Origin of the sequence: Corynebacterium sp. MSK218, from assembly GCF_030232655.1 — a bacterium.
In the GTDB taxonomy this organism is placed as follows: domain Bacteria; phylum Actinomycetota; class Actinomycetes; order Mycobacteriales; family Mycobacteriaceae; genus Corynebacterium.
Map to the genome: position 1 here is coordinate 1 of NZ_JASPGN010000004.1, position 57,671 is coordinate 57,671.

The 57,671-nt window shown below is 60.0% G+C and carries 51 protein-coding genes and 2 pseudogenes (1 of these 53 running past the window's edge); 12 read left to right on the top strand and 41 right to left on the bottom strand.

Going from position 1 to position 57,671, the window contains the following annotated elements:
- Positions 1–132: 132 nt before the first annotated feature.
- The 16 genes from ffh to QP922_RS04195 all read right to left on the bottom strand — a co-directional run bounded on the left by ffh (position 133) and on the right by QP922_RS04195 (position 20,170).
- Positions 133–1,737: a signal recognition particle protein gene (gene ffh, locus QP922_RS04120; RefSeq protein ID WP_284808039.1), complete on the bottom strand. Its 1,605-nt coding sequence runs from the start codon at positions 1,735–1,737 to the stop codon at positions 133–135.
- Between the two features lie 48 nt (positions 1,738–1,785).
- On the bottom strand, positions 1,786–3,885 hold the full coding sequence (locus tag QP922_RS04125) for a [protein-PII] uridylyltransferase (RefSeq protein WP_284808040.1): 2,100 nt from the start codon (positions 3,883–3,885) through the stop codon (positions 1,786–1,788).
- A 3-nt stretch (positions 3,886–3,888) separates the two neighbouring features.
- On the bottom strand, positions 3,889–4,227 hold the full coding sequence (locus QP922_RS04130) for a P-II family nitrogen regulator (protein WP_039675975.1): 339 nt from the start codon (positions 4,225–4,227) through the stop codon (positions 3,889–3,891).
- A gap of 19 nt (positions 4,228–4,246) precedes the next feature.
- Positions 4,247–4,615, bottom strand: a complete 369-nt coding sequence (locus QP922_RS04135) for a Na+/H+ antiporter subunit G (protein ID WP_284808041.1) — start codon at positions 4,613–4,615, stop codon at positions 4,247–4,249.
- 3 nt (positions 4,616–4,618) lie between these two features.
- Positions 4,619–4,909: a cation:proton antiporter gene (locus QP922_RS04140; RefSeq protein WP_039675977.1), complete on the bottom strand. Its 291-nt coding sequence runs from the start codon at positions 4,907–4,909 to the stop codon at positions 4,619–4,621.
- Complete coding sequence (locus QP922_RS04145) at positions 4,906–5,457, bottom strand: monovalent cation/H+ antiporter subunit E (RefSeq protein ID WP_284808042.1); 552 nt, start codon at positions 5,455–5,457, stop codon at positions 4,906–4,908. The genes QP922_RS04140 and QP922_RS04145 overlap by 4 nt, the downstream gene beginning before the upstream one ends.
- Positions 5,458–6,999, bottom strand: a complete 1,542-nt coding sequence (locus QP922_RS04150; protein ID WP_284808043.1) for a monovalent cation/H+ antiporter subunit D family protein — start codon at positions 6,997–6,999, stop codon at positions 5,458–5,460.
- Positions 7,000–7,437, bottom strand: coding sequence for a sodium:proton antiporter (locus tag QP922_RS04155; protein ID WP_284808044.1), 438 nt, complete (start codon positions 7,435–7,437; stop codon positions 7,000–7,002).
- Positions 7,434–10,415 (bottom strand): DUF4040 family protein, encoded by a 2,982-nt coding sequence (locus tag QP922_RS04160; RefSeq protein WP_284808045.1) that lies wholly within the window; start codon positions 10,413–10,415, stop codon positions 7,434–7,436. The genes QP922_RS04155 and QP922_RS04160 overlap by 4 nt, the downstream gene beginning before the upstream one ends.
- A gap of 199 nt (positions 10,416–10,614) precedes the next feature.
- On the bottom strand, positions 10,615–12,531 hold the full coding sequence (gene ftsY / locus QP922_RS04165) for a signal recognition particle-docking protein FtsY (protein WP_284808046.1): 1,917 nt from the start codon (positions 12,529–12,531) through the stop codon (positions 10,615–10,617).
- Between the two features lie 99 nt (positions 12,532–12,630).
- Positions 12,631–16,161 carry a chromosome segregation protein SMC gene (gene smc / locus QP922_RS04170; RefSeq protein WP_284808047.1) on the bottom strand — a complete coding sequence of 1,177 codons (3,531 nt, stop codon included), beginning with the start codon at positions 16,159–16,161 and terminating at the stop codon, positions 12,631–12,633.
- A 10-nt stretch (positions 16,162–16,171) separates the two neighbouring features.
- Positions 16,172–16,456: an acylphosphatase gene (locus tag QP922_RS04175; protein WP_284808048.1), complete on the bottom strand. Its 285-nt coding sequence runs from the start codon at positions 16,454–16,456 to the stop codon at positions 16,172–16,174.
- Positions 16,457–17,983 carry an alanine/glycine:cation symporter family protein gene (locus QP922_RS04180; RefSeq protein ID WP_284808049.1) on the bottom strand — a complete coding sequence of 509 codons (1,527 nt, stop codon included), beginning with the start codon at positions 17,981–17,983 and terminating at the stop codon, positions 16,457–16,459.
- Between the two features lie 49 nt (positions 17,984–18,032).
- On the bottom strand, positions 18,033–18,863 hold the full coding sequence (gene mutM / locus QP922_RS04185; RefSeq protein ID WP_284808050.1) for a bifunctional DNA-formamidopyrimidine glycosylase/DNA-(apurinic or apyrimidinic site) lyase: 831 nt from the start codon (positions 18,861–18,863) through the stop codon (positions 18,033–18,035).
- Positions 18,864–19,634, bottom strand: a complete 771-nt coding sequence (gene rnc, locus QP922_RS04190; RefSeq protein ID WP_070669867.1) for a ribonuclease III — start codon at positions 19,632–19,634, stop codon at positions 18,864–18,866. It lies immediately after the preceding gene.
- The gene (locus tag QP922_RS04195) at positions 19,631–20,170 is read right to left on the bottom strand and encodes a YceD family protein (RefSeq protein WP_070669868.1); all 540 of its coding nucleotides are present in this window, start codon (positions 20,168–20,170) and stop codon (positions 19,631–19,633) included. Before QP922_RS04195 ends, rnc begins: the two co-directional genes overlap by 4 nt.
- 171 nt (positions 20,171–20,341) lie before the next feature.
- Here QP922_RS04195 and QP922_RS04200 point away from each other — a divergent pair, with 171 nt between their 5' ends.
- Entirely contained in the window at positions 20,342–20,962 is a 621-nt protein-coding gene (locus tag QP922_RS04200) for a hypothetical protein (protein WP_284808051.1), read from the top strand.
- Between the two features lie 63 nt (positions 20,963–21,025).
- Here QP922_RS04200 and QP922_RS04205 read toward each other — a convergent pair whose 3' ends face one another.
- Both QP922_RS04205 and gdhA read right to left on the bottom strand, forming a co-directional pair.
- Positions 21,026–21,820, bottom strand: coding sequence for a DivIVA domain-containing protein (locus QP922_RS04205; RefSeq protein ID WP_284808052.1), 795 nt, complete (start codon positions 21,818–21,820; stop codon positions 21,026–21,028).
- A 136-nt stretch (positions 21,821–21,956) separates the two neighbouring features.
- The gene (gene gdhA / locus QP922_RS04210; protein ID WP_070669871.1) at positions 21,957–23,303 is read right to left on the bottom strand and encodes an NADP-specific glutamate dehydrogenase; all 1,347 of its coding nucleotides are present in this window, start codon (positions 23,301–23,303) and stop codon (positions 21,957–21,959) included.
- Positions 23,304–23,477: 174 nt separating this feature from the next.
- On the opposite strand from gdhA, the gene QP922_RS04215 reads away from it, so the two are divergent.
- Positions 23,478–24,641, top strand: a complete 1,164-nt coding sequence (locus QP922_RS04215) for a glycerate kinase (protein ID WP_284808053.1) — start codon at positions 23,478–23,480, stop codon at positions 24,639–24,641.
- Here the strand turns inward: QP922_RS04215 and QP922_RS04220 are convergent.
- Entirely contained in the window at positions 24,631–25,029 is a 399-nt protein-coding gene (locus QP922_RS04220) for a hypothetical protein (RefSeq protein WP_284808054.1), read from the bottom strand. The genes QP922_RS04215 and QP922_RS04220 overlap by 11 nt on opposite strands.
- Before the next feature lie 36 nt (positions 25,030–25,065).
- Between QP922_RS04220 and QP922_RS04225 the strand changes: the two genes are divergently transcribed.
- Both QP922_RS04225 and QP922_RS04230 read left to right on the top strand, forming a co-directional pair.
- Positions 25,066–26,265 carry an amidohydrolase gene (locus QP922_RS04225; RefSeq protein WP_284808055.1) on the top strand — a complete coding sequence of 400 codons (1,200 nt, stop codon included), beginning with the start codon at positions 25,066–25,068 and terminating at the stop codon, positions 26,263–26,265.
- Positions 26,266–26,391: 126 nt separating this feature from the next.
- The gene (locus QP922_RS04230; RefSeq protein ID WP_284808056.1) at positions 26,392–28,782 is read left to right on the top strand and encodes a glycogen/starch/alpha-glucan phosphorylase; all 2,391 of its coding nucleotides are present in this window, start codon (positions 26,392–26,394) and stop codon (positions 28,780–28,782) included.
- A 107-nt stretch (positions 28,783–28,889) separates the two neighbouring features.
- Here the strand turns inward: QP922_RS04230 and pyk are convergent, their stop codons facing one another.
- From pyk to hisD, 14 genes and pseudogenes are all read right to left on the bottom strand, one after another.
- Positions 28,890–30,311 (bottom strand): pyruvate kinase, encoded by a 1,422-nt coding sequence (gene pyk / locus QP922_RS04235; RefSeq protein ID WP_284808169.1) that lies wholly within the window; start codon positions 30,309–30,311, stop codon positions 28,890–28,892.
- A gap of 250 nt (positions 30,312–30,561) precedes the next feature.
- The gene (gene lgt, locus QP922_RS04240) at positions 30,562–31,530 is read right to left on the bottom strand and encodes a prolipoprotein diacylglyceryl transferase (protein ID WP_284808057.1); all 969 of its coding nucleotides are present in this window, start codon (positions 31,528–31,530) and stop codon (positions 30,562–30,564) included.
- 52 nt (positions 31,531–31,582) lie between these two features.
- Positions 31,583–32,410 (bottom strand): indole-3-glycerol phosphate synthase TrpC, encoded by an 828-nt coding sequence (locus QP922_RS04245; protein ID WP_070669876.1) that lies wholly within the window; start codon positions 32,408–32,410, stop codon positions 31,583–31,585.
- A gap of 107 nt (positions 32,411–32,517) precedes the next feature.
- Positions 32,518–33,150: a TIGR02234 family membrane protein gene (locus QP922_RS04250; protein ID WP_284808058.1), complete on the bottom strand. Its 633-nt coding sequence runs from the start codon at positions 33,148–33,150 to the stop codon at positions 32,518–32,520.
- An 88-nt stretch (positions 33,151–33,238) separates the two neighbouring features.
- Positions 33,239–33,565: pseudogene (gene hisI / locus QP922_RS04255) on the bottom strand (phosphoribosyl-AMP cyclohydrolase); the annotation flags it as partial.
- Between the two features lie 53 nt (positions 33,566–33,618).
- Positions 33,619–34,383: an imidazole glycerol phosphate synthase subunit HisF gene (hisF, locus tag QP922_RS04260; RefSeq protein WP_284808059.1), complete on the bottom strand. Its 765-nt coding sequence runs from the start codon at positions 34,381–34,383 to the stop codon at positions 33,619–33,621.
- A gap of 97 nt (positions 34,384–34,480) precedes the next feature.
- Positions 34,481–35,284 (bottom strand): inositol monophosphatase family protein, encoded by an 804-nt coding sequence (locus QP922_RS04265; RefSeq protein ID WP_284808060.1) that lies wholly within the window; start codon positions 35,282–35,284, stop codon positions 34,481–34,483.
- 5 nt (positions 35,285–35,289) lie between these two features.
- A complete protein-coding gene (gene priA, locus QP922_RS04270) occupies positions 35,290–36,072 on the bottom strand; it encodes a bifunctional 1-(5-phosphoribosyl)-5-((5-phosphoribosylamino)methylideneamino)imidazole-4-carboxamide isomerase/phosphoribosylanthranilate isomerase PriA (RefSeq protein ID WP_284808061.1) in 783 nt (260 codons plus the stop codon).
- Between the two features lie 30 nt (positions 36,073–36,102).
- Positions 36,103–36,738 (bottom strand): imidazole glycerol phosphate synthase subunit HisH, encoded by a 636-nt coding sequence (gene hisH / locus QP922_RS04275; RefSeq protein WP_284808062.1) that lies wholly within the window; start codon positions 36,736–36,738, stop codon positions 36,103–36,105.
- Positions 36,735–38,009, bottom strand: coding sequence for an MFS transporter (locus tag QP922_RS04280; RefSeq protein WP_448314588.1), 1,275 nt, complete (start codon positions 38,007–38,009; stop codon positions 36,735–36,737). Before QP922_RS04280 ends, hisH begins: the two co-directional genes overlap by 4 nt.
- Entirely contained in the window at positions 38,006–38,188 is a 183-nt protein-coding gene (locus QP922_RS04285; RefSeq protein ID WP_070669882.1) for a CG2302 family histidine operon protein, read from the bottom strand. Before QP922_RS04285 ends, QP922_RS04280 begins: the two co-directional genes overlap by 4 nt.
- 6 nt (positions 38,189–38,194) lie before the next feature.
- Positions 38,195–38,827: an imidazoleglycerol-phosphate dehydratase HisB gene (gene hisB / locus QP922_RS04290; protein WP_284808063.1), complete on the bottom strand. Its 633-nt coding sequence runs from the start codon at positions 38,825–38,827 to the stop codon at positions 38,195–38,197.
- A 36-nt stretch (positions 38,828–38,863) separates the two neighbouring features.
- A complete protein-coding gene (locus QP922_RS04295) occupies positions 38,864–39,970 on the bottom strand; it encodes a histidinol-phosphate transaminase (RefSeq protein ID WP_284808064.1) in 1,107 nt (368 codons plus the stop codon).
- A gap of 73 nt (positions 39,971–40,043) precedes the next feature.
- Positions 40,044–41,375 carry a histidinol dehydrogenase gene (gene hisD, locus QP922_RS04300; RefSeq protein WP_284808065.1) on the bottom strand — a complete coding sequence of 444 codons (1,332 nt, stop codon included), beginning with the start codon at positions 41,373–41,375 and terminating at the stop codon, positions 40,044–40,046.
- 162 nt (positions 41,376–41,537) lie between these two features.
- On the opposite strand from hisD, the gene QP922_RS04305 reads away from it, so the two are divergent.
- Positions 41,538–42,461: a YbjN domain-containing protein gene (locus QP922_RS04305; protein ID WP_284808066.1), complete on the top strand. Its 924-nt coding sequence runs from the start codon at positions 41,538–41,540 to the stop codon at positions 42,459–42,461.
- Here the strand turns inward: QP922_RS04305 and QP922_RS04310 are convergent.
- Entirely contained in the window at positions 42,458–42,979 is a 522-nt protein-coding gene (locus tag QP922_RS04310) for a hypothetical protein (RefSeq protein WP_284808067.1), read from the bottom strand. The genes QP922_RS04305 and QP922_RS04310 overlap by 4 nt on opposite strands.
- An 8-nt stretch (positions 42,980–42,987) precedes the next feature.
- Positions 42,988–43,728, bottom strand: coding sequence for a hypothetical protein (locus QP922_RS04315; protein ID WP_083311824.1), 741 nt, complete (start codon positions 43,726–43,728; stop codon positions 42,988–42,990).
- 185 nt (positions 43,729–43,913) lie between these two features.
- Between QP922_RS04315 and QP922_RS04320 the strand changes: the two genes are divergently transcribed.
- From QP922_RS04320 to QP922_RS04340, 5 genes are all read left to right on the top strand, one after another.
- Entirely contained in the window at positions 43,914–44,438 is a 525-nt protein-coding gene (locus QP922_RS04320) for a TetR family transcriptional regulator (RefSeq protein WP_070669887.1), read from the top strand.
- Positions 44,439–44,500: 62 nt separating this feature from the next.
- Positions 44,501–46,729: a glycogen debranching protein GlgX gene (gene glgX / locus QP922_RS04325; RefSeq protein ID WP_284808068.1), complete on the top strand. Its 2,229-nt coding sequence runs from the start codon at positions 44,501–44,503 to the stop codon at positions 46,727–46,729.
- Positions 46,730–46,775: 46 nt separating this feature from the next.
- Positions 46,776–48,149, top strand: a complete 1,374-nt coding sequence (locus tag QP922_RS04330) for an exonuclease domain-containing protein (protein ID WP_284808069.1) — start codon at positions 46,776–46,778, stop codon at positions 48,147–48,149.
- 128 nt (positions 48,150–48,277) lie between these two features.
- The gene (locus QP922_RS04335) at positions 48,278–48,886 is read left to right on the top strand and encodes a hypothetical protein (protein WP_070669890.1); all 609 of its coding nucleotides are present in this window, start codon (positions 48,278–48,280) and stop codon (positions 48,884–48,886) included.
- 54 nt (positions 48,887–48,940) lie between these two features.
- Entirely contained in the window at positions 48,941–49,945 is a 1,005-nt protein-coding gene (locus tag QP922_RS04340; protein WP_070669891.1) for a GTP pyrophosphokinase, read from the top strand.
- Positions 49,946–49,969: 24 nt separating this feature from the next.
- On the opposite strand, the gene QP922_RS04345 is transcribed toward QP922_RS04340, so the two are convergent.
- From QP922_RS04345 to ilvA, 4 genes are all read right to left on the bottom strand, one after another.
- Positions 49,970–50,359, bottom strand: a complete 390-nt coding sequence (locus QP922_RS04345) for an RNA-binding S4 domain-containing protein (protein WP_284808070.1) — start codon at positions 50,357–50,359, stop codon at positions 49,970–49,972.
- 8 nt (positions 50,360–50,367) lie between these two features.
- Complete coding sequence (locus QP922_RS04350; protein ID WP_284808071.1) at positions 50,368–50,604, bottom strand: hypothetical protein; 237 nt, start codon at positions 50,602–50,604, stop codon at positions 50,368–50,370.
- A 63-nt stretch (positions 50,605–50,667) separates the two neighbouring features.
- Entirely contained in the window at positions 50,668–51,312 is a 645-nt protein-coding gene (locus QP922_RS04355; protein ID WP_284808072.1) for a YigZ family protein, read from the bottom strand.
- Positions 51,312–52,595, bottom strand: coding sequence for a threonine ammonia-lyase IlvA (gene ilvA / locus QP922_RS04360; RefSeq protein ID WP_284808073.1), 1,284 nt, complete (start codon positions 52,593–52,595; stop codon positions 51,312–51,314). The genes QP922_RS04355 and ilvA overlap by 1 nt, the downstream gene beginning before the upstream one ends.
- 175 nt (positions 52,596–52,770) lie before the next feature.
- Between ilvA and QP922_RS04365 the strand changes: the two genes are divergently transcribed.
- Together QP922_RS04365 and QP922_RS04370 are read left to right on the top strand one after the other, a co-directional pair.
- The gene (locus tag QP922_RS04365) at positions 52,771–54,771 is read left to right on the top strand and encodes a choice-of-anchor I family protein (RefSeq protein ID WP_284808074.1); all 2,001 of its coding nucleotides are present in this window, start codon (positions 52,771–52,773) and stop codon (positions 54,769–54,771) included.
- 98 nt (positions 54,772–54,869) lie between these two features.
- Positions 54,870–55,604: a hypothetical protein gene (locus tag QP922_RS04370; RefSeq protein ID WP_284808075.1), complete on the top strand. Its 735-nt coding sequence runs from the start codon at positions 54,870–54,872 to the stop codon at positions 55,602–55,604.
- A gap of 94 nt (positions 55,605–55,698) precedes the next feature.
- On the opposite strand, the pseudogene QP922_RS04375 reads toward QP922_RS04370, so the two are convergent.
- A pseudogene (locus QP922_RS04375) lies at positions 55,699–56,896 on the bottom strand (cobalamin-independent methionine synthase II family protein).
- 86 nt (positions 56,897–56,982) lie between these two features.
- Positions 56,983–57,671 carry the 3' portion of a DNA polymerase III subunit alpha gene (gene dnaE / locus QP922_RS04380; RefSeq protein ID WP_284808076.1) on the bottom strand. 2,887 nt of this gene lie beyond the right edge of the window, so the window shows 689 of its 3,576 coding nt (coding positions 2,888–3,576); the start codon falls outside the window, past its right edge; it ends in the stop codon at positions 56,983–56,985.

Sequence of the window (57,671 nt, forward strand, 5' to 3'; positions counted from 1 at the left end):
CTACATCTTGCGGTGCCTGATCCACTCCGGACAACTACAGGACAAAATCAACGCACTCTAAAACCGGAAGGGCCACTATAGGCCGAAAAATGGCCCGTGGGATGTTTCCCACGGGCCATCACTGTTGTGCGCCTACTTCTTCTTGCCCTGACCGAAGTCGAGGTTGTTGAGGTCGATATTCTCCATGCCCTTCGGCATCTTCATATCGCTTAGGTCCGGCATGCCGCCGCCCATCTGCTCTTGCAACTTCTGCAGCTCCTGCATCGACGGCATTCCGCCGCCCATTCCCGGCATGCCACCACCGCCACGGCGCTTTGGCGGCTTGCGCTTGCCGTTCTTGCCCTTGCGGCCCTTCGGCTTCTTTTTCGTCGCCGAGCGCCCGCCACCCATGCCCGGCATGCCGAAGCGGCCGGCCATCTGGTTCATCATCTTCTTCGCTTCGTTGAAGCGCTCGATGAGCTGGTTGACGTCGGAGACAGCCACGCCAGAACCGTTAGCGATGCGCTTGCGGCGCGAGGCGTTAAGGATCTTCGGATCTTCACGCTCCTGCGGGGTCATACCGCGAATGATGGCCTGGATGCGGTCGAGCTGCTTTTCATCGACCATGTCGGCGATCTGGTTCATCTTGTTGCCGCCGGGCATCATCTTGAGCAGGTTACCCATCGGGCCCAGGTTGCGGACCATAAGCATCATGTCCAAGAAGTCGTTGAGCGTCATCTCGCCCGAGCTCATCTTCTTGGCGGCTTCTTCCGCCTTGGACTGATCCAGCTTAGATTCTGCCTGCTCGATAAGTGTGAGCAGATCACCCATGCCGAGGATGCGGCTTGACATACGCTCTGGGTGGAAGACATCAAAGTCGTCGAGCTTCTCACCGGTCGAGGCAAACATGATGGGCTTGCCTGTGACCTCACGAATGGACAGCGCCGCACCACCGCGGGCGTCACCATCCAGCTTGGTCAGCACGACGCCGGTAAAGTCCACGCCGTCGCGGAAGGCCTCGGCGGTCTGGACGGCGTCCTGACCAATCATGGAATCGATGACGAAGAGGACTTCGTCGGGGTTGACGGCGTCGCGGATGTTGCGGGCCTGCGTCATCAGTGTTTCATCAATGCCGAGGCGGCCAGCGGTATCGATGATGACAATGTCGTGCTGCGTGCGCTTAGCCTCTTCGATGCCGCGCTTGGCGACGTCCACCGGATCACCGTGAGACGTACCCATCTCATGCTCGTGGGAATCGAGGGAGGTACCTGGATCCGGAGCGAAGACGTCGACGCCGGCGCGCTCGCCGACGATCTGCAGCTGCTGTACCGCGCCTGGGCGCTGAAGGTCACAGGCCACCAACATCGGGGTGTGGCCCTTCGACGCCAAATGCTTGGAGAGCTTACCCGCCAGGGTAGTCTTACCAGCACCCTGGAGACCGGCAAGCATGATGACTGTTGGCGGGTTCTTCGCTAGGTTCAGGCGGCGGGTTTCACCACCAAGGATCTCGATGAGCTCCTCATTGACAATCTTGACAACCTGCTGCGCCGGGTTCAGTGCCTCAGAAACCTCGGCGCCGGCGGCGCGCTCCTTGATGCGCTTGATGAAGCCGCGAACGACGGTCAGCGAGACGTCGGCCTCCAGCAGCGCAAGGCGGATCTCGCGCGCGGTGGCATTAATGTCTGCCTCGGTCAGTTTGCCCTTGCCGCGCAGGCCTGACAGGGCTGATTGCAAGCGGTCAGACAAAGACTCAAACACGTCGGAGTGCTCCCTCAACTATCGTCGATAATTTTTAACTCCCCCAGCTTAGCCGTTGACCAGTGCTTGGGTCACATTCCGGACCAGCGCCGCGCGTGGAATGTCCTCACTCGGAAGCGCATGGAGCACCATCGTGGAGCCCGGGGTGGTGGTGGACAGCCACTCGCAATCAGGTAACTGCGACAGCACATGACCGAGGGTGCCGGTGTAATCGTCGATGCGGATCTCGAAGATACCTCCGGTCCACATCGCGGTTGCGGGCCCTGGGACAAACGGCGGCAGCACAGAATGAGTACCCGATTTATAGGCCTGAATAAGGCGCTGCTCGTCCGAAACCAGGTCGATGCTGCCCTGCAGGGCACGCACATCGAACTCGCCGGCATAGCCTTCTGCGGTGCGCACAAGGCGTGACGACACGATGAACCATCCGAAGGCCGCTATGAGCGCGAGCGCTCGCACGGCTTCGCGTTGATAGTTGCCGCGCCATACCACGGTAAAAATGTCCTCTTCTGAGTTGTGCCGCAGCCCGATGTCCCGGTCGGCGGCCACCAAAGGCTTCGTCGGGCACAACGATTCCAACTGCTCAAAGGCGCGCCGACTCACCGTCTCAATGCCGCGCGCCAGGCGCTGATTCCATACCCCGGGCCCCGTCGATTCCGCATCCGCCTGCGCCAGCGCCACGAGTAGTGCCAGGGTCAAGTAGTCGTAGCGTACAGCTTCTAGGAGCTCGTCACGCGCAGCGTCGGACTGCGGGTCCGTGCGCGAAACAATACGCGCCAGCGTCGTGTGCTCGGCCACCACGGTTTGCACTCGCGACCGGTCCGCAAGGTCAAGGCGTAGCTTCGCGGCTGCCCGAGCCACCATTTCCGCGCCTACCACCGAATGCGGGCGCCCGTAGCCCTTGCCTATGTCGTGATAGAGCCCCGCCAGCAGCAACAAATCCGGCCGTGCGACGGAGGTGCGCGCATCGGCACAACGGGCCACGGTAAGAATCGAGTGATAGTCCACGGTGTGCGCATGCGTGCGCTCCCGCGGTAGTAGCCCACGAATGTGTGCCCACTCCGGGACAAGCCGCTCCCACAAGCCGTGGGCCTCCATCTCCTGGATAAGACGAGGTGTGTGCACGGGTGAGGACAACAAGGCGAAGAAAGAATCGGTCGCCGCGGCTGTCCACCGATCCGGAAGCTCTGGGAGCTCGCGCAGCTGCTCCCAGACTTTGTCAGCCACCGGTCGGCCCGACCGCGCTGCCGCCGCTGCCACGCGCAGCAGCAGCCACGGTTCGGTCAAGTCAGCGGTGCGGGCAAGGTGGATTTCACCGCCAGCATCAACGACGCCAATATCCAACGGTTTACGGGAGCGGCTAGGGCTGCGCTTGGCGACGACCCCTCGTGCCGTCGCCAGCGCCCTCTCCATAGCCTTATCCACCGCTGAAGCGGCCGTCACCACAGCAGAGGACAACTCATAACGGTCGGCAAAGCCTAACTGCTGCGCGATTTCGGCGGCGAACTCGGGATCGAGCACGTCGCGGTGGCGGCGCGCGGTGACGTGGAGGAGCGTTCGGACGTCGAGAAGCAAGGCCCTTTCGGTCTCCAGAGTGGGAACGTCCGCAAGGTTGCCCAGAGCCAACGCCCGAAGGAACTGGATATCACGCAATCCCCCACGGCCGTTCTTGATGTCCGGGTGAGTCATCGTAGCGAGGGTGCCGGAGCGGCGCCAGCGCTCAATGGCGATATCAACAAAAGCATCGAAATTGCGCTGCAGAAGGCGGCGCCACGTGGCATAAACCTGGGCACGGGTGGAATCAACAAGCTGCTTATCCCCCGCAACGAAAGCGAGGTCAAGCTGCGCAAACCCTGCAGCGGGGTCAGAGCCGGCGATGGCGGCGAATTCACTCGGAGTACGCACCGCATAATCGAGGCGGTACTTGGCATCCCAGATGGGATACCACACCTCGGACACGACCTCTTCAGATAGCGTCGTTCCCTCCGGGTGCAGGAGGATAAGGTCGAGGTCCGAATACGGCGTCATAGCACGGCGAGCGAAAGACCCAGTGGCCGCTAAGGCACAACCTGGCGGTAGGACAAGGGACTGCGTGAGACGGGTGGCCGCCGCGAAGGCCTCCTCACGCAGTTCGGCGGCAGTAGGCAAGGTTTAGAGGGCCGACTCGCCGCGCTCGCCTGTGCGCACGCGAATGATGTCCTCGACCGGAGTAATCCAAATCTTGCCGTCACCAATTTTGCCGGTGTAGGCGGCATCAACGACAGCAGAGATAATCTCTTCTACTTGGTCGTCGGAGGTGACGATTTCCAGCTTGACCTTGGGCACGAAGTCCGTGGCGTATTCGGCGCCGCGGTAGACCTCGCTGTGGCCGCGCTGCTGGCCAAAGCCTTGGGTCTCAGTAACGGTAAGACCATGGACGTTGTGCTGTTCGAGGGCCTCGCGGATATCCGGCAGCGTGAACGGCTTGACGATGGCAGTGATGAGCTTCATGTGATTAATCCTATCCTGTCTATACGTCCTCGTCGCTGGCCTCGACGGTGGAGGCGCTCTTCTGCATGCGCTTGGCGTATTTAACGTCCGTGACCGTCACGCCGTAGATGGAACGGCCCATGTAGTATGAGCCCACCGAGCCGATGATCCACACACCAAAGCAAGCGATGAGAACGCGTACCAGTGACCACAGGGAGAAGCCGTTTTCGGAGAAGTCCACGATGAGCTTCGCCAGGAGCAACAGCGGCACGGCCAAACCCACGGTGGGGCCCAGCAGGTTGACTCGAGTCAAGGCATCGGGAGCGCGCCACAGGGCGATAACGGTAGCAATCACCAGTATGGTGGCCAGAACCAACAACACGCTGGCAATGATTTCTGCAATGGTCATGGTCTACCTCCTGCCCTTCGAAATGATACGGGCCATGGACAACGTCGGCAGCACACCGGCGGCAATGCCCGCAAGCATGGCGATGTCATACACGATGGATGCGTGGTTCGTCATGGCCCAGGCAAAGTACATGCACATCATGCCGTAGAAGACCATGTCACTCATCACGGTGCGGGTCAGCTCATCGCGCGAACGCAGCGCGAGGGCCAGCGCGGCACACACGCATGCGCACATGATGAAGACGCAGACGAAGACCACCCATTGAAAGGCGCTGAAAGAGGAAAAGTCGATCATTTCTTGTCATCCTTTCGAGCTTTGCTCGGCACGCTGCGGCGCCGCGGCCGAACGGGGCGCTTGTCTACCTCGTGGGCAGCTAGCGGCGTGTCATCGGTCTGCGCAATATCCGGGGCGCGCATATGCCGGCCCAAGGTATCGAGCGGGTACTCATAGAAGGTCTCCGCCAGCTCGGTGGTCGGTCCTTGGCCGGGCACGCCATAATCAATGCCCTTAACGTGCGGGGCAAGGCGCTCCTCCATATCCGCGAGGTCTGCCATGACGCTGGCGGGGTCATCGCCCATGACTGCCTGCACAAGCACAATGCGCGGCAGGCCTTCCCGCACCGGCTCACGCAGGCCTAGCGAGAGGGTACCCGGCGTCGCCGTGATGGAGGAGGTAAACCAGAAGATTTCCCACGCGCCTGTCACGCGCAACGGATAGCGCACGACGACGGGGTTGTAGTTATTGTGCGGCTTAAAGGACTCGAGGGCGAGCGAAAAGCCAGCAACGAAGATCTCCTTGATGAGCCACAGTGCGTAGACAACAGAGTTCATAGCGGTCTTCATTTAACGGCCCTCCTGGATGGAGTCGATATCGGGTAGGGCTACGGGGTCGTCGCCAAGCACGGCGTTGGTATAAGCCTCCGTGTCGAGCAGGTCCGCAGAAGCCGCCATGGTGACGTCGATGACGAGGCCAGACAGGATGAACATGGTCAGCGAACCCAAGATAAGGGCGGCCGAGGGAGCCATGAGCTTTTTGCGGATAACCAATTCATTCGGCACCTTTTCCTTGGGCAGGTCCTTGCCCCAGAACACGCGGCGCCAGACGCGCAGCATCGACAGGAAAGCGGCGAAGGACGCGATGATGATCACCGTGATAACGGTCCAGGCCCATCCCCCACCAGTGCGTGCCACTTCGGCCACGATGAGAACCTTGCCCCACATGCCGGAAAAAGGCGGGAAGCCCACGACAGAGAAGGCACCGGCAGCGAAGATCCACGCGATGATGGGGTCACGCCGCGCCAAGCCGGAGAGCTTGTTGAGTCGGCCCGTGCCGTAGGTCTCCTCAATGGCACCTGCGGTCAGGATGAGCGAGCCGACTGTCAGCATGTGGTGAATCGTGTACAAGATACCGGCCGCCAATGCGCGCTGGGCATCGTGCGTGGTGAAAGCCATCATGACGAGGATGAACGGCATACCGTTGAGCATCTGGTAGCCCAACACACGACGGATGGAGTTCTCTGCCAAGCCACCAAAGGCACCGACAATCATGGAAATGATCATCACGACGATGATGAGCGTGCCCCAGCGCTCGTCCATATCGAAAAGCTGGACCCACAATCGGTACAGCATGTAGACCGCAACCTTGGTGTGCAGGCCAGAGAACAAGCCCATCACCGCGGCGGAGGTTCCCGGGTAGGTTCGCGGTAGCCAGTTTTGTACGGGGAAGACACCTGCCTTGGCTGCCACCGCGATGACTACAATGCCGGCAGCGACAGTGACTGGGCCATTGCCCGCCGCAGCCCCCTTGAGGGCGCCAAGATTCACCACGCCGGTAACCGAGTAGATGTAGCCCACACCAACAACCAGCAACGTGGAGGCAAACAGGTTCACCAACACGAAAGCGCGGCCGGCGGCCAAACGTGACCACGTACCCGACATGGTGATGAGGCCATAGGACGGCAAGAGCATGACCTCAATGAACACGAAGAAGTTAAAGAGGTCTGCGGTGAGTAAGGCGCCGCACACACCGGTAATCAGAATGAGCGTGAGCGATGGGTAGTAGCGTGACTTAGTCTCACCACCAACGATGGCGAACCAGTTAGCGCCGAAAGCAACGATCATCGTCGTCACAATCATCAGCGCCGAGAACGTATCCGCTGCGAAAGCAATACCCGCGTTGCCGAGGTACTTGCCCACGCTATGAGCAACGACGCCATTGTTCTTGGTGTAAAGCAGCAAAGCGAAAGCCGCAAAAATACCGATGCCCGGCACAATCAACATGATCGCATCACGCACGCGGCGCCATGGTGCCAACAGCGCCAAGGCCGCTGACACGAGCGGTACCGCCGCAAAAAGCGGGAGGAGAGCACTTACGGTGTCAGACATTTACTTCTCCCCTTCCTGGTCGATTTCCTTCAAGCGATCCATCTTGTTCGCCGAACGTTCCAGAATCGCACGGTTTTGTGTGTCACGACCCAGCGTGGAGAAGGCATGGTCAATGGTGTTGTCATCCACCGGCTCGGCAACATCAGTGTCATCGTTGGCGCCCATGGCAGCCAAGGTCAACAGGATCGTCGAGGTAGCCATGGAAATAACCACAGCGGTCAGGACGAAAGCCTGCGGGAGCGGATCTGCCATCTGGTCCATCGGAACCTGCGATGGGAAGGACTCACCGCGGTAGGAGTACACACCAGTAGCCAACAGAGTGAGGTTCGCGCCGTGGCCAAAGGCCATCATGCCCAGCACAATGTGCACGAGACTGCGCTGTTGGATGAGGTAGACGGCGCTGCCGATGAGCAGCGCGATGGTCAAGGCGAGAATCATGAGTTCTTCTCCTCTCCAGCCGGGGTGAAGTGAGGCGAGGACACGCGCTGGCGTGCCTGGGCATCATTCAGCAGGGCCTCCGGATCGGAGGATGGATTGATGGATTCGGGGTAAGGATCGTCGACGTCGTCAAGCACTACGCGTGGCGTGTTCGGCAACGCCGAATCGTCATCATGGACCCACGGCAGGAAGTCGCGTTCCGTACCTGGGCGCAGGTAGCCACCCAAGGCGTTGATCGCCATGGTAAGCATGCCCAGAACGGCAAGATAAATACCAAGGTCGAAGATGAGGGACGTCGTCCAGTGCTGCCCCAGCGCGTGCCCATGGATAGCGGTGAGGAAGCCACCATCACTGTGGGAGGTTGGAATGTAGCCGATGAAACCCGCAGTCAACGCGACGATGATGCCGATACCGGTGAGGTGAATCGGCGTCATACGGCCAAAGACAATCTCATCCGTACCGCGCGAGAGGTACGTCAAACCGATGGCTGCGCCCATAATGAGGGCAGCCGGGAAGCCACCACCGGTGGCCTGGTGGCCACGGTAGAAGACGATGACGGACAGAACCACCAGAATCGGAATAGTGAGAGCAATGCCCTTGCGCAGCGGCACCGAGTTGAGCTGTGACTGTCCGAACGGTGCCGGGCGCGTACCCGAAGTGAACGGGAAACGTGGCAGCGTCGAGGTCACCGCGGCGATAACGACGGCCGCCATGCCCAGCACGGAGAGCTCGCCCAGGGTATCGAGTGCACGGAACTCCACGATGATGGTGGCCACAACGTTGTCGCCGCCCGTGATGTCCGGCGCGTTGTTGAGATACCACATAGCCAGGTCCGAACGCTCGTGGCGGCCCATGAGTGCCCACACACCGAGGAACGCAGCGGCACCCGCCAAGACCGCGATGATGATGGCGCCAGTCTGGCGGCCCTTGCGGGACACCGGGTGGAATTTCTCCGGAAGGTAGCGCAGCACCATCATCATGACGATGACGGACAGTGCCTCCACCGTGAACTGAGTCAACGCCACGTCCGGGGCACCCAACAGGAACATTTGCAGTGTCACACCAGTACCGGCCGTTCCGATCATGACCGCACCGGTAAGGCGGTTCTTCGTGCGAACCAGGCCAACCATAGACAGCGCAACGATACTCAGCGGCAAGAGATCCCACGGGTTATCCAGGCCCTCAACGCGGGGGTTGAGAGCGACGCCATCGACGCCGTCGGAAAGCAGCGCCGCACCAGCCAGAAGGATAATGAGGAAGATGATCGGCAGGATGAACAGCGACGGGTTGTGAGTATCCGACATGCGGCCAACGAAGCGGCCGAACTTGGCACACACTCCCTGAATCCACTTCAGCACCTCGTTACCGGTACGCGGCAAGAGCTCTCGCTCCTCCATCGCCGTCCACAGCGGCTTGCGGTACAGCACACCCACAATGCCGGCGATAAGCACGAGTGCCGAGATAGCAAACGGAACGTTGAAGCCGTGCCACAGAGCCAAATGTGAGTGGCCCTCCATGCCGATAGCAGCGACGACCTTATCGAGCGGGCCATCAAGCACGCCCATGAAAAAGACGATCGGCACGGACATAACACCCGGCAGTGCTGCCGGCAGCCACAGGCGGACTGGAGCCTCGTGGGTCTTCGACATATCGCGCGGGCCGTCGAAGAAGGCACCGAAGACAATCTTGGCCGAGTAGGTGAAGGTAAAGAAGGCACCAATGCCCGCGACGATGAGCAGAACAATCTGGCCTGCCGAGCCAATCGGTGCCTCTTCGAATGCGGTGAGCATTCCTTCCTTAGATACGAAGCCAAAGAGCGGCGGTACTGCGGCCATCGACGCCGCACCGATGAGCATGGAGCCAAACGTCCACGGCATCTTGTTCCACAGCACACCAAGGCGGCGGATGTCGCGGGAACCAGCCTCATGGTCAATGACGCCGATAAGCATGAAGATGGAGGACTTGAACAGTGCATGCGCCAGAGTGTGGACCAGCGCCGCGGCGATGGCGAACGGGGTTCCAACACCGATGGTGGCCACGATCCAACCCAGGTGGGAAACGGTGGAGTACGCAGTGAGCTTCTTCAGGTCCGTCTTCTGAACAGCAAAGACGGCCGACATGACAGCCGTTCCCATACCGGCCACGATGAGCAACCAATTCCATGCCGCAACATCGTGGAAGATGGTGGAGAAGCGAATCAGCAAGTAGACGCCGGCCTTAACGACGGCCGCCGCGTGCAGGAAGGCCGACACCGGCGTGGCCGCTGCCATGGCCTCAGGAAGCCAGAAGTGGAACGGGAATTGTGCTGACTTGGTGAAGGCAGACAGCGCGATGAGGATTGCCACACCGGTGGTCAGGCCCGGGCGCTGCGCCCACACCTCAGAAGCCAAGATTCCCTCAAGGTTCGTGGTTCCCGCTGCCGTGGCGGCAATCGCCACACCAGTCAGCAGCGTCAAACCACCGACGAAGGTAAGAATCAGCGTGCGCTGCGATCCTGCCTCGCCGGACTTGCCGCTACGTGCAATGAGCATGAACGACGCCAACGACACAAGCTCCCAGGCAAGGAAGAGCACCACGACGTCATTCGCCAACACCAGCAGCAGGATGGACAGTGTAAACGCCGTCATCAGCACGTAGAAGCTGACGTTTCCTTTGCCTTTAGGCAGATACGCTGCGGAGTAACAAAACACCACCGCGCCGATGACGAGTGCCAGCATGGCGAAGAAGATGCCCAGCGCATCGCCTCTAAAGGCGAGGTTCACGTCGACGCCAGGCGCGATGACATCGCGAACCCACGTCACGGAGTAGGACAGTTCTTCACCGCGGGCAAGTGCAGGAAATTCTCGCGCTAACAATGCCGCGGCGATAATAAAAATGCCGGCTAGCGGGTAGCCGGCTGCGCGATCAGCAACTTTGACAGCTACTGGTGCAAGCGCCACTGCGACAGCTGCGAGGAGGACGACATACAAGAGTGTCACGAAAGAGTAGCCTCACGAACCGTTGAAGGGGCTGAAAAATCAGCCTCATATAGACAGGACCGTCTCAGACTATCATTGTGACCTCCCGCAAAGCACATTATTTGCGCTTTAAAAAGACCGTAACGCCTCCGTGGGAAGTCGCTACGGTCTCAGAAGAGATATAGGAATAGATCAGGCAGAATCCCGCCTGAAAATTGTTCTATTTTTCTCCCAACAGGGCATCAACGAAGCCCTCGATTTCGAACGGGGCGAGGTCATCTGCGCCCTCACCAAGGCCCACGAGCTTCACAGGCACGCCCAGTTCCTCCTGAACCTGGAAGACAATGCCACCCTTGGCTGTGCCGTCCAACTTGGTGAGCACAACGCCGGTGATGTCCACGACGTCTCGGAAGATGCGCGCCTGGGTCAGGCCGTTCTGGCCCACGGTGGCATCCAGCACCAGCAGAACCTCATCCACTTCGGTCTTCTTTTCCACGACACGCTTGACCTTACCCAGCTGGTCCATGAGGTCCACGGAGGTGTGCAGGCGGCCAGCGGTGTCGACGAGGACAACGTCGACGCCCTGGTCCACACCGGCTGCCACAGCATCGAAGGCCACGGAGGCAGGGTCTGCGCCTTCCTTGCCGCGAACAGTGGTGGCGCCGACTCGGCGACCCCAGGTCTCCAGCTGGTCTGCGGCCGCTGCGCGGAAGGTATCGGCAGCACCAAGCAGCACATTGTGCCCCATGGAGACGAGTACGCGGGCAAGCTTACCGGTCGTGGTGGTCTTGCCTGTGCCGTTGACACCGACCACCATGATGACAGCTGGCTTGCCCTCGTTCGGCATTGCCTTGATGGAGCGGTCCATCTCTGGGTGGCCCACCTCGATGAGAGCCTCGCGCAGCATGGCGCGTGCTTCTTCTTCGGAGCTCACGCCGCGTTCCGCAATCTTGTCGCGCAGAGAATCGGTGACCTTCATCGTGGACTTGGTACCGAGGTCCGCCATGATGAGGGTGTCCTCGATGTCCTCCCACGCATCATCATCAAGGTCACCGGCGGACAGGATGCCCATGAGGCCCTGACCAATGGCGTTTTGGGAGCGCGACAGGCGCCCACGGAGCTTGCCCAAACGGCCCGCGGCCGGCGCGATGTCCTCCTGGGGCTGCGCTGGGGCCTCAACGACCTCTGCGTCTTCGGAAACCTCGAGCTCCTCCGGCTCAGCCTCGAGAGCCGCGCTTGCCGACGCCGCCTGCTCCCCCGCCGCCGCAGCAGCTTCCTCTGCCTCTGCTTCTGCAGCTGAATCAGCCTCAGCTTCTGCTGCTGTCTCAGCCTCTGCGTCAGGCGCCTCGACTGGCTGCTCTTCTACCTGCGCGTCAGCGATGGGCTCATCGGCTTCCACCTCGGCCGGAGTGTCCGCCTCAGGAGTAGAAGCCTGGGCCTCTTCGTCTGCACGCTGCTCCCATTCAGCTGCTGCAGCACCTGTCACAGCCGCACCAGCGGCGGCTGCGCTCGCAGCACCAGCAGCGACGGCACCGCCAGTGGAATCAACTTCCCCGGCCTTCTCAGGCTTGTCTTCTACCTTCTTGGTCGGCTCTGCCGGGGCAGCAGGCTTGCCATCAGTCTTGGCTGGCTCTGCCGGGGCGGCTGGCTTGTCATCAGCCTTGGCTGGCTCTGCCGGGGCGGCAGGTTTGGCCGGCTTCGCTTCTGGGGTCTTCGCGGTGCCGCTGAGCTGCTCATTGGCCAGCTGCGTGGCGTCGCGCTGCTCCGACTGAGCCTCAGGCTGGCGCTCCGGCTTGGCCTCTGCTCGCTGAGCAGGTTCTGCGGCTGCAGGCCTTGTGCTCGCTGCCTGCGGCTCTGCGGGCTTGTGGGACTCAGCGGGCTTCTGCGGCTCGCTAGCCTTCGGCGCGCTAGCTGGCTGCTTGGTGGCGCCACCGCCAGCGGGGGCAAAGTTAAATCCGGACTTGGCCTGGTAATTGCCCGATTTTTGCTGCTGGGTGAGCTCCTTGGGCTTCTCTTCGGGCTTTTCAAAAGAGACCTTCTTTGACTCGCCGCGCTTCTTACCTAGCACGACCAGCCCGATCACCAGCAGGATCAGAACGATGACTGCTATCGCAATCCACAGATACGTAGTATTCATGCCTTCCATAGTGCCAGGGTTGCGCACCGCGGGCACCACGAGCCATAGAAAAGCCAGTGAATTAGCCCGGGACGTACTGCTCGCCTTCCCCGCCCGCGATTAATGCGGACGCGGAGCGTCGACGCCCAAGCGCGTGGCATCTTCTGCTGCTTGCGCGGTACCGGGAGCTTCGCCAGCGCGGCTCATCCTCTGCGAGATGACACGCGTAACACCATCACCGCGCATGGTGACACCGTAGAGGACATTTGCCACATCCATCGTTGGCTTCTGGTGCGTAATGACGATGAGCTGCGAATCCTTACGCAATTCTTCGAAGAGGGCGATGAGGCGGCGCAGGTTGACGTCGTCAAGCGCTGCCTCCACCTCATCCATGACATAGAACGGTGAGGGACGCGCGCGGAAAATGGCCACGAGCATCGCCAACGCGGTCAGAGACTTCTCACCACCCGAAAGCAAGGTGAGACGCTTGACCTTCTTGCCCGGCGGGCGCGCCTCGACTTCAATGCCGGTCGCCAACATGTCATCGGGCTCAGTAAGGACGAGGCGGCCCTCACCGCCCGGGAAAAGAGTCTGGAAGACTTTCGGGAATTCAGCTTCCACGTCGTGCCACGCGTCCGTGAACAGTTGCAGGATCTGCGCGTCGACATCTTCAATGACACCCGTTAAGTCCTTGCGGGCTTGGATGACGTCATCGAGCTGCGTCGACAGGAAGGTATAGCGCTCCTCCAGGGCCTTGTACTCCTCCAAGGCGAGGGGGTTGACCTTGCCTAACGAGTTAAGGTCCTTCTCTGCCTGCTTGAGACGCGCCGTCTCCGCCGCGCGGTCGAAGTCCTCGCCCGGAGTGTAATCCTTGAGCAAATCCGGAATCGCAATACCGAGCTGCTCTACGATTTTGGCCTCGGCTTCATCTACTCGGACCTGCGCCTGGCTGCGCGCGATTTCCGAGCTGTGGGCAGAATCAGTGAGCTTATCCAACTGTTGGCGGGTAGCGGATACTGCCTGCTTTGCGGTCTGGGCACGGCCCTGCAACACCCCCCGCTGGGTCACGAGCTCATCGCGCTCCTCTGCAGCGCGTTCTAGGGCGTGGGCTGCACGCGCGGCCAGGTCTTGGGCATGCTTATCCACGGCCCCAGCCAACTGCGCCTGCGCGTGGCGGCGAGCCATCGCCTGGTCATGACGGGCCTTGGCTTGGCGTTCATGTTGGGCTTGGCGGCGCAAGGCGTCCCCCCTACCCGCGGCTTGGGCTGCCTTATCCTCGGCACTTCGAGCGGCAAGCTGAGCTTCGACCTCCATGGCTTTGACTTGTTCTAAGGCTGTGGACGCCTCATCACGTTCCACGGAGGACGGTTCATCAGACTGTTCATCCGTATCAACGCGGGACAAGCGGTCGCGAGCTTCATCCAATTCTTCGCGCAGGCGCACGAGCTGAACCTCGATATCGGTAGCACGCGCTGCCGCTTTCTTATGCTCTGCCTTGTTGGCCTCGTACTGCTTCAGCAATCGTTGGTGGTCACGCTTCCAAGCCTCTACCTCTTGGTCGTGCTCGCGCAGGGCTGCTTTAGCGCTCGCGGCGGCAACGCGTGCATCATCGGCAGCAATCTTCGCGCCTTCAAGAGTTCCGGAAAGCTCCTCCAATTCCTGGGAAGCTTTGTCCAACTGCTTTTCAGCTTCCGCGATATGGGCGCTGACCTCTACGGTAGAGGTACTACCTGTGCCGGCCTCAACCCAGCCTTCGCCAACGAGCAGGCCCTTCGGTGTTACCGCACGGAGGCGCGGGTCATCGGCAACAACTGCACGTGCGGCAGAGAAATCCTTGACCAGGACGACATCTGACAGCAACCGCGTCAGCGCCGCTGACACTTCGGGGACCACCACCATGTGGTCCAACAGCCATTCCGCTCCGCTGGGCAGGTCTGCGTCGAGACGCCAGCCAGTAGCCGAGCTCGAAGCTCCAGAGCCTAGGTCGGCCGCGGAGACGTCGACAAGCGGCGTGCGGCTGGCTTCCGCCAAGTTAGCCACGATCTCTTCGCTCACAGCACCTGCTTGCGCTTCAGCGAAAGACCCGAGTGCAGCAGCGGCGGCAGTCTCGTAACGCGTGGAGATAAAATCTGCCAGCGGCGCGAAGCCCTCGCCCAAGTCGAGCGCCTCCGGCGCAGTCTGCCCTAAAGTTTCGATGCGCGCACGCAGGGAGTACACAGCTCTCTCGCGCTCACGTTGAGCATCGCGCAGCTGCTCCAAGCGTTTGTCGGCGGCGGCAGATTCACTAGCCGCGCGCACGTGCGCCTCTTCGAGTGGTTCGCGCTCAGAGGTAAGCGCACTCAGTTTGTCAGCGACCTCATCTGCTTCCGCCTGCGCGTCCCTCGTGCGAGCCTTGGTGCTCGACAAAGTCTCTTCTTGGCGGCCTAGCTCCGACTCCGCAGCGGCAACTTGGCCCGCAAGGTTTTCCTCGGCAGCGATGAGGCGAACTACGCCTTCGCGCCTATCGGCAATGGCACGCAACTGTGCCATGTGCTCTTTATCCGCAGCCTCGAAGGCCTCGCGGCGTTCCGCTACCTCTTCGCGGATCGATTCGAGGCGCTCCGCAGCCTCCTCGGCTGCGGCGAGAAGTTCGGCATGGGAGTCGTCGGCAAGCTGGGCCTTCGCTTCCAGGTCATCCGGATCCTGACCGGCATAGGCCACCTGCGCGCCCACGTTGCTGGCGCGCTCAGCTGCAATGCGCTGCGTGGCGGAAATGCGCTCCGAGAGAGTCGACAAATCAAACCACAGCTTTTGAGCTGCCTCCGCACGCGGGGACACCTCCCCCAGTTCTGCCTCGATCTCCAACTGATTTGCGGTGGCTTCCTCAAGCTGGGCCGTTACTTCTTCAACCTGCTCAGCAAGCACCTCGGCGCGGCGCTCGGCATCCTCGAAGGTCGCATGGACACGGACTACTCGGTCACCGGCCAAGCGCAAGCGCGCATCACGGAGATCTGCTTGCACCGAGGCAGCGCGTTTCGCAGCTTCGGCCTGACGTGCCAAGGGTTTGAGCTGCTTGCCTAATTCATCAGTAAGGTCCTGCAAGCGGTCAAGGTTGGCTTGCATGCCAGTGAGCTTGCGCTGTGCCTTTTCCTTGCGGCGGCGGTGCTTGAGCACACCCGCTGCTTCCTCAATGTAGGCGCGACGATCCTCTGGCCGCGATTCCAGGATTTCTGCCAGCTTTCCCTGGCCCACAATGATGTGCATCTCGCGGCCAATGCCGGAGTCTGAGAGCAGCTCCTGAATGTCCATGAGGCGCGCCTTGGCGCCGTTAATCTCGTATTCACTCGCACCATCGCGGAACATCCGCCGCGTGACGGAGACCTCCGAATACTCAATGGGAAGCGCGCCATCAGAGTTATCAATGGTGAGAGTAACCTCGGCGCGACCTAAAGCTTTGCGCTCGCCGGCACCGGCGAAGATGACGTCTTGCATCTTGCCGCCGCGCAGCGTTTTGGCGCTTCCTTCGCCCATAACCCACGCTAGGGCGTCGACGACGTTGGACTTGCCCGAGCCATTCGGGCCCACGACAGCACAAATGCCGGGCTCGAATTTCAGGTTCGTCGCAGACGCGAAGGACTTAAATCCTTTGAGCGTGAGCGATTTGAGGTGCATTCGAACTAGTTTAGCGTTCGATGAAGCCGGACTCGCCGCGTGGCTCGGCCCACTGCTCCACCACGGCCTCAACCACGCCAGGGCGACGGGTGGTGGACGGTTCTTCACGCAGCAATTCCAGCAAACGCTCGCACTTCTCACGCGGGCCTTCGGCGACAACCTGAACACGGCCGTCCTGCAGGTTGGTGGCGTGGCCAGCCAAGCCTAATTCCAAGGCACGGGAACGCGTCCACCAGCGGAATCCCACGCCCTGCACGGAGCCGAGAACGAACGCGGCCAGGCGCTGCTGCGTCATTTAAAACTCCCTCAAATTCGTGCGATCACCCAAATCGCGCTGGTGCTCAAGCTGGCGACGATCCTCTAGGCTGCGGCGGGTTACCGGATCCGAGCCATCCCAGCATTCCACGCCCTTCAGTTCCGGCAGCATATCACGGTGGAAGACTGGGTCCACGCCTTTCCGGCGCTGCTCGTTGTAGTTCTTGAGCAGCTTAATGGCCACGCCCGACAGCGGCACGATGGCGCACACATTGAGCAGCACCATGATGGCCGCGCCGGTATCGGCAAGATCGAAGATGGTACCCAGCGGCGCGACCGCACCATAGAAGACGAAGGCCAGCACGATCACGCGGAAGGCCCACAGAACCCACTTCTTCTCCGAGAGGTACTCCACGTTGGACTCGGCAAGGTAGTAATTGCCCAGGATGGAGGAGAACGCTAGGAAGAAGAGGATAAAGGTGACAAAGTGGATTCCCCACTCACCTACCGTTCCGGCAAGAGCATTCTGCGTCAGCGTAACGCCTTCAATGGCATCAGAACCGAAAGTCTCAAAGTCGGTTCCCAGCAAAATGATGAAAGCCGTAATGGAGCAGACCACGAGGGTGTCAAAGTACACACCGAGAGTCTGGACGAGGCCCTGCTTGACGGGGTGGGACACCGTAGCCGTTGCCGCGGCATTAGGAGCAGATCCTTCACCGGCCTCATTGGAGAACAATCCGCGCTGGATACCCTTGAGCATGGCCATGCCCAAGGTCGCGCCAGCAGCTTCACGGAATCCAAAGGCAGAACCGATGATAGACACAATCATGTCCGGCACCTTGTCAAAGTTCAATGCCACAACGATGAAGCCAACGAGCAGGTAGGCGGCTGCCATAAAGGGAACAATGAATTGCGTCATGGTGGCGATACGCTGCACGCCGCCAACGATGATGAGGCCTGCCACGAGGACGACGGCAATGCCAACGCCCGCTTTAAACGCTAGGGAATCCTGGCCGAAGGAAGCAGCTAGGGAATCAGAAATAGCGTTGGTCTGGAAGGCGTTGTAGAACCATCCGAAGGTAATCGCGATGGCTACGGAAAACACTGTCGCCAGCGGCGTCCACCCCAGTCCGCGGGACATGTAGTAGGCGGGGCCGCCACGGTAAGCATCGCCTTCGCGCACCTTCCACAGCTGGGCCAGTGTGGACTCCACGAATGCTGTCGCACCGCCCAAGATGGCGATGAGCCACATCCAGAACACTGCGCCCGGGCCGCCCACGGAAATGGCCACGGCGACACCCGCAACGTTGCCGGTTCCGACGCGCGACGCTGCGGAAATCGTGAAGGCTTTAAACGCCGAAATTCCGCCATAATCGGCATCTTCATCCACGCCGATGCCCTTGGGCTTTTCGACGACCGCCTTGAACATGTCTGGCACCATACGTACCTGCACCAAGGCGGTACGGATGCCGAAGAAGAGGCCAGCGGCGATGAGCAGCCACGGCAGAACATAGGCCCAGAGGCTGTTATTAATGGCACCGATCACAGTGCTAAAAACTTCTTGCATGGGCCATAATCTTAACGGCACCACCTACCAGAGACCTACTTATGCGCCCCTAGGCAGCACCCCTGCGCTGACACGCGGGGCAAAAATGCGTGCCACGTCCGCCCACCACGGCTTTCACTAGCTCAGTTCCGCAGCGATCACACGGCTGGCCACCGCGCCCATAAACATGCAAGGAACGGTCGAAGTAGCCAGATTCACCATTGACATTGACGTAGAGGGCATCGAAGCTGGTGCCGCCCACGTCGAGAGCAGCACGCATGACGTCGGTAGCTGCCTGCACAATAGCCACGGCGTCCTTCTGACGCAGCGCACTCGCCTTTTTCAATGGGGAGATACCTGCCGCCCACAGGGCCTCATCGGCATAGATGTTGCCCACGCCGCTCACGACAGTTTGATCCAAGAGAGCCACCTTGACGGCGGTTTTCTTTGCCCGGATGCGGCGCGCGGCCGCCATGATGTCGAAATCCGGCTCCAGCGGGTCAGGCGCAATGTGTGCCATCGTCAGCCACGGGGCCAGACGCCAGTACCCAAAGGTGCGCTGGTCGACGAAGCTGATGGGGGTGGCGTCGTCAAGCACAGCCCGAATGCGCACGTGCGGGGAGTTCACCGTGCCGATGCGCACTTGGCCGGACATCCCTAGGTGAATGAAGAGGACATCACGGGCCGGATCGCTCAGGTCTTCATCAGCGAATTCGAGCCACATGAATTTGCCACGGCGTGCAGCCGCGGCAACGGTCCGACCTTCCAGGAGCGCTGCGAGTGGCTCCTCCTGCCCGCGGTTCGCCCGCGGATGAAGCACCTCAACCGAGGTAAACGTGTGCCCAGCGATGTAGGGCTCAAGGCCGCGGCGAACAGATTCGACTTCTGGAAGCTCCGGCATCTAGCTCTCTTTAGCCGCTGTGCCTTGAACCAAAAGCGGGGTTTCGCGCAGCGCCTGGCAGGCTTCTTCCGCCGCCTTCTGCTCCGCAAGCTTCTTATTGTGGCCCTTACCTCGCCCCACGGTCAGACCAGCAACAGTGGCCACGGCGCTAAAGGTCTGGTCATGTTCCGGACCAGTAGAGGTCGCCGAATAAACCGGCATTGCTGCCTTCAGCTCCGCGCAGAGCTCCTGCAGCGTTGTCTTCCAGTCCATATGACGACCAGACACAACTGCATTCTCAATTTTGGCGGCAAAAAGGTTCAGAATAACCTGGCGTGCTACCTCGAATCCATGCTGGCGGTAAATCGCCCCCAGGATCGCTTCCGTGGTATCAGCGAGGATGGAGTCCTTATCGCGACCGCCGGTGGTCTGCTCGCCTTTACCCAACAGGATGTGCTTGCCCAGTTCAATCTCGCGGGCAACATCAGACAGACCGTAGCGCGAGACGATGGAGGCGCGCATCTTGGAGATATCTGATTCCGGACGCGACGGGTAGCGCTCATAAAGCTTCGCGGCAATCGACAAACCCAACACGGCATCCCCCAAGAACTCGAGGCGCTCGTTGTTGGGTAGGTGTCCGTTCTCATTAGCAAAGGATCGGTGCGTCAGTGCCAAACACAGATGCTCATCACTGATGTCTACTCCCAATGCGGTGAGCAACGGGGTGTGGTCTACCTCGGCATAGGCAGCGGCGAGGGCTTCTTCTCCTGTGAGCTTCTTTTTCTTACTCATAGGAACTTCTCCAAACCTGACCAGCGAGGATCTACACGTTCTTCTTCACCGGAGACACCCGTGGTAACGCCCTCCGGCGCATCAGCCTCGCAGCCGCCTTCGCAGGTCGGGGCAAATGGCAAAGTTAACCCGGCTTCATCAATAACACTCTGCAGCAGATCGAGGATGCCGTCCTTGACCTCTGGTACTTCATCACCAGAGCCTTGGTCCTGCTCATCAGCGTCATCTCCACTGATGAAGGTCTCATCCGCCGCAAAGACCTGGGACACGTGGAGATCTAGTTCTGGGTGGAGTTCCGCCAAACAGCGCGCGCATTCGCCGCTGAGGGTGCCAGTGACATCAGCATCTACCAAGACACCCGAGCCCAATGGGGTCAGGGTGGCGTCTACCGTTAGCTCATCGCCTTTCGGAATAGCGATCATTTCCACGCCGATACGCTCCGGGGCGGGGCCGGTCTGAACGCGGTGCTCGGGCAGCGCTTCAGGGCCTTGACTGCGCAGCAATTCCGTCACGTCGAACTTCAAAGGTGAATTCATAACGCCATCCAGCTTACCCTGTACCGCCTAATCCCCCACTCCGGAGCCAGCTGGCGATGTCTGCCAGCCATACCCGCAGACTGGCAACAGCCTGAACGCTGGGGTACAACCGCGTAAGGACTTGCGTGCAGCACTCGCTAAGTGGTGCTTTCGCCCCTACCGTGGAATGACATGAGCAATGCCACTACTCATTCAGCCGCCATCACAGACACGGCGCACGACCTCGCGGGGCTCTACCCACTGCAGTGCCTCGCCCCAGCCGTGGCGTTGGCCGCCGTAGGTGTGGTTGTCCGGCACGTGGTGACGCGGCATCGACCGAGCATCTTCGGCCGCGACGGACTTGTGCTGCGCCATGTAGCCCCCATCGCCGCGCTCGCCGGCATCATGGTGGGCTCCGTAGCTCTGCTGCCGCTGCACTTTAGCTCCACCGTGATTATTTCTTCGGCATTGTTTTCCCTGTTTGCCGCCTTCATTGTCTGGGCTGCACGGGAATCTATTTCCGCAGCATTCCTCACCGTCGGCATGATGATGCTCAGTGTTGGGGCCGTTGACCTCATGATCGCTCTGGCTGGCGCCCCGTGGGCTCCCGTCACCGATCCCCTGACGGGTGGGCTGGGCTTTGGCAGCATGTGGGTGCTCTATGCCCTACCTGGTTTTATTGCCGCTGGCCTCGCTGCGGCGTTAAGCACCATGCCTGCAGCCGAAGCCGACCGCATTCGCCGCGCCGAGGCTGCCCACGAAGCCTCCAAAGCCCACGATGCCTCCCGCCGCTCCTACCCCGCCGCTGCTTAAGGATGAGCTCCCAGTGACGGCCCTGACAAGGGCCTCAACTGGGAGCTTTACGCGTGGTGCGCTCTAGTAGTCGCGCGGTGCGCGGGGCGCGCGACGGGGACGGGACTCGCCGCGTTCCCAGCTTTCGCTACGCGCATCGCCACGCACCTCACGGCCCTCTGGGCGTCCCTCGGCGCGGGAGTCACCGCGCGACTCCCCACGGGAACGAACACCCGCGCCGCGGCGCAGTGCGGAGCGGTCATTGTTCACGGTGCGCAGCAGATCAGACAGCGTAGTTTCGAATTCGCCCAGCTTTGCATCCACAAACTCATCACACTCGGTGCGCAGGCGGTTGGACTCAGAATGTGCGGTTTCGACGATGCGGTGAGCCTCATCATCAGCGCGACGCACCACCTCAGACTCAGAAACGAGACGCTCCTGCTCTGCTTGGCCGGCGGCAACGGTGCGTTGGTATTCCTCATCTGCCTGGGCGCGGGTGCGCTCAGCATCGGCGCGGGCGTTATCCACTAAGTTGGTAGCTTCGTCTTCGGCTTGGGCCACCATGGTGGTGGCGCGATGTTGGGCGTCGGCAAGCATAGCGTCCGCATCCTCACGTGCACGGGTAACCGTGTCATCTGCCTGGGCGTTGGCATCAGAAATAATCTGGTCCGCGCGCTCCTCCGCGCCCTGCAGGATCTCATCCTGTTTATCCAAGACGTCCTGAGCGTCATCCATCTCAACGGGGAGGGCATTACGGAGATCATCGAGAAGCGCCAGCATTTCGTGGCGCGGGACCATGCAATTGGAGGTCATAGGAACGGCGTAGGCCTGTTCCAGATTGCGAACAAGTTCATCGAGGGACTCAAAAACGCGGTACATGGCACCAGCCTAACCAAGCCCGCGCACAGCGCGACGTATCCCACGCGGGTGTTGACAGCGAAAACCTCCCCGTCGCGCTCACTTTCACGAGCGTGAGGGGGAGGTTGCGATGTGGCAGTACGCCAAGCACAGAACCTTAGATAACGCCCTGCGCCAGCATGGCGTCCGCTACCTTCTTGAAGCCAGCAATGTTGGCGCCGGCCACGTAGTCACCGTCGAGGCCATATTCCTTTGACGTTTTATCGATGTTGCGGAAGATGCTCGACATGATGTCGTGCAGGCGCTGATCGGTGTACTCAAAGGTCCAAGAGTCACGGGAGGCGTTTTGCTGCATTTCCAGTGCGGAGGTAGCAACACCACCCGCGTTGGCTGCCTTGCCCGGCGCGAACGCAATCTTCTGATCCAAGAAGTAGTGGACCGCCTCCGGGGTACACGGCATGTTGGCACCCTCCGCCACGTAGCGCACCTTGTTGTCGACCAACAGCTTGGCATCATCACCATCGAGTTCGTTCTGGGTTGCACACGGCAAAGCGACATCCGCCTGGACCTCCCAGACGTTTCCACCGTCGTGGTACTCCACCCCGTTACCAGCCTCCTTTGCATAGGTGGAGATACGCTCACGACGCACTTCCTTGATGTCCTTAAGCAGCTCCAAGTCCACGCCCTGCGGGGTGGTGATGTAGCCGGAGGAGTCCGACATAGCCACAACCGTGCCACCCAGCTGCTGAACCTTTTCAGCAGCGTAGATGGCCACATTGCCCGAACCTGACACGATAACCTTGGCGCCTTCGAAGGACTCGCCGTGTGCCTTCATCATCTCTGCAGTGAGGTACACCAAGCCGTAGCCGGTAGCCTCGGTACGCACCAGCGATCCACCCCAGGTCAGGCCCTTACCGGTGAGAATGCCGGACTCGTGCTTGTTCTCAAGGCGGCGGTACTGGCCGAAGAGGTAACCAATTTCGCGGCCGCCTACGCCGATGTCACCGGCCGGGACATCGCGGTATTCCCCGATGTGGTTGTGCAGCTCAGTCATGAAGGACTGACAGAAGCGCATGACCTCAGCGTCAGACTTGCCCTTAGGGTCAAAGTCCGAGCCACCCTTGCCGCCGCCAATAGGAAGGCCAGTCAGGGAGTTCTTAAAGATCTGCTCGAAGCCGAGGAACTTAATGATGCCCAGGTTCACGCTCGGGTGGAAACGCAGACCGCCTTTGTACGGGCCCAATGCGGAGTTGAACTGCACACGAAAGCCGCGGTTGACCTGGATTTCGCCCTTGTCATCGACCCACGGGACGCGGAAGATGAGCTGGCGTTCAGGCTCGCAGAGACGCTCGACCAGACCGTAGTCCGCGTAGTGTGGATCCTTGTTAAGGACGATCTTGAGGGAATCAAGGACCTCAGCAAGCGCCTGATGGAACTCAGGTTCGCCCGCGTTCCGCTTCAGAAGCTTGCTGTAGTAATCGGAGATCTGCTGGTCGATGGACATGGCAATCCTTTCATGTGGCACTAAACCGAATGATCAGTGCTTCAACTTAATGAACAACAGTTAGTTTTCTATCATTCGACCTAAATTGCAAGCCGCATAATCCAAAAAGTCCTTCACTCGCAGCTCAAATACCCAAAATTTAATTGCCATACGGCTCCCCATATACTCGTTATCATGCGCATCCTTGTTGCCCCCGACTCATTCAAAGGCACCGCCACCGCTAGCGAAGCTGCTGCCGCAATAGCTCTCGGTGCTCGCCGCGCCTTGAGTAGTGCCGACCTTGCCGCCACGTCCACCGTGACGACGCTCCCCATGGCCGATGGCGGCGAAGGTACCGCCGAGGTTCTTGCCAGCGCGGCAGTCGCGCGTACCGGCACAGCAGGCCAGACCATTACACTGCCCACCACGGATGCGGTGGGCCGCCTCACCGAGGCCAGCTACTACCTCGTGGGTGAGGAGGCGTTTATCGACGTCGCCGCTGCGACCGGCCTGCCTGCTGTATCCGATGCCCTCGACCCGCTCCACGCAGATTCCTACGGCACCGGCGTTCTTATCGCTGATGCGGAGGCGCGCGGCGCGAAGCACATTGTCTTAGGCTTGGGTGGAAGCGCCAGTATCGACGGCGGCCTGGGAATTCTCACCGCATTAGGCGCGGCAGCCCACGATGCACGCGGCTATGCGCTCCCTAAAGGCGGCGCCCCTCTGGTCAACCTCAACACCATCGATACCGCGCAGCTCAACATGAAGGCCGCCATGCTGGACTACTCGTTGGTGACCGATACCCGCGCGGTCCCCATCCAAGCGGCCACAATGTATGGCCCACAAAAAGGCGCCGAAGGCGAACAGGTAGCACTACTAGCTGGCGCCATGCTGCAACTGTGCGCAGTCACTGACACCGACCCGCAGGCAGAATTCATGGGCGCGGCCGGCGGCATCCCGATTGCTTTGAGCTGGCTTTCGCGCACGTTGTGGGGCACAGATGAGCACTGCACGATCATCCCCGGCGGGCGCTACGTCGCTGAAGCGCTTGAGCTCCCCACACGTGCCGCAGAGGCCGATCTCCTCATCACCGGTGAAGGCCGCTTTGACGAGCAGTCCCTCACCGGAAAAGTGGTCGGTACATTAGCTGAACTCACAGCAGACGGAGCGGACTCCCCCACCCTCGGCATCGTTACCGGCTCCGCCACTGCTCCTGCCCCGGCCGGGGCACTGCTCCAGGAACTAGAAGGAGACGGAAGCAGTGCTACCAGAAACGAGGTGGCCGCCGCAATCAGCAACGCCGCCGAGCGCCTCGTCACAGAATTTATTGAGGCATCCGTTCCACACGCTAGGGATTAACCTGCACCGACCACGGGAAGATAGCCGGGCGCTCGTGTGCAACTTCATCCTCGAGTAGTACATGGTCCTTCGGTAGCACCGCATGAGGAGTAAGCAGGCGCGAAAGCACCATGGTGAGCTGGTTGATAGATCCCGTCACACCCTCAACCTCAATGTCGTAGCGGTGGACATTCGCACCTTCAAGGTCGCGGTCTTCGTGCTCATCTCGATACGTCTGGCGCAGTTGTTCCTCAAGGCCCTCCTGGATCGCCGGCTCCTCCACGCGAGTAACCTCGGCTGAGGTCAGCGAATTGGTATCAACCAGCTTTTGCGTGGCAGTACTGAAGATTTCGGCAACGCGCTCGGCTTGTGCATCCGGCACCAGAACATCAAATTGAATCATTGGCATGTAGGCAATCCTACCCTAACTTTAAGGATGGTAACTATGGCAGATCCCACACTTGCGAATCTTCTGAACAGTGACGCCGTCGACCTCTCCTGGCAGCGTGCTTTCTACGAGGATCTGCACTCCCACCCCGAACTTTCCCACGAGGAGGAACGCACTGCAGGACGCATCCTGGAACAGCTTGAAAAGTATGAATGTGAGGTTGTCACCGGCATCGGCGGCCATGGAATCGTTGCTATCTTCCGCAATGGGGACGGCCCCACAGCGCTCATGCGCGCGGACTTCGACGCGCTACCGGTAGCCGAGGAGACCGGCGTTGACTTCGCCGCCACCAACGGCAAGATGCATGCCTGTGGCCACGACGTACACACCACCGCGCTTTTGGGAGCCTGTGCGCTTATCGACGTCCACCGCGACGCCTGGCAAGGCACCTTCCTTGCTCTCTTCCAACCAGCGGAGGAATCCTCCATGGGCGCAAAATACATGATTGCCGATGGCCTCACCGAACGTGTGCCAAAGCCCGATGTCTGCTTGGGTCAACACGTCATGCCCGGGCCGGCAGGCCAGGTTCAATCCACATCTGGTCCCATCCTCGCCGGCTGTGATTCCCTGCGCATCCACATCACGGGCCGCTCCGCTCACGCCTCCATGCCACACGAATCCATCGACCCTTCTTACGTTGCCGCAATGGTGGTCACGCGCCTCCAGGCCATTGTTGGCCGCGAGGTTCCTCCCCACGACTTCTTTGTCATCTCCGTCGGCGAGCTACATGCAGGAGAGAAGAACAACATCATCCCCGGCAGCGCCGAGTTGGTACTCAATACCCGCTATTACAAGCCGGAGTTAGCCGAACGCGTCTACGCCTCCCTGGAGCGCATGGTGCGCGCGGAGTGCGTAGCTTCTGGTTGCCCGGCCGAGCCAACCTTTGAGTATTACGCGCACGGCGAAGTCACCGATAACGACCCCGATGCCCACGACGCCGTGCGTGCCTCGTTCGACGACGTCTTTGGAGAGCTTTCTGTCACCGCCACACCATCCACAGTGTCAGAGGACTTTTGCTACCTTCCGCAAGCATGGGGCGTGCCCTACTACTTCTGGTTCATCGGCTCCACCCCAGATGAGCTCATCGATAACCCTCCGGTCAACCATCAGTCCACCTTCCTGCCGGACTACACCCCCACCATGGACTCCGCGACGCGTGCCGCCGCTGCTGCGGTTCTGTCTTTCCTCAAGCGCTAGAGCTGAACGCACTCACTCCACACAGCGAAGCTCTAGCCAGCTGGCTCACTGCGTGATAAGGCGGAACTGGTTAAGCTTGAGGTCGGTATTTTCCACACATTTTGAGTGCAACGTCTAAGGAATGTTATGAGCCAGCCCCAGCACGCCGATTTTCAGACCGCAGTTCCCGGGCACGTCCGCGCCGCCTCCGGCGTGACGCCGCCCACCGCCTCCAACCGCAAGTTCTGGTCCGGCCTGTCCTCCGCAGTCATGGAACAGATTGCCGATAACTGGGAAGCAACCCGCAGCACTTATGCCGCTGCCCGTCAGCAGCACTACTTCTCCGCAGAGTTCTTGCAGGGCCGCGCACTGCTCAACAACCTCACCAATGTCGGTCTCGTGGATGAAGCCCGCGCCGCTGCCAAGGCTGCCGGCCACGAGTTATCGGATGTCCTCGAGGCCGAGCATGATGCCGCTCTGGGTAACGGTGGTTTGGGCCGCCTCGCTGCGTGCTTCCTCGACTCCGCTGTAACCCAGGATTACCCGGTCACCGGCTATGGCCTCCTGTACCGCTATGGCTTGTTCCGCCAGTCCTTCGAGGACGGCTTCCAGCGCGAGAAGCCGGATTCCTGGATGGAGAATGGCTACGACTTCATCATTCGCCGCGCCTCCGAGCAGCGCCGCATCCACTTCGATGACATGGACGTACGCGCCATCCCGTATGACATGCCCATTACCGGCTACGGCACCGATAACGTCGGCACCCTGCGCTTGTGGAAGTCCGAACCCATCGATGAGTTCGACTATGATGCCTTCAACTCCCAGCGCTTTACTGAGGCCATCGTTGAACGCGAGCGCGTCATGGACATCTGCCGTGTGCTCTACCCCAATGACACCACCTACGAAGGCAAGGTCCTGCGTGTTCGCCAGCAGTACTTCTTCGTCTCTGCGTCCCTGCAGCAGATGATTGATAACTACATTGAGCACCACGGTGACGATCTCACTGGCTTTGCCAAGTACAACTGCATTCAGCTCAATGACACCCACCCGGTGCTCGCTATTCCCGAATTGCTGCGCCTGCTTCTCGACGAGCATGGGATGGGCTGGGATGAAGCGTGGAAGGTTGTCACTGAGACCTTCGCGTATACCAACCACACCGTCTTGGCAGAGGCCCTGGAAAGCTGGGAAGTCTCCATCTTCCAGAAGCTGTTCTGGCGCATCTGGGAGCTTGTGGAGGAAATTGACCGTCGTTTCCGTGAGGACATGGGCCAACGCGGGCTGGATCAGGGCCGCATCGACTACATGGCGCCCGTGTCCAACGGCCAGGTCCACATGGCATGGATTGCCTGCTACGCTGCCTACTCCATCAATGGTGTGGCGGCCTTGCACACCGAGATCATCAAGGCAGATACGCTGTCCGAGTGGCACGAGCTGTGGCCGGAGAAGTTCAACAACAAGACTAACGGTGTGACACCGCGCCGCTGGCTTCGCATGTGCAACCCACGCTTGTCGAGCCTGCTCACTGAGCAGGCAGGTTCCGATGCCTGGGTTACCGATCTGACGCAGCTGGCCAAGCTCGCACCGTTGGCGGAGGATGAAAAGGTTCTGCGTCAGCTCATCAACGTCAAGCGCGCCAATAAGCAGGACTTCGCCACCTGGATTGCGGATCACCAAGGTTCCACCGTGGACCCCGATTCCATTTTTGATGTCCAGATCAAGCGCCTTCACGAGTACAAGCGTCAGCTCATGAATGCTCTGTACATCCTTGACCTTTACTTCCGTATCAAGGTCGATGGTGAAACCGTTCCGAAGCGCACCTTCATCTTCGGCGCGAAGGCAGCTCCGGGCTATGTCCGCGCTAAGGCCATCATCAAGCTCATCAACACTATCGGTGATCTGGTGAACAACGACCCAGCTACCAAGGACGTGCTCAACGTTGTCTTCGTAGAGAACTACAACGTCTCCCCCGCCGAACACATTATCCCCGCCGCAGATGTCTCCGAGCAGATTTCCGTCGCTGGTAAGGAGGCATCGGGTACCTCCAACATGAAGTTCATGATGAACGGTGCTCTGACGCTGGGCACCATGGATGGCGCCAACGTCGAGATTGTTGAGGCAGTGGGCGAAGAAAATGCCTACATCTTCGGTGCTCGCAACGAAGAGATCCCGCAGCTGCGCGCCGAGTACAACCCCGGTGAGCTCTACAACTCTGTTCCGGGTCTGGCCCGCGTTTTGGATGCCTTTACCGATGGAACTTTGGGATCGGAGAATAATGGCATGTTCGGTGACCTGCGCTCCTCGCTTCTGGATGGTTATGGCGAGCACGCTCAGGACACCTACTACGTCCTGGGTGACTTCGCCGACTACCGCGAGACCCGCGACCGCATGGCCGCTGACTATGACGCCGATGAGATGGAGTGGGCCAAGAAGGCCTGGCTGAATATCTGCTACTCCGGTCGCTTCTCCTCCGACCGCACCATCGCGGACTACGCCAACGAGGTATGGAAGCTGGCCCCAACCCCTATCGCCAGCATCTAGTCTGCCACCACGCGTTGAGTGTGAAGAATAAGTAACACCGCCGCTGTCCCTCGAGGAGGGATGGCGGCGGTGTTCTGGCGTTTCTGCCTCTATGCGGGAGAGCGTGATTACTTCTCGCGCAAGGTTTCACCCAGCTGGTGAACCTGGATCATGTTGGTGTTGCCAGAGATTCCCGGAGGGGTACCGGCGATGACAATGATCATGTCACCTTCCTTGTACTTGTCCATTCCAAGAAGGGCCTCATCGATGCTAGCCATCATGTCATCGGTGGACTTGACCTCAGAGCTCAAGAAAGTCTCTGCACCCCAGGTCAGAGCCAACTGCGAGCGAATTGCCGGGTGCGGAGTAAACGCCAGCAACGGCAATGGGGAGTGCAAACGAGCCACGCGCTTCGCAGTGTCACCAGACGTGGTGAATGCGACGATGGCCTTGGCGTTGAGGCGCTCTGCGATATCACGCGCGGAGTAGGACACCACGCCACGCTTGGTGCGCGGCACGTGGCTCAGCGGCGGAACCTGGCCGCCAGACTCAGCGTTAGCCACAATCTTGGACATCGTGCGCACAACGTTTTGCGGGTCGATACCGACGGACGTCTCACCCGAGAGCATGACCGCATCAGCACCGTCAAGCACGGCATTGGCCACGTCGGAGGCCTCCGCACGAGTTGGGCGCAGGTTGGAAATCATGGAATCCAGCATCTGAGTAGCCACGATGACCGGCTTGGCGTTCTCACGCGCAATCTGGATGGCGCGCTTCTGGAACAGCGGAACCTGCTCGAGCGGAACCTCCACACCCAGGTCACCACGGGCAATCATGATGGCGTCGAAAGCCAGCACGATGGACTCGAGGGCGTCGACAGCCTCCGGCTTCTCCAGCTTGGCAATAACCGGAACGCGACGGCCTTCCTCGTCCATGATTTCGTGGACCTTGTCCACATCCGCTGGGGAACGGACGAAAGACAGGGCAATCATGTCAACGCCCAGATTCAGTGCGAAGCGAAGGTCAGCGATGTCCTTCTCCGACAGAGCCGGCACGGAGATATCCATGCCCGGCAAGGAAACGCCCTTGTTGTTGGAGACTGGGCCGCCTTCGGTGACCTCACAAACAACGTCGTTGCCTTCTACTTCCTTGCACACGACGGCAACCTTGCCATCGTCGATCAGCAGACGGTCTCCCGGCTTAGCGTCCTTGGCCAGGCCCTTGTAGGTGGTGGAGACACGGTCGTGGGTACCTTCGACGTCATCGACGGTGATTCGGACGATTTCCCCTTCCTTCCACATCTCCTCACCGTTGACAAAGCGACCCAGACGGATCTTCGGACCCTGAAGGTCGGCGAGAACACCGACGGCGTGGCCGGTCTCATCGGTAGCTTCGCGGACCCAGGCGTAATTTGCTTCGTGGTCTGCGTGCTCGCCGTGGGACATGTTCAGACGCGCGACGTCCATGCCCGCTTCCACCAAGCCCAGGATTCCCTCCTTGCTTGCCACTGCGGGACCCAACGTACAAACGATTTTGGTTCTTCTATCCAACATGGAGTGCCTTATTCGCATCGGGGATGTCTAACGGTTCCTAAAGTACCCCCGTTTTCTAGTCTCTGCCACCATAAATGATGTTCACATCTCCGTCCGAGTCGTGCCGTTATACCTTTCAATTCCCTGCTTTCCACCACAAAACGCAGCATGAAATGGGCGCGAGCGGGCACGATCGGACATTTCTGGCGGGCCCCATAAGGCTCCTAGCGCGACGCCATCACTGCCCAAAAATGTACTGTGATTCCGGCTACTGCGCCATCCCTCCGGCAGAGGAAGAATCCGAATGAGGGTACGGGTGAACCTGTGAACCTGCGCGCCCACCATCGCCGGCGCTATGGTCTGCCCCACTTTTGGCACGATGTGGATCAACCTCTTCGGGAGTCTCCTGGCCGCGTGGTAGGCGGATAAACACAATGAGGGCAATGATGAAGCACACGACGGACACAATGACGTTGACGCGGAAGCCAAAGATGTGTGTGGCCTCATCCGCGCGCATGTTCTCGACCACGAAACGGCCCGCGGTGTAGCCCGCCACGTACAGAGCAAAGACGCGCCCGTGTCCCAATTTCCAGGCCTTGTGTGCCCACAAAAGGAAAATGCAAATAACCACGTTCCACACAAGCTCGTAGAGGAAGGTCGGGTGTACCGAGGTCATGACCTCACCTGTAGAGCGTCCGCTTATCGGCGCATAGTCACCATTCTCATTGACGCGGTAGTAGATATCGAGTGCCCAAGGCACAGTGGTTTCCCGGCCATAGAGCTCTTGGTTAAACCAGTTTCCGAGGCGCCCAATAGCCTGGGCCAGGATGAGGCCGGGTGCGACGGCGTCAGCAAACGGCCCCAGTGGAATACCTTTGATTTTGAACATGACCCACACAGCCACCGCGCCAAGCGCCACCGCGCCCCAAATGCCGAGGCCGCCGTTGGTGATCTTCAGCGCATCAATAGGGTCACACGTGGAACAGAAGTATTTATCGTTATCCGTAATCACGTGGTAAAGGCGCCCACCGATAATGCCGGCGGGAATGACCACGATGGCCGCGTCCCACACCACGTCAGGGTTTCCGCCGCGCGCAGTGTAGCGGCGCAACGTCATCCACATAGCAACGAGGATGCCCAGAATGATGCACATGGCGTAGGCACGAATCGGAATCGGGCCCAGGTGCCATACGCCCTGCGGCGGGGAAGGGATATTCGCGAGGTAGTAAATCTGCACGGGAGATAGTGTGCCTGAAAAATGCGGGTACTACAACGCTTCCGCTACGGACCTAGAACTTGCGGGACGGGCAAGCCGGGTGTTGTCCAGCCGCCACCAGCGAACGGGCTAGAGCCATGGGGTCCTGAGCCGCCATGATTGACTCGCCCACAAGGATGGCATCCGCGCCGTGTGAGGCATAGGACAGCACGTTACGGGGGCTGTTGACTCCACCGACTGCGATGCGGGTCATGGATTCGGGAAGACCGGGCGAAATAGTAGAAAAGGCCTCCCGATTAATAGCATCGGAGGCCAAAGACCACGCATTGATCGCCACAACAGAGCCGCCCGCCTTGATGACTCGATCTACTTCGGCACACGTGCGCACCTCAAGAATGGCAGTCATTCCCAATGATTCCACGCGATCCAGCAGTGACTCGAGGCGGGCTTGATCCAGCAGCTCTACTTGCAGCGGAATAGCATCCGCACCATAGCAACGTGCCTCATGAATCTGATACGGATCAACGATGATGTCGCGGCACACCATTGGTATGTCCACAGCGTCGCGGGCAACCCGCATGTCCTCTAGCGAGCCATGAAAGCGACGGCGATCCGTCTGGCAGGCCATAACATGAACGCCAGCTTGCTCAAGGTCGTGAGCCAAAGCCGCCACTGACTGCGGACTATCTAAGTGTGCAATCTCGCCGGCATACGGCACGGCGCGCTTGATTTCGGTGATGATGGAACAACCCGGACGAAGCAGAGCCGTCGCAGCATCGCGCGGGGTATCCATGTCGCGGGAACGCGCTTTTACTTCTTTGAAGGGAACACGGGCCTCACGCGCGGCGACATCGGCAAGCACACCTGCGACAAGATGATCAACTGCAATTGGGGTAGGCATCAGCACCTCCCTCCGTGAAGAGACTCAAGGACAAACCGGGGCGTTTGAGATCACAATCAGGCTAGCGCGCGGACACCTCTAACCGGAAATCCGGGGTACCCAAGGCACTAGGTGCGCGGCGGGGTATCCGTAGGATCAATGTCGGCGTCGAGCGCATCCCACATCACGCGACCGGAGTCCTGTGACGTCTCCAAATCCTCGTGCAGGCGCTCCTGGCGCACGGCCGGGGTTTCGTATTTAGCGGTTCGTGGTTTGTCCACGCCCGGGTTACTGGCCACCATGACCGCGCCAAACAGTGCGAACGCAGCGCCCACAATCGCGAGGATCGGCCCAGCAGAAGACGCATCGGCGGCGAGCACTACTGCCCAGTCGGAAATAGTCGTTGAATCTACCGAGGCGTCATTCGTTCCGCCATGCAGCAGCTCCTGGGCGCGCTCGACTTCGGGACCTGCCGTCAGCAATGAAACAGGACGCCACGCGGCACCTGCTGCCGCCAGTGCAGTGAGGATCGCCACGATTCGTCGTGCGGTCCGGCGCAAGGCTAGCGCAGCCACGCTGCCAGCCAGAACCACGACCGTCAGGGCGATAAGTTCGAGTGACCACAGTGAACCTGACAAGTCAATCATGCTCGCCCCAGCTTTATCGTCCTCAACTGCGGCCGTTACCCACGTCATACGAGAGGACAGCCACAACACAATCGCGCCCACAAACATGAGGATGGGCCCCATTCGTTTAGCCATTCGTGGACTCCTTCACGCTGTCGGATGTGCTGCCGTTCGTGCAATCACTCGTGCTGTCGAACTTCGTGGATTCAGCGAAAAGGTCGTGGGCGTCGAAGCACGTACGGTCTCCCGTATGGCAGGCGCCGCCTGCTTGGCGCACGGTGAGCAAGATAGTGTCGCCATCGCAATCGAGACAGGCACCAATGACCTCTTGGGTATGGCCTGAAGTCAGGCCCTTGACCCAGTACTCCTGGCGAGAACGTGAGTAATAGGTCCCCCGGCGCGTTGCCAACGTGTAGGCCAAAGCATGGTCATCCATCCACGCCATCATAAGGACTTCGCCACGCTCTGACTGCACAATGGCCGGCACCAGCCCAGCCTCATTGCGCTTCAGCTGCTGAGCTATCTCTGCGGCGAGTTCATAGTCTTCGATTCTTTCTTCGCCGCTGCTACTTGTGGAGCTGCCATTGGAATCCTGTGTTGTACTCACTGTCGCACCTCATAACCGGCATCTGCGAGTTCCTGCTTGACCGCAGAAATCTCGACTTCACCAAAGTGGAAAATACTGGCGGCCAAGACGGCATTAGCTCCGGCAGCAACAGCTGGAGGAAAATGCTCAGCCTTACCCGCACCGCCAGAGGCAATGACGGGAACAGAAACCGCCGCGCGGACGGCCTCGAGAAGTTCAATGTCGAAACCCTCCTTGGTGCCGTCACCATCCATCGAGTTGAGCAGGATTTCACCCACACCGAGTTCTTCACCGCGGCGTGCCCACTCCACGGCATCCAAACCCGCGGGTTTAGTACCGCCGTGAGTTGTGACCTCAAAACCACTCGGATAGTCCGGGGCACGGCGGGCATCGACGGAGAGCACGATGCACTGTGAGCCGAAGACATCAGCGAGCTCCCGCAACAACTCGGGACGGGCAATCGCCGAGGAATTCACGGAAACCTTATCCGCGCCCGCCCGCAGTAGTTCGCGCACATCCTCTACAGAGCGCACGCCACCGCCCACGGTCAAAGGGATAAAGACCTGGTCCGCAGTGCGGCGCACGACATCGAGCATGGTGCCACGACCGTCCTTGGATGCGGAGACGTCCAAGAAGGTGAGTTCATCCGCGCCCAGCTGGTCATAGCGGGCGGCCAGCTCAACTGGGTCACCGGCATCACGCAGGTTGGCAAAGTTGACGCCTTTGACCACGCGGCCATTGTCAACGTCAAGGCACGGGATCACGCGCACGGCAAGCGCCATGGTGAAAGTCCTCCTAGGGAGATGAGATAGTAATGGGCAATCTGGTTTAAGGTCTTAAGGCTTAGGATCTAAAAGCCCTAAGGCACTGTGCGAAGTATCAGCGCTGGCCCCGCGGGTTGCGAGCAATGGCGTCCAGAATGGTGGCATGGACTTGCGGGGTACCGCCGACGAAGCCCTTCGAGGTAGCGGTCCACTCGTTTCCATCGGGATCACTGACACGTCCGCCGGCAGCCTTAATCATGAGCGCACCGGCAGCGTTATCCCACGGGTGCGGGGAAAAATTCACGGCACCATCGAACACGCCCTGTGCCACGAAGGCATTGTCCAGACCGACTGATCCGGTCATGCGTGGCCGCAAACCTGTTTCGCGGAGGTCATTGAACAAATCGATGGGAAGGTGCGAGGAGCAGCCGACGTGACCACGCGCCTCATCGAAGCCTTGGGCGCCTTCTCCCCCACCGAACCCGGTGGACGGTCCTCCACTTGTCCGCAACGGCATGCCCTCAGCAGCGACAACACGGCGCTCCAGCAGCGGAAAATCCGCCACGGCAACTACTGGCTTTGCCTCATGCAGTAGCGACACCAGAACTCCGCAGCAGGGATTACCAGCGGAATAGTTAGCGGTGCCATCCACTGGGTCCACAACCCACACAGTGTCCTCCAAGGCACCGCCAGACTCCTCCCCGTAGACAGGAATGCCGGTGAGTTGGCTAAGAGTGACACGCAAGTGTTCCTCAATGCGCAGGTCAATTTCGGTGGCGAAATCGCTTTCACCTTTGAAGCGGGCTGGCTCAGCACCAAGGCCAGCGCGGAAAAGGTCAGTGACCTGATCCACCGAAGCCTCAGCAAAAGCAACGAGCTCGCGAGGATCCGAGGAAGAAAGTCCTCTCATCGGGGCCATGTACTTTAGTCCTCCTCGATAGGGTCGATGTACTCCTCTGCCGGAAGTGGAGTGACCTCAGCGACGGCTGCGAGTGCGTCACTAAGCGTAAAACGTTCCTCATACAGGGCCTTACCGATGATGGCGGAATCGATGCCCTCGTTCTCATACAGGGCCAACTCACGCAGATCATCCAAGGTGGAGATTCCACCCGACGCGGTCACTGCCGCATCGGTGGCTGCTGCCACTTCACGCAACAATTCAATGTTCGGGCCCTGCAGCGTGCCGTCCTTGGACACATCAGTAACCACGAAACGTGTGCAGCCAGCAGCATCGAGGCGCTCGAGTACCTCCCAGATATCTCCGCCGTCGGAGACCCAGCCATGTCCGCGCGTACGCCATTCACCATCAACCAGCCGTACCGCCAAGTCCACGGCAATGCGGTCGCCGTGCTCCGCAAGTACCTTGGCAATCCAATCCGGTTGTTCCAGCGCTGCAGTACCGATATTGACACGACGTGCGCCGGTAGCCAAGGCACGGGCGAGGGATTCATCATCCCGAATACCACCGGTGAGCTCCACTTCAAGGTCCACGCTCGAGGTGATTTCCGCGAGCAATTCATGGTTGGAACCACGGCCAAAAGCAGCGTCAAGGTCCACAGCATGCAACCACTGTGCGCCTTGGGCCTGCCACTTGAGGGCGGCCTCACGCGGGGAGCCATAGGACTTTTCGGTTCCGGCTTCCCCTTGGTCCAAGCGCACAGCCTGACCATCAACAACGTCAACCGCGGGCAACAGTGTAAAGCTCATGGTGCGTAGTCTACCTTTCAGGCGAGTGCTTTAAAGTGTTCCAACCCAGTTCTTTAGCAGCTGCGAGCCGACGTCTCCGGACTTCTCTGGGTGGAACTGCGTAGCCCACAGCACACCATTGTCCACGGCAGCCACAAAGCGGTCGCCGCCATACTCCGTCCAGGCAACTTTGGGTGGCTCGGTGATCTCGGTCTCCAGCTCCCAGCTGCGAGCAGCGTAGGAGTGGACGAAGTAGAAGCGATCCTCGGAATCGATGTTCTCAAACATGCGGCTGCCCTGGGGCATCTCGACGGTATTCCACCCCATGTGAGGAAGCACGTCTGCATGCAGCTTGCCGACGTCCCCCGGCCACTCACCGCAGCCTTCCGTATAGACGCCGTGCTCAGTGCCGGATTCAAAAAGCACCTGCATGCCCACGCAGATTCCCAGAACTGGGCGGCCACCAGCAAGACGCTGCCCAATAATGCGCGGCCCTTGGGCTGCGCGCAAACCCTCCATGCATGCAGCGAAGGCACCGACGCCGGGGACCAGTAGGCCGTCAGCCTCGACGGCAAGTGCGGGGTCCGCAGTCACAGTAACGTAAGCGCCTACGCGCTCAAGTGCGCGAACAGCGGAGCGCAGGTTACCCGCACCATAATCCAAGATGGCAACGTTACGAGAGCTCATCGTGGTTCCTTTCCAGGCCTCCTCGGCCGCCTAATCATGCGAAGTCGAGTTTGAATGTCGTTGATTTCGCTCACGCGGGTCTTGCCCAAAGCACTGTCCGCCAACGTCATGAGCAGCCCCACCGCAATGATGGCAGAGCCCACGGCGAAGGCACCGTCATAGCCGGACATCGCTACGACCGCTCCAAGAGCGGTAGAGCCGAGACCGGTGCCGCCGTCGTAAAAGATGTTCCACACCGCAGAGCCCTCGGACAGGCGCTCACGTGGCAAGCGATCAAACATAGCCAGCAATGCCTCGTTTTGGACGATGCCGAATCCAGCTCCGTACACCATCGTTCCGAAGACCAGCAACCAAATGGACCATTCCTGCCACAGCACTGCGGCAATCAGGCCGACACCGAAGACAGAACAGATCTGCGCCGGAATCATGAGCGTGCCAGGCTTGCCCGCACGGTCAGCGACCACTCCAGCCACGTAGCGGAAGACCATCGCTGCGCCACCAATCACGGACAGCATGAAACCACCGAGCACGGCGCCGCGTTCCGGATCGAGTTCACGTACGGCCGGGGAGATAAAGTTCGACGCCACACCGTAGCTCACAGAGAAACTCGTCAACGCTAAGGCTGGGACGAGGACGAGCTTCCACATGGGAGCGCGCGGAGTCGTATCCGAGGGATCTGGGCTTCCCACAGGTGCAGCCTTAATCTTCGGCACCAAAATACACGTGCAGAAGCCCAGCATGCCCAAACCAGCCGCCAACAGATAAACAAGGTTGTAGTTATATGCGGCAGCGACCGCGAGGCCCACCGGCAAGAAGGCCATTTGAGCTGCGCCGATAAAAAGACCGAAGATACCCGTTGCCTTACCCAGCAGGCGCCGCGGCGTAATCTCTGCGATGAGAGCATTCTCCGCCACGGTCAGAGCACCAAAACCTACGCCACGCAGGGCAGAAAAGCCGAGGGCGATGAGGGCGGCGTCACCAAGCATATGGCCCAGCGCAGGAACACCCAGCAACAGCGCCGAGGAGGCCATAATGGGCCGGTATCCAAAGACGCGCAGCAGCATCGGCGTGATCATCTGCGTCAGCACGGTCGCCAACATGAAGACACCGGTGGTCGCACCAGCCAAGGTCGCTGAACCACCAGCATCGAGAACCGCCAACGGCACAACCGGCAGCAAGACCGACCACGCACCGAACGCGGAGACCACCGCGATCATGGTCTCTTTAAAACCGGCGACCTTCCACACACTCGTCGGGGTCGCTTCAGTCACTTCGCCGCCACCCCTGCCGAAAAGATGTCCAGCAGCCACGCCAGCGCAGCGGCCACGGTGATGGCCGCCAGCACACCGGCCACGACGGTCAACAGCTTCGAGTCATTCTGGTACGCCGACCATGCGCCGCCGAGCAGCACACCAGCAACGAGGAAAAGAATAAGAACGATGATGTTCATAGTGTCTTAGAGGGCTCCCTTCGTCGATGGGATACCGCTTACGCGCGGATCACGTTCAGTGGCTTGGCGCAGCGCACGGGCCACGGCCTTGTACTCCGCTTCCGTGATGTGGTGAGGGTCGCGGCCATAGCGCACGTTGACGTGCAGCGTCGTTGCCGAATGGGTAGCGAAGGTTTCGAAGAAATGGCGGTTAATCACCGTGGCATAGTGTCCACCGATAATCTGCCACTCAAGGTTCTCGGGTTCGCCATTCATGACGAAGTACGGGCGGCCCGAAATGTCCACGACGGCCTCCACCAAGGTCTCATCCATAGGCAGCAACTGGGAGCCAAAACGGCGAATACCCGTCTTGTCCCCCAGTGCCTCCAAGAACGCACGGCCCATGACGATGGCGGTGTCTTCGACGGTGTGGTGTGCGTCGATGTCGATATCGCCCTCAGCATGAACGGTGAGGTCGAAGGAGCCGTGAGTGCTCACTGCCGTGAGCATATGATCAAAGAATGGCAGACCGGTGGAAATATCCGCCTGTCCTGTGCCGTCGAGATTGATTTCTACGGAGATCCTCGTCTCCCCCGTGGCGCGCTCGGCGCGGCCAATACGGTCACCGTTGTGCTGGCGCGCAGTTACGTCGGCACTCATATTCTCACGTTCCTCCTTCACGTCGTGTTCATGGCGTTATCTCTTGACCATCTCTACTGTATCTGCCAAGTCCGTCGCCGCAGAAAGGAAGGCATCATTTTCTTGCGGCAGACCAATCGTGGCGCGCAGTAGCCCCGGTACTCCGTTGTCACGGATAAGTACATCGCGGTCGAGGAAGCCTTGCCACACCGCATGTTGGTCCGCAAAGCGTCCAAAGGACACAAAGTTCGATTCGCTGGGAACGACGTAGTACCCCAGCTCCTCGAGTCGATTAACCACGCGCTCACGTTCGGCCGACAGCTTCGCCACCGTGCTCAAGGTTTCTTCCTTGTGCTCGATGGCCACAATGGCCGCAATTTGAGACAGCACCGAGAGGTGATACGGCAAACGCACGAGCATGACTGCCTCAACGAAGGCGGGGTCCGCCACGAAATATCCCAAACGGCCACCGGCGAAATCGAAGGCCTTCGACATGGTGCGTGAGACCACGAGCTTGGTGGGATACTTCTCCAGCAGCGTGGTGGCTGATGGCGATGGTGAAAACTCCATGTACGCCTCATCCACGATGACGATGCCCGGCGCGGCCTGAATGATCTTCTCTACCAGCTCAATCGGGGTGACATCACCGGTGGGATTGTTCGGGGTGGTGATGAAGATGACGTCGGGCTGGTGCTTTTCGACGTCCCTCAGCGCCGCCTCTTCATCAATCCGGAAATCCTCATCACGTGGGGAGGAGATGAATTCCGTCTGCGTACCGGCGCAGAGGATGGGGTGCATGGAATAGCTTGGGGTAAAGCCCAGTGCGCTGCGCCCGGGCCCACCGAAGGCCTGTAGAAGCTGCTGCAAAACTTCGTTCGATCCATTGGCTGCCCACAGGTTATCCACGCTCACGGCCACGCCGGTCTGCTCAGAAATATAGTCAGCCAAGGCAGTGCGCAGCTCCACAGCATCGCGCTCGGGGTAACGGTTGAGCTGCGCCGCATGCTTCTCGACGGCCCTCACCATATCCTGTACCAGCGCCTCCGACAGCGGGTACGGGTTCTCGTTGGTGTTGAGCTGGTTCGTGACCGTCAGCTGTGGGGCGCCATAGGCGCTGGAACCGCGCAGTTCCTCTCGGAGAGGAAGATCCTTCAACTCAGCCATAGTGCGGCCTCCTTGGTTCTTGGTTCTCGGTTGTCGGTTGTCGGTTGTCGGTTGTCGGTTCTCGCTGCCTCTTTTATGCCTGTGGGTCCTCGAAACGAGCGGCAATCGCCTCGCCATGGGCCGGCAGAGCCTCTGCGGTAGCGAAGGCGATGACATTATCGGCTACTTCTTCCAAGGCAGCGCGGTCATACTCCACGAGATTGACTGGGCGCAAGAAGGTATGCGTCGACAGACCCGCACTGAAACGTGCCGTGCCAGAAGTCGGCAAAACGTGGTTGGAGCCCGCTGTGTAATCGCCCAACGGCACCGGCGAATAATCACCAATGAAGATGGCACCGGCATGGCGGATGCGCTCAGCCACCTCGCGGGCCCTCGCGGTGTGAATCTCTAGGTGCTCAGCGGCGTAAGCATTTGCCACTGCAATGCTGGACTCGAGGTCACTGACCAGCACGATGCCGGACTGCTCACCGCGCAGCGCCTCCGCGGCGCGTTCTGCGTTGGCCGTCGAGGTGTAGCGCTGGTCAACTTCCGCATTGACCGCCTTCGCTAGGTCCTCGGAGTCCGTGATGAGTACGGAGGCTGCCATGGGGTCGTGCTCCGCCTGGGAGATGAGGTCATAGGCCACAAATACTGGATTGGCGGTGTCATCCGCCACAATGGCAATCTCGGTTGGCCCCGCCTCGGCATCGATACCAACAACGCCGTGAACTGCGCGCTTAGCCGCCGCCACGAAGACGTTTCCGGGTCCAGTAATAATGTCAACCGGCTCGAGTGCTTCTTCGCCGGTGGAGGGTTCATCGTCGCCGTATGCCAGCAAAGCAATAGCCTGGCCACCACCGACTGCCCATACTTCCTCGATGCCAAGCATGTGGCAGGTGGCCAACACCGTCGGGTGCGGCAGCCCGCCGAATTCCTTTTGCGGCGGCGAGGCCACCACCATGGCCTGAGCACCCGCTTCCTGCGCCGGAACGGCATTCATAATGACGGAGGAAGGGTACACCGCCTTGCCACCAGGCACGTACAGGCCCACGCGTTCGATCGGCTGGAAAACTTCGGTCACCGTAGCGCCCGGCGCCAACGTCGTGGTGTGGGAGGAAGGCTTCTGGTCAGCATGGACCGCCCGTACGCGGGCAATGGATTCCTCGATCGCCGCGCGGACCTGGGGCTCGAGCTCATCTGCGGCTTTCTGGAGTGCCTCAACACCTACACGTACTACTGCTGGACGTACGCCATCAAAGCGCTCGCCAAAGTCGAGGGCTGCTGCCGCACCACCCTTGCGCACCGCTTCCACCATAGGGGCAACGGTGCCCATGACTGACGATACGTCCGTCCCGCCACGCGGCAGGACTCGTCGCAAGCGGGAGGTGCTGAGTTTTTCTCCGCGCAGGTCAATGGTTCGTAGCATGGCAAGGCCCCTTTAATAATATTTATAATATGCAGTGGTTTCTATACCTTCCCATTACTATACCTGCGCCAAAAAGCCAGCGAGCCTCAAGGTGCAGGTTATAGAATGTGTCACTAATAACACATTGAGGCACCACCACCACTGGTGAAGAGAGGCGGCGAGATGAGCAACGACGCCGACGAGCACGACGGCCAGGCCCACTCCGAGTTACTCACACGCGTAGAAAAGCTCGCGCACTGTGAAGAGCTGGACTGCATCCGCGTTCATGCCGACGAACTCCTCTTCCCCCATTCACCACTGGGTGAAACCCGCGCCTACATGGACACCGCAGGCGAGCCTATCCTGCGCCTCTACACTACCCACAACGGCGTCCTGGACTTCGGTGAGATTCCGGAGCTCAGCGAGTTTGTCAATGACTGGAACCATGACTGCCTCTCACCTCATTTGGTGCTCAACTACTCCTCCCCCACTGAGGTTGAGGTGTGGGGTCATTCCTTTCTCGTTGTTCATCAGGAACCCACCACAGCACAGCTCGCAGCGTCCATCCTGCCTGCCCTGTTCAACGCCGGAGCGTGCCTCGAGGAGCTGGCTTCCCGATTCCCAGCACTCATGCTGCCGCGCCCACCGGCGCCAGACGAGCCGCCGGAACTTGATGGCGCAGTGTCCACCGTTGACATTGCCCGCTTGGAGGAGCTCTTGCCCTCGCTGGGAATCACGCGCTTCCAAGCGGATTCCTCCGACGCACTTTACGCGTGGATTAACGATGTCCTCTTTGCCTTCGCCATCGATTCCGGCCCCAGCCTCATCATCAAAGGCCATTGGGACCCCAACTTGCCGGGAAGCGAGTTTTCCAAGATTTTCCTCATTTGCAATGACTGGAACCGCACCAATCACTCCGCCTCTGCGTTCTGCCACTCCAACGTCGATGGGCTCCAAGTTCGCGTGGACTATGCGGTGATGACGGGAGCAGGGCTTTCCGACGCCCAACTGGTCACCGCCCTAGGCCGCGGCATCAAGCACGTCCTCCATGGCATCGACGACATTTCGCACGATGCCATGGGCTCCTCCCCCGTTGTCTGGCCCTAGTCAGCGTCTTCCGGCAGTGCACCAAGATCGGGATCAGGATTGATAAAAACCGCCGACCAGTAGGCAAACATAGCCATGAATGGTGCCACCAACCACCCAATGGCCGGGGTAAATTTTGGAACGAATTCGACGAACTCGCCAGGATTTTCCGGAACCGAGGTCGCCGTGGCACCGCCACAGACATAAAAGGCCGCTGCACCAGCGAGGCAGACCACGCCGGACCACACCAGTACGCCGACTCCGCGGTAGCGCTCACCCCGCAGATAGGCCACCGTTCCCATCACCACGCCTAGTATTCCGGTGATGATAACGAAAGTAATAAAGGACAAGAACTGGACGTTGGCACCGTTGCTCAGCGCATAGCCACCACCTTCTACTCGGTGGCCTTCCAATGTTGGCCGCCATAGACCCCACAGCGCGCCCGAAGCACTGAAGATGAGGAGCGCCAACGCGAGCAACCCCGCGCCAAAGCCGATGGCGCGGGGTATGCGAAAGCTATGTGCACGTAGTGCAGTCACGAGCTGTTTTAGTTGCAGAAGGTCCAGTTACCATTCTCGCGCTTGAAGCGCATGGTGGAGCTGTCCAAGCCCTTGCTGGTGTTAACGTTCACGGTTGCGGAGGCGGAGTCGCCGTCAACAACAACGTCGTTGATGGACTCAACGCCGGTCTGGGTCCAGTCGAAGCCCTCCATCTGAGAGGTATCAGCACCGGAAGCAGCCATCATGTCCTTGAGCTGGTTCATCGGAACGTCCGGAATCTGGTTGTAGTCAAGCTCGCTCAGGCCAGAGTTCGGGTCATTACGCACGGCTTCACAGGTGTGATCCGGCAGGTACTTCACGAAGCTACGCATGGTCTGCTGGTCATACATACCGCGAACCAGGCCGTTGATGCCATCGATGTCTTCCTGGCTAGCTGCCTGCCCCTGGATGGGCTCTACCTTCGGCATGCTCTGGAAGGGGTCAACACCGTTCTCGAACGGGTTGGCCAGAGTCTGGTCAGCGCCTTCCTCAGCCGGGGCTTTCTCGCCCTCCGGCTTCGGGTCCTGGCCTTCGCCTTCCTTCTTGTCCTTCTCCTCGCCTTCCTTCTTCTCAGCGTCCTTGTCCTCAGAGGTCTCACCCTCCTTGGCCTTGGTCGTGGTGGTGGTCTTTACAGCGGAGGATGCAGCGTCAGCAACTTCTTCGCCTTTGTCGCCACATGCAGTCAGGGTCAACGGTGCAACCAGTGCGACTGCGATGAGGGACTTCTTAGCGGGGGTCAGAAAAGACAAGGGATAACTCCTAATTTCCAATAATGAGAGCGACAGATTGCACGCTCGTGTGCAGTTCACATAACCCTAACAAGCAGTGGTTGAAGAATTCATGACCTAAACCTTGAAGGTTCCTGTGAACCTCACTACTCTTTTTTACTCACAAGAGCCACATTAAGACCACGAGATCCGTACAGTAGTCTTTTGTGCACCTTTCTCGCGACGCTATTGTTTCCACGGCCCTCGAGCTCCTCACGAGCTACGGGCTGGCTGATGTCACCATGCGGCGCGTCGCTACCACCCTCGGTGTGGCTCCCGGCGCATTGTACTGGCACGTAGCCAACAAGCAGGCTTTGATTGCCGCCATGGCTACCGAAATCATCTCGCCGGTATCCGGGGAGACCCCCGCCGAGTTGGCCAGTTCCCTCCACCGCGAGCTCAGTCGCTGGCGCGACGGCGCAGAAGTAGCCATCGCCGGTGCCGCGTTCCCCGAGTCCACAACCCGCGCAGACCTCGAGGAGCTCTTCGCTGCAGCGTTGGAGCGAGAGGTACCGGAGGGGGCGTCGGAAAGCATCGGCGTTGCCGCCCGCACCTTGATCCATTACGTCCTCGGTGCCACCTTCCTCGAACAATCCCAAGCCCAATTGGGAGGCCTGTCTGCAGAGGCACACACTGACGACGCCTCCATCCGCGCCACAGAACTCGTGGTCGCCGGATTACGTGCGCTCTAAGCTCATCTGCTCCGATAGTTTTAGCTCAGCCACATTCCCCAGAATTGGCTAAGCTGAACCCCATGACTGACACCCGTGCCGAAGCACCCCATTCCCGCCAAGTGTGGCCTGGTTCCCCGTCCCCTCTCGGTTCCACCTTCGATGGAGCCGGAACCAACTTCGCCATCTTTTCCGAAGCCGCTGAGAAAATCGAACTTTGCCTCATAGATCAAGACAACAACGAAGAGCGCATCGAACTCACCGAAGTCACGGCGCACGTGTGGCATGCCTACCTCCCCAACGTCTCCCCCGGCCAGCGCTATGGCTACCGCGTCCATGGTCCCTACGACCCCAAGCAGGGCTTGCGCTGTGACCCCTCCAAGCTGCTTGTTGATCCCTACGCCCGAGCATTCGACGGAGACTTCGACGGGGACGCCTCACTGTATTCCTATGACATCCACGCCGAAGAACCCGGCACCGGCCGCAACGAGGAAGACTCGCTGGGCCACACCATGCTCTCAGTTGTCATCAACCCGTTCTTCGAGTGGCACGGCGACAACCGCCCCCACACCCCGGATAACGAAACCATCATTTACGAAGCCCACGTTAAGGGCATGACGATGACCCACCCGGAGGTCCCCGAAGAACTCCGCGGCACCTATGCCGGCATGGCGCACCCGGCCATCATCAATTACTTCAAGGACCTTGGCGTAACGGCAGTGGAACTACTGCCGGTCCACCAGTTCCTCCAGGATGATCGCCTACGTCAGCTGGACCTGCGCAACTACTGGGGCTACAACACCTTTGGTTTCTTTGCCCCGCATGCAGATTATGCCTACGCCAAGAAGCCCGGCGAGGTCGTTGCCGAGTTCAAGGCCATGGTTCGCGCCTTCCACGAAGCCGGCATCGAGGTCATCCTCGACGTGGTGTACAACCACACCGCTGAAGGCAACCATATGGGCCCCACCATCGCTTTCCGCGGCATTGACAACCATGCGTACTACCGCTTGGTGGATGACAATCCCGAGCACTACATGGACTACACCGGCACCGGTAACTCCCTGAACGTGCGCCACCCGCATTCGCTGCAGCTCATCATGGATTCCCTGCGCTACTGGGTGACGGAAATGCGTGTCGATGGTTTCCGCTTCGACTTGGCTTCCACTCTGGCGCGTGAACTGGATGACGTCGATAAGCTCGCCACCTTCTTTGATTTGGTCCAGCAGGATCCAGTGGTCTCCAAGGTCAAACTCATTGCCGAGCCGTGGGACGTAGGGCACAACGGTTACCAGGTCGGTAACTTCCCACCGATCTGGAGCGAATGGAACGGCAAGTACCGCGACACCGTCCGTGACTTCTGGCGCGGTGAGCCAGCCACCATGGGTGAGTTCGCCTCTCGCTTGACTGGCTCTTCCGACTTGTACGGCAACAATGGCCGCCGCCCTACTGCGTCTATCAACTTCATCACCGCACACGATGGATTCACGTTGCGTGACTTGGTGACGTACAACGAAAAGCACAACGACGCTAACAGTGAAGACAACCGTGATGGCGAGTCCCACAACCGTTCGTGGAACCACGGTGTGGAGGGCCCGACTGACGACGAAGAAGTTAAGAAGCTTCGCCGCCGCCAAGTCCGTAACTTCCTCACCACTCTCCTGCTGTCTCAGGGCACACCGATGCTCTGCCACGGTGACGAGCTGGGCCGCACACAGGGCGGCAACAACAACGTCTATTGCCAGGACAACGAGATCTCCTGGATTGACTGGTCCATGCTGAATGAGGAAAAGAATGCCGCCATGCACGGCTTCACCAAGCGCCTCATCAACATCCGCCGCAACCACCCAGTCTTCCGCCGGCAGCGCTTCCTGGCTGGTGGCCCCTTCGGTTCTGATGTCAAAGACCGCGATATCGCGTGGCTGGTGCCTTCTGGCAAGCTCATGACTCCGGAGGACTGGGACTTTGAATTCGGTAAGGCCCTCATGGTCTACCTCAACGGCAATGCGATTACGGAAACCACTGCCCGTGGTGAGCGTATTACGGATGATTCCTTCATCATGATCTTCAATGCCCACCACGAGGACATCGAGTTCACTCTTCCCACCAAGGACTTGGGTGCTAGCTGGCGCCTCATCGTGGATACGTCCGATTCCGGCGGTTACCCGGACGAGGAGAAGATTATTGACGCTGCCGGAACCATCGTGGTTCAGCCGCGTACGACGCTTATCCTGCGCCAGACCGAACCACCTGTGTTCGATGATGCCGACGAAGCAACAGAAGCCGCTGGCTCTTCCGAATCGAACGAGAACTAGACTGGCTTCTCATCCCCAGTTTGAAATGATGCCCTGAAAGGAATCCGTGTCCTATACCGCCCACGGTGCCGTCATCGACGTCACCGCCGATGCCCTGATTCTTCACCGCTCCCAGCTTGCAGCTTCCCTAGGCGCTCAAGCCCACGAGGAAATCCCGCTGGCTGGGGCCACGGGTGTGGAGAGCTCGGCACCGACGGCAACGAGTTTCGGACAGGTCATCGTGCGTGGCGAAGGCGATACCGAACTTACTATCATTCGTATCGCTCCCGGCCAGGACGCGGAAGCACTAGCTTCCGCAGTAGAGGCTGTTCTGCGCGGCGAGGCACCAGCCGCCAGCGCAGGTGTCAAGGGGCTGAATTTCACCGCTGTTGACGTGGAAACAGCCAACGATAACTGGGGTTCCGTGTGCCAGATTGGTGCGGTCCGTTTCCGCGATGGTGAAGAAACCGAATCCCGCACGTGGCTGTGTACCCCTCCGCCCGGTTTGGAGCACTTCGACGAGGTGAACGTCAGCATTCACGGAATTACTGCGGATGACGTTGCCGATGCTTCTCCCTTCGCGGACGCCGCTGCGGAGCTCTTCGAATTCCTCGGCACGGACACACTTGTTGCCCACAATGCACAGTTCGACTCAACTGCGCTACGCACGGGCCTGCGCACGGCCAAAGCTCCTGTTCCGGATGTTCGCCTCGCGTGTTCTTTAGCCTTGGCACGCGACGCCTCCCGCGCCGGCGTTATCGATGTGGCCAACCACAAGCTCCCCACCGTGGCGTCCTTCGTCGGTGCGGACGACTTCCAGCACCACGAAGCCACCGCCGATGCCCGCGCGGCTGGCGTCATCATCACCGGTCTCGCCCGACGTTTCGGACACTCGGGATCCATCGAGGACCTTTTCACCACCCGCGAGTTTGCTTTGGGCAGCTTGAGCGAAGAATCCGTCATTCCGGTGTTGCGCGCTAACACCGCACCACTATCCGCTGCGGATCTGGGTGCCGGCACAGATTTCCGTGATAACACCCGCATGGCCGGCACCGAAACGAGCTCGAAGAAAAAGAGCTCCGGCTCCCAGGACCGTCGCGGCCCAGCGCCCTGGCAATCAGTCGCTACCCCAGACACGATTCCGGACCCTAACCCCGACGCTGACCCTGCGGGCGCACTCTTCAACCAACACGTCACCCTCACCGGTGACTTTGAGCCTTTCGATAAAGGCCTGTTGTGGTCCAAGATTGCTGAGCGCGGCGGCCAAGTGGGCAAGAACGTGACCAAGAAAACCACCATCCTGGTCGTGGGACAGTGGGCTACGAAGACCTCCAAGGAAAAGCGCGCCGAAGAGTTACAGGCCAAGGGCCAGGACATCGCGATTTGGCCGGTGGACAAGCTTCTCTCCGAACTCCAGCTCGACGAGGCACCACCGTTCTAAAGGCACAACCGGCTCGGCGTCTTGTCTAGCTCGCGCAAATTTCCCAGAGAAGCTGGGAACCAACGGGCATGCGACACAGTCCAATAAGGGCAAGAAATTCTTAAGCTCTACTCTTACTGGAGAACGCCATGACCGTTGTAGCGCCTTCTGCCCTCGATGTTGACCGCCTTTTGCCATCTCTGTGCCCGAGCAACGAGCTCAGCGGCGTGAAACTCTGTGATGACGGATTTGGTGACTCCCCTGCCAGCATCCAGCTTTCCCGCACGCTGTCCATGACGTTGACTCATGGCGATGGTTCTTCTGTCAAACGCGTCAGTCAGCGTGCGCTCGACGATATGGGGCTCACGGTTCGCCAGGCATGGGACGCCTCATCGCTCAACCTGCAGCGCAGGGCCCTGACGGACCAGGGGTTGCGCTTCTTTACTCGCCCTGCCGAACACAGCCTGCCCGGTGCTGAGGGCAGCGTGGAGGTTCGTGCGCACCGCTGCTCTATCTCCGCATGGTTGGCGCACCCCCAAACGTTCGTCATTGTGGATAATCACCTTCGCCGTCTGACCCAAGCTCAGCGCATCACGTACCTCGTTCCCGACGCACACACGCTATTCGCTTTGACTGATACTCCTGACAGCACAGCAACCGCGTTAGCCGGCCGCGCTAGCGAACTGCGCCCACGCCATCGCCCCATACTGAGCCTGCGCCCACTAGTATTGGCTAACGGCTTTCCTTTGGAGGTATAGAACAACCTCCTTTTCCCCTCACTGCCGTGACCGAAAGGAGTCGTGTTCATAGCGATGCCCGAATCCCCAATGTCTCGCCTGAGCAATCAATACCACTCCTGGGTTCACGCACACCCCACTGCGGCACAAGACTTCCTCGATGCCATCGAGGACTTGCTAAACGACGCCGGCATTATCTTCGACCGCGTGGCTACCCGTGTCAAACAGTGGCCCTCCCTCAAGGCCAAGGCGAAGAAACGTCGTGAGAATGGCGAGCTTATGTACCCCGCACCGTGGGAAGACATCCACGATGTTCTCGGCGTGCGCATCAACGTCTTCCACTCCACCATCATCCCGGAGACTATTGAGGTTTTGGGAGAAACCTTCACGGTTGTGCGCTCGGTGGACAAAGCCGCGGAGACCCGCATTTCCGGCGGTTTCGGCTACGGCTCCCACCATCTCGTTCTCACGGTCACTGAAGATAGCGCTGCTGCCCTCGAAGAGCTAGAGCCTTATATGGGATGGACCTTCGAGGTACAGATCCGCACTGTCCTGCAGCATGCGTGGGCGGAATTTGAGCACGATATTCGCTATAAGCAGGGGCCGAACCCACCTTCCCCGCAGGTCGATCGCCTCTTTACGCTAGCCGCCGGTCTCATTGAACTGGCTGACCAGCAATTCGATGAAATCGCAGCGCTCAAGGCCCCGAGCACGGAAACCGATGAGGACATTGAGCTCACCGCGGAGACCCTACCGGGCGTGCTTGCCATCATTCTGGGTAGCCGCTTCCCACGCTCACGCTCGGAGCACTACCGCTTTTTGGCGGAGCTACTAGAGAGCAATGGCATCAACCGTTTGAGCCAGCTCAAACAGCTCTTGGATGATGATGACATCGCCCACGTGCACGACGCTATGCGCTACCGCTTCCGCCCCGGGCAGGTCAGGCTTATCGACGATTTGTTGCTCAACAAGTTCGGTTCCCAGCACATCAACGCTACCTCTGCTGCTGGTGACCGCCCGGACCGCAAGCGCCGCTTGATCGCGCGACTCAAGGCACTAAAGAACGTCTCCTCGAACTAGCAAACCCGAGACAACGAGGGAAAGCTAGCCGCGATTCCTCCTCAAAAACTTATCCATCTGCCGGCGTTCCTTCTTCGTGGGGCGGCCGGTGCCCCGGGCGCGGACGGGGACAGAGGGGAGAAATTCCTTCGGCGGGGGCGGCGGGGCGTGGTCGATGTAGCAGGTACGTGCCACGGGCGCACCGACGCGCTTAGAAACGGTGGCAAGGACCTCGAGGTCATGCTCGTGGTGGTTTCGCCACACGCGTACGCGGTCGCCGGGGACAACCTGCTGTGCGGGCTTGGTGGCGTTGCCGTTGAGTTTGACGTGCCCGGCGCGCACTGCGGTGGCGGCTTCCGAGCGGGTCTTGAACATGCGGACGGACCAGACCCAGGCATCGATACGTACTGGGCGCCCGTCAGGCTGGTTGACCATAGGGCTTTTTAAAGGTTGTGGTTCTCGTTGACGATCTTCTGGATCTTTACCCAGTTATAGACGCCACCGACCACGGCGACGACGAGGCCAATGGCCATGCAGGTCCAGAAACCAGTAAGCGCCCAGCCCAGCAGGATGCCGCCACCGATGCCACCCACGACGGCAATAGCGCCGTTGCGAGCGTGCGTGCGCACGGCCTGCTTCCGCTTTTCAATGGGGTTATTGGGGCGTCGCTGCATAGTCATGCTGCCAATTCTACAAGGCAACCATGCCGTGCGAGGAACTACGAGCGCGGAACGACGAGCGCGCTAGTGCGAAAGCTCTACCCAGGCGGTACCGGCTTCCTTCGGCGCAACTTCACCCTGGGTCAAGGCGGCCAGTGTGGCCGCGAGTTCTTCTTCGCCACCGGGGGCGACGGACACGGTAAAGGTCACTGCTTGGCCGTAAGCAGTATCGACAAGGTCCACGCCGCGGTTGCGCAGGTCCGCCTCCAAGCGGCCAGCATCGGCGTGGGAGACCTCCAGTGTGTAGAGCTCACGCAGTGCGCGGGTAGCGCGTTCGACGTGCTCCATCGTCTCACTCACAGCGCCGCCATAAGCGTGGACCAAACCGCCCGCGCCCAGCTTGATGCCACCGAAGTAGCGCACCACCACCGCACAGATGTCCAGCATCCCGGACCCTTTGAGAACGTCCAGCATGGGTTTGCCCGCGGTGCCGGAGGGCTCACCATCGTCCGAGGAGCGCTCCACTGGGTTCGCGGCATCGACGTGGTAGATGTACGCCGAGCAGTGGTGACGAGCATCCGGGAAGCGGTCCCGGGCAGCGTCAATGAACGCGCGTGCTTCCGCTTCATTAGTCACGCGGCCGATGAAGGTAATGAAGCGGGAGCGCTTGATCTCAATCTCATGCTCATAGAGCTCGCCGGCAACGGGGCGCTGATAACTTTCCAGCATTATGCGACGAGGAAGTCGTACTCAGGAGTGCCAGGCTTGAGCTGCTTGCATTGCAGCTTGGAGTCTGCCAATCTGCGCAACAAACCATCAATACCGGAGGCGGCTCCCAGCTCAATACCCACGAGTGCCGCACCGGTTTCGCGGTTGTTGCGCTTGAGGTACTCGAACAGCGTGATGTCATCCTCCGGCCCCAGCACGTCTTGGAGGAAGTGACGCAACTGGCCCGGTTCCTGCGGGAAGTTCACCAGGAAGTAATGCTTCAGACCTCGGTGCACGAGGGAGCGCTCCATGATTTCGGCGTAGCGCAACACGTCATTATTACCGCCGGAGATAACGCACACGACGGTCGACCCCGGCTGCAGCTTCAGGGAGCGTAGACCGGTCACACTCAACGCACCGGCTGGCTCCGCAATAATGCCTTCGTTCTGGTACAAGGCCAGCTGCTCCGTGCACACCGCGCCTTCGGATACAATATCCCAGTGCAAACGGCCCTGGTTGGCCTCCAAAATCTTGAAGGGAACCTCGCCAATACGCTTGACCGCGGCACCATCAACGAAGGGGTCCACGGTCTCCAGCGTCACCGGCTCACCAGCCTCGAAAGCAGCGCTTAGCGACGCCGCCCCGGCCGGCTCAATCCCCACCACCGCAGTGCGGGGAGCCATGTCTGCAAGGTAGGACGTGATACCGGAGATGAGTCCGCCTCCGCCCACAGGAACCACCACGGTGTCGAGTGCCTTGCCCAGCGAGGACAGCTGCGCCACAATCTCGGCGGCCACGGTACCTTGACCGATGACAGTATCGCGGGCGTCAAAAGGCTCGATGAAGAATGCTCCACGCTCAGCGGCGTCCGCATGTGCAGCAGCAGCCGCCTCATCAAAGTTGGCTCCGGTGACGACGAGCTCCACGAAGTCCCCGCCGTGAACGAGGATGCGGTCACGCTTCTGCTTCGGCGTGGGTTCGGGGACAAAAATCTTGCCCTGGATGCCCTTGGTCCGGCAGGCGTAGGCGACGCCTTGGGCGTGATTGCCTGCCGATGCCGTCACGATGCCCTGTGCGCGCTGCTCCTCACCCAGGTTGGACATTCCATAGATGGCGCCGCGGATTTTGTACGAGCGCACGTCCTGGAGGTCTTCGCGCTTGAGGTAGACCTCGTAGCCGGTCTCCTGGGACAAGCGTGGGCAGTATTGCAGTGGGGTCGGAGCAATCTCCGAGCTAATCCGAGATTGGGCCAACTGGATGTCAGAGGCGTGGACTGGCTCGAAGTCTTCCGGGGTACGTGTCATGCTGGCTCATTCTACGCTCTGCAGGTTGCCCTGCATGCATTACCTAGTATTCGACCGATTCACCGAAGGTTTACCAAAATCTTCCCTTACCGTTACGCTCTGTTCGCCGAATGGGGACGGTGCGACACGTACGGTGGTGCGGAATCTTTGTCGTCTCAACGCTAGGAGTTCTTCTATGTCTCGCCCTTTCTCTCGCCGCGCGCTTGCCCTGTGTGTTGCTACCGCCACTAGCGTAAGCTTGGCCGTTCCGGCAGCGTCCGCCAAGATTGTCGACAACGTCCACGTGCACTCTGCAGCTAACGCTAGCCTCAAGCTCAGCCCTATCGGCACCTACGAGTCCGGCGTGTATGAAGAGTCCGCTGCGGAGATCGTGGCTTTCCACCCAGCATCCAAGCGCATTCTTACCGTCAATGCCCACGCCGGCCAGATTGACGTTATCGACGCCGCCGATCCGTCCAACCTGACGCATATCGGCTCTATCTCTGCTGGCGAAGGCAAGGAAATCAACTCCGTTGCCGTTCGCCCGGATGGCCTAGCTGTCGCCGCCGTCCAGCAGTCGGACAAGACTGCGAACGGTGAAGCCCTGTTCTTCAACGCCGCCGCAGAGAACCTGGATTCCGCAGAGCTTGGCCGAGTTGAGGTAGGCGCTTTGCCGGATAACGTTCACATCACCGCTGACGGTGGCTACGCACTAGTGGCCAACGAGGGCGAGCCGTCCAACGAGCTCAACGCCGAGGGCACCGACTACGTGACCGACCCGGAGGGCTCAGTATCCGTCATCACGCTGCCGAAGGATGTTGCAGCTCCCTCCGAGGCCGACGCCCGTATCGCGGATTTCACGGCTTTCGATGACCAGGAGCTTCCCGAAGGCGTGCGTGTCTTCGGCCCCTCCGGCCATGATTCCAAACCGTCCATCGACTTCGAGCCGGAGTACATCTCCTCCCAGGACGGCAAGGCCTTTGTGTCGCTGCAGGAGGCCAATGCCATTGCCATCGTCGACATCGAGTCCGCTACCGTCGAAAAGATTGTCCCGGCCCACGTTGCTGACCACAGCAAGACTCCGCTCGACCCGTCCAATAAGGATGATAAGGCTGAGCTGCGCACCATCCCGGTGAAGGGCCTCTCCATGCCGGACTCCGTCGGTGCCTTTACTGCCGGCGGCCAGACTTACTTCGCTACCGCTAACGAAGGCGATGCCCGCGAGTGGGGCGTGAAGGAAAAGGACGGCGGCTCCGGTGTCTACACCGATGAGGTAGAGCTCAAGGACCTCATCGAGGAGGGCAAGGTATGCGAGGGCGCGCTTGGTGACGTCTCCGCGGACGACCTCGCCGATAAGAAGCAAGCCGGCAACCTGAAGCTCACCAACGCCTCCGGCTGGAATGAGGAGAAGGGTTGCTTCGACGAGTTGTACTCCTACGGTTCCCGCTCCTTCAGCATCTACGACTCTGAGGGCAACGTTGTTTTTGACTCCGGCGCGGAGTTTGAGCAGATCACGGCCGAGCTCAACGAGCCGGGCGTGTTCCACCACAACGCCGACAATGAGAGCGCGGAGTTCGATGATCGATCCGACAACAAGGGCCCCGAGCCGGAGGCACTCGTCGTCGGTACCGTTGGCGAGCGCACCTACGCCTTCATTGGTGCGGAGCGCGTCGGCGGCATCTTTGTCTACGACGTCACCGACCCTGCCAACGCTTCCTTCGTCACCTACGTCAACAACCGTGACTTCTCCACCGATGAGTACGCCGATGCCGGCGACCTTGGCCCTGAGGGCTTTGCCTTCGTCGACAAGAAGGACTCCCCCAATGGTGAGTACCTGCTCATCGTGGGCAACGAGGTCTCCGGCACCACCACCGTGTACTCCGTTAAGGACCTCCTCGCCACCGAGGAAGACGAAGACGCCGACCAGGGCGACGGCAAGGACAAAGACAAAGACAAGGACGAGCAGGACACTCCGAAGAAGCCAGGCAACGATGCCGGTAAGGACGGCAAGGACGGCAAGGGCTCTGCAGACAAGAGCTCCAGCAGCGTCTCCGGCGGCATCATCGCTGGTTCCGTCATCGGCGTCATTGCTGCGCTGGCCGCCACCATTGGTGTGCTGCGCGTCCCGGGTATCCGCGAGACTGTCTTAAGCCTTGCACCAGCCCCGCTGCGCGCTCAGTTGGAGAAGTTCCTCTAAGCCCTATCCACCCCGCAGGAAGGGCTGCTACATTGAAGTGAGCTTTTTGAGAAGCCCTTTCATAACTGTCCTTTCCCTTCCCAAGGAGAACCCTCGATATGCGTCTTTCCACCTCCCTCGTCGCCATCTGTGCCACGACCATGGCACTGGTCACCCCACTGGCCGCTGCTGACGATTCGTCCGCCTCTGCCAGCTCGACCGCGACAGCCACCTCTACCGTGGCTGACGAGGCCTCCCCGGAGTCCGCCACGCAGGACGCCTCCGAGGAAGCTTCCGAGGAGAAGGCTGCTGAAGACGTATCCGAGGAGAAGGCTGCCGAGGAGTCCGCGAAGGAGCCAGCAAAGGATTCTTCCAAGGCTCTGGGAAGTTCTCTGAATGTTGGCCATACCAGCACCAAGGATCTCTCTCAGGAGTGTGCCGACCAGGTCAACCAGGCGCGTAAGGACCACGAGGCCGCCGTCGCTGATGGCACCGCAGGTTCGTCATTCATGGGCCCGCAGGAGCTGGCCAACGGTGTGCTCAACGGCTACGGCTCCTCCGGTATGCCGGACACCCCGGATTGCGTTGAGGAAGAAAAGGAAGCGAAGCTGCAGAAGGACTGGGACGAGATGCCCGAGTTCGTTCAGTCTGCACGTCCAACGGAAAAGTCCAAGGAGATTTACGCCTGGGTTGGCGGTGCACTGGCATTGCTCTCCGTGGGTATTCGAGTTCTCGTCGTCGCCGCTGAGTTCGACCCGTCCATCCTGAATGGTCTGCGTTCCTTCCTCAAGAGCATGGGCTTCTACTGGGATAACTCTAAGAAGAAGGAAGAAGTCGAAAAGGACGAAGACTAATCCCGCTCCAATGGGGATAGTAAAGGAGGCGCTGCGAGATTTTCTCCGCAGCGCCTCCTTCGTTTTGGCCCGTCAGGACCGATGAGACGAGAACTTAAAACAGTTCCTTCGTCGCAATCTCTGCTCCCTCAACGAGGGACTGGAGCTTGGCCCACGCAATCTGGTGGTGCAGGCGGCCGCCTAGGCCACAGTCGGTCGAGGCAATAACGTTTTCCGGGCCCACGAGCTCAGCAAACTGGATGATGCGGTCAGCGACCAGACGCGGGTGCTCCACAGCGTTCGTGGAATGCGACACCACACCTGGGTAGATGACAGTTCCCTCCGGCAGCGTGTGATTCTTCCACACGCGCCACTCGTGCGCATGGCGCGGCGAAGCGCCTTCGAAGGAGAAGCCACCGACCTTGGCCTGCAGAATCTCCTCAATAATATCCTCGAACGGAATGTCCGTGACGTGCGGGCCGTGCCAGGAACCCCAGCAGATGTGCAGACGAGTCTGCTCGCGCGGGATGTCCTTAATGGAGTCGTTGAGAATCTCAATGCGCTCGTGCAGGAAGGCCTGGAAATCCTTCACGGTGGGCTCCGGCACCACAGAATCCCATGCCTCCGCCAGGTCCGGCGCATCGAACTGCACGGTGAGACCCGCATCCGTGATGGCTTTGTATTCGACCTTCAGCGCCTCACCACAGGCGCGAACGAGCTCAGACTCGTCGTCGTAGTACTTGTTGGGAAGACGTGCCGCGGCACCCGGGGACAGGGCGGCGACGAAACCTTCGGTGCCTTCAGGGAGGGCGTCGGCAAGCAACTTGACGTCCGCCTCGACCTGCTCCTGGCCAATGTAGGTTACCGGACCGGTGAACTCCGGGTTGGCCACCTTCTTGCGTCCGGTGAAGATGCCCGAATCCGGGTCATTGTAGGCCTCAGAAAACAGCGCACGGTCGCGGCGATCCTTCATCGAGGATGAGGCGAATCTTACCCGGCTCGGAACGAATCTTGTCACCGATTTCCCAGCGGTCCTTGTCCGTCATGGTCAGACCGCCCAGGCGGGTAAACGAGTAGTTCCACCACGCACCGTAGTCCACGGCGCCGGAGGTAATGTGGCCGTATTCGCCCTCGTTGATGATGTCGATGCCGAGATCAATTTGCCGCTTCACCACATCCGCTACGGAGCACTCCAGGATGTCGTGGAACTTCTCGTCAGAGATGGTGCCGGCAGAGCGCTCGAGGTTAGCCTCCAACAGCTCCTTCGTGCGAGGCAGCGAGCCGACGTGGGTGGTGCGAATCTTGTTCACCATGGGAAACAGGCTTCCTTTCTTCTAGACTATGCTGTCTAGAGTAACCCAGGAGCCTGGTTCCCATGGGAACTCGATTCAACTTAAATTCACCCGAGGATGCCTACCCCCATCGTGGCCTTGAGGTCACCCATAAGGTTGCTCGAGCGCTCCACACGCAAATGCTCACCGAGGACCATCATGGTGGACTCTTCGCCGTCGACAAGCGTGAGGTACACGTCGGACTCACCCTTGTTATTGACCAGTACCTGCTTGAGCTTGGCAATGTTTTCCATCGTGCACTGGTCCGTGCGCATGGTCAGGCGCAGCGGCAGGCCCGCTCCATTGCCGGGGCCCAAGTCTGGCACCTTGATATCGGAGCAGAAGAGGGACATGCGCTCATCACGAATCTTCACCTGAACCTTGGCCAGGATGATGTTGTCTTCCGCAATCTGCGGAGCCACCAGCGAGTACACCTGGTTGAACACGAGGATGTCTACCTGGGCGCCGTTATGATCCTCCATGCTGACGATGGCCCATGGAGAACCATCGCGCTTGGAAAAACGCCTGTCCACTCCCGAGATGATGCCGCCAATCACGAGCTCCTGCCCGTTGCCGACTTCACCGTTAAGAATCTTGGTAATCGGCGTATCGGTCTGCGCATCGAGTGCTTCCTCGAAACCGTCGAGCGGGTGGCCGGAGACGTAAAGGCCAAGCATCTCGCGCTCCAGTGCCAACTCGTGCTTGCGATCCCAATTCTCATCGGGGACATCAATAGCAAAGGCAGAGCCGGAGTCGC

Excerpts from the sequence above, each read along its gene's own strand:
- QP922_RS04335 (WP_070669890.1), top strand. The coding sequence starts at position 48,278 with ATGACCGTTGTAGCGCCTTCTGCCCTCGATGTTGACCGCCTTTTGCCA.
- QP922_RS04295 (WP_284808064.1), bottom strand. The coding sequence starts at position 39,970 with ATGGCTGAGTTGAAGGATCTTCCTCTCCGAGAGGAACTGCGCGGTTCC.
- rnc (WP_070669867.1), bottom strand. The coding sequence starts at position 19,634 with ATGAGTAAGAAAAAGAAGCTCACAGGAGAAGAAGCCCTCGCCGCTGCC.
- hisF (WP_284808059.1), bottom strand. The coding sequence starts at position 34,383 with ATGGCGCTTGCCGTGCGCGTGATCCCGTGCCTTGACGTTGACAATGGC.
- QP922_RS04205 (WP_284808052.1), bottom strand. The coding sequence starts at position 21,820 with ATGTACCGCGTTTTTGAGTCCCTCGATGAACTTGTTCGCAATCTGGAA.
- QP922_RS04365 (WP_284808074.1), top strand. The coding sequence starts at position 52,771 with ATGTCTCGCCCTTTCTCTCGCCGCGCGCTTGCCCTGTGTGTTGCTACC.
- QP922_RS04180 (WP_284808049.1), bottom strand. The coding sequence starts at position 17,983 with ATGCAAGAAGTTTTTAGCACTGTGATCGGTGCCATTAATAACAGCCTC.
- QP922_RS04155 (WP_284808044.1), bottom strand. The coding sequence starts at position 7,437 with ATGATTCTCGCCTTGACCATCGCGCTGCTCATCGGCAGCGCCGTCTAC.
- glgX (WP_284808068.1), top strand. The coding sequence starts at position 44,501 with ATGACTGACACCCGTGCCGAAGCACCCCATTCCCGCCAAGTGTGGCCT.
- QP922_RS04130 (WP_039675975.1), bottom strand. The coding sequence starts at position 4,227 with ATGAAGCTCATCACTGCCATCGTCAAGCCGTTCACGCTGCCGGATATC.
- QP922_RS04340 (WP_070669891.1), top strand. The coding sequence starts at position 48,941 with ATGCCCGAATCCCCAATGTCTCGCCTGAGCAATCAATACCACTCCTGG.
- smc (WP_284808047.1), bottom strand. The coding sequence starts at position 16,161 with ATGCACCTCAAATCGCTCACGCTCAAAGGATTTAAGTCCTTCGCGTCT.
- mutM (WP_284808050.1), bottom strand. The coding sequence starts at position 18,863 with ATGCCGGAGCTTCCAGAAGTCGAATCTGTTCGCCGCGGCCTTGAGCCC.
- hisH (WP_284808062.1), bottom strand. The coding sequence starts at position 36,738 with ATGAGCTCTCGTAACGTTGCCATCTTGGATTATGGTGCGGGTAACCTG.
- QP922_RS04345 (WP_284808070.1), bottom strand. The coding sequence starts at position 50,359 with ATGGTCAACCAGCCTGACGGGCGCCCAGTACGTATCGATGCCTGGGTC.
- QP922_RS04215 (WP_284808053.1), top strand. The coding sequence starts at position 23,478 with ATGCGCATCCTTGTTGCCCCCGACTCATTCAAAGGCACCGCCACCGCT.
- QP922_RS04285 (WP_070669882.1), bottom strand. The coding sequence starts at position 38,188 with ATGAACATCATCGTTCTTATTCTTTTCCTCGTTGCTGGTGTGCTGCTC.
- priA (WP_284808061.1), bottom strand. The coding sequence starts at position 36,072 with ATGAGCTTTACACTGTTGCCCGCGGTTGACGTTGTTGATGGTCAGGCT.
- QP922_RS04225 (WP_284808055.1), top strand. The coding sequence starts at position 25,066 with ATGGCAGATCCCACACTTGCGAATCTTCTGAACAGTGACGCCGTCGAC.
- QP922_RS04250 (WP_284808058.1), bottom strand. The coding sequence starts at position 33,150 with ATGGCTAAACGAATGGGGCCCATCCTCATGTTTGTGGGCGCGATTGTG.
- QP922_RS04220 (WP_284808054.1), bottom strand. The coding sequence starts at position 25,029 with ATGCCAATGATTCAATTTGATGTTCTGGTGCCGGATGCACAAGCCGAG.
- QP922_RS04355 (WP_284808072.1), bottom strand. The coding sequence starts at position 51,312 with ATGCTGGAAAGTTATCAGCGCCCCGTTGCCGGCGAGCTCTATGAGCAT.
- QP922_RS04230 (WP_284808056.1), top strand. The coding sequence starts at position 26,392 with ATGAGCCAGCCCCAGCACGCCGATTTTCAGACCGCAGTTCCCGGGCAC.
- ftsY (WP_284808046.1), bottom strand. The coding sequence starts at position 12,531 with ATGAATACTACGTATCTGTGGATTGCGATAGCAGTCATCGTTCTGATC.
- QP922_RS04140 (WP_039675977.1), bottom strand. The coding sequence starts at position 4,909 with ATGATCGACTTTTCCTCTTTCAGCGCCTTTCAATGGGTGGTCTTCGTC.
- QP922_RS04150 (WP_284808043.1), bottom strand. The coding sequence starts at position 6,999 with ATGTCTGACACCGTAAGTGCTCTCCTCCCGCTTTTTGCGGCGGTACCG.
- QP922_RS04195 (WP_070669868.1), bottom strand. The coding sequence starts at position 20,170 with ATGAATTCACCTTTGAAGTTCGACGTGACGGAATTGCTGCGCAGTCAA.
- QP922_RS04145 (WP_284808042.1), bottom strand. The coding sequence starts at position 5,457 with ATGAAGACCGCTATGAACTCTGTTGTCTACGCACTGTGGCTCATCAAG.
- hisB (WP_284808063.1), bottom strand. The coding sequence starts at position 38,827 with ATGAGTGCCGACGTAACTGCGCGCCAGCACAACGGTGACCGTATTGGC.
- ilvA (WP_284808073.1), bottom strand. The coding sequence starts at position 52,595 with ATGACACGTACCCCGGAAGACTTCGAGCCAGTCCACGCCTCTGACATC.
- QP922_RS04200 (WP_284808051.1), top strand. The coding sequence starts at position 20,342 with ATGAGCAATGCCACTACTCATTCAGCCGCCATCACAGACACGGCGCAC.
- QP922_RS04135 (WP_284808041.1), bottom strand. The coding sequence starts at position 4,615 with ATGACCATTGCAGAAATCATTGCCAGCGTGTTGTTGGTTCTGGCCACC.
- QP922_RS04245 (WP_070669876.1), bottom strand. The coding sequence starts at position 32,410 with ATGCCTACCCCAATTGCAGTTGATCATCTTGTCGCAGGTGTGCTTGCC.
- QP922_RS04370 (WP_284808075.1), top strand. The coding sequence starts at position 54,870 with ATGCGTCTTTCCACCTCCCTCGTCGCCATCTGTGCCACGACCATGGCA.
- hisD (WP_284808065.1), bottom strand. The coding sequence starts at position 41,375 with ATGCTACGAACCATTGACCTGCGCGGAGAAAAACTCAGCACCTCCCGC.
- QP922_RS04265 (WP_284808060.1), bottom strand. The coding sequence starts at position 35,284 with ATGGCCCCGATGAGAGGACTTTCTTCCTCGGATCCTCGCGAGCTCGTT.
- QP922_RS04305 (WP_284808066.1), top strand. The coding sequence starts at position 41,538 with ATGAGCAACGACGCCGACGAGCACGACGGCCAGGCCCACTCCGAGTTA.
- QP922_RS04350 (WP_284808071.1), bottom strand. The coding sequence starts at position 50,604 with ATGACTATGCAGCGACGCCCCAATAACCCCATTGAAAAGCGGAAGCAG.
- gdhA (WP_070669871.1), bottom strand. The coding sequence starts at position 23,303 with ATGTCCATCGACCAGCAGATCTCCGATTACTACAGCAAGCTTCTGAAG.
- QP922_RS04175 (WP_284808048.1), bottom strand. The coding sequence starts at position 16,456 with ATGACGCAGCAGCGCCTGGCCGCGTTCGTTCTCGGCTCCGTGCAGGGC.